General features: G+C 41.9%; 46 protein-coding genes, 1 tRNA gene and 1 pseudogene. 45 read left to right on the forward strand and 3 right to left on the reverse strand.

Going from position 1 to position 40,534, the window contains the following annotated elements; all coding sequences use genetic code 11:
- The 37 genes and pseudogenes from AB3Y94_RS13085 to AB3Y94_RS13265 all read left to right on the forward strand — a co-directional run.
- Positions 1-553: ERF family protein (locus AB3Y94_RS13085; protein ID WP_367296582.1), on the forward strand; the 553-nt coding region annotated here is incomplete at its 5' end.
- Complete coding sequence (ssb, locus tag AB3Y94_RS13090; protein ID WP_367296583.1) at positions 546-977, forward strand: single-stranded DNA-binding protein; 432 nt, start codon at positions 546-548, stop codon at positions 975-977. The genes AB3Y94_RS13085 and ssb, both read left to right, overlap by 8 nt.
- 14 nt (positions 978-991) lie before the next feature.
- Complete coding sequence (locus AB3Y94_RS13095) at positions 992-1,708, forward strand: putative HNHc nuclease (protein WP_367296584.1); 717 nt, start codon at positions 992-994, stop codon at positions 1,706-1,708.
- The gene (locus AB3Y94_RS13100; RefSeq protein ID WP_367296619.1) at positions 1,689-2,441 is read left to right on the forward strand and encodes a hypothetical protein; all 753 of its coding nucleotides are present in this window, start codon (positions 1,689-1,691) and stop codon (positions 2,439-2,441) included. The genes AB3Y94_RS13095 and AB3Y94_RS13100 overlap by 20 nt, the downstream gene beginning before the upstream one ends.
- A 1-nt stretch (position 2,442) precedes the next feature.
- Positions 2,443-3,213, forward strand: coding sequence for an ATP-binding protein (locus AB3Y94_RS13105; protein WP_367296585.1), 771 nt, complete (start codon positions 2,443-2,445; stop codon positions 3,211-3,213).
- 169 nt (positions 3,214-3,382) lie between these two features.
- On the forward strand, positions 3,383-3,796 hold the full coding sequence (locus tag AB3Y94_RS13110; RefSeq protein WP_367296586.1) for a hypothetical protein: 414 nt from the start codon (positions 3,383-3,385) through the stop codon (positions 3,794-3,796).
- Positions 3,783-4,139 (forward strand): DUF3310 domain-containing protein, encoded by a 357-nt coding sequence (locus tag AB3Y94_RS13115; RefSeq protein ID WP_367294650.1) that lies wholly within the window; start codon positions 3,783-3,785, stop codon positions 4,137-4,139. The genes AB3Y94_RS13110 and AB3Y94_RS13115 overlap by 14 nt, the downstream gene beginning before the upstream one ends.
- Positions 4,120-4,311 carry a hypothetical protein gene (locus tag AB3Y94_RS13120; RefSeq protein WP_367296587.1) on the forward strand — a complete coding sequence of 64 codons (192 nt, stop codon included), beginning with the start codon at positions 4,120-4,122 and terminating at the stop codon, positions 4,309-4,311. The genes AB3Y94_RS13115 and AB3Y94_RS13120 overlap by 20 nt, the downstream gene beginning before the upstream one ends.
- Before the next feature lie 161 nt (positions 4,312-4,472).
- Complete coding sequence (locus tag AB3Y94_RS13125; RefSeq protein ID WP_367296588.1) at positions 4,473-4,688, forward strand: hypothetical protein; 216 nt, start codon at positions 4,473-4,475, stop codon at positions 4,686-4,688.
- Positions 4,689-4,831: 143 nt separating this feature from the next.
- Positions 4,832-5,257 (forward strand): transcriptional regulator, encoded by a 426-nt coding sequence (locus AB3Y94_RS13130; RefSeq protein WP_061777282.1) that lies wholly within the window; start codon positions 4,832-4,834, stop codon positions 5,255-5,257.
- Positions 5,258-5,330: 73 nt separating this feature from the next.
- Positions 5,331-5,388, forward strand: a tRNA-OTHER gene (locus tag AB3Y94_RS13135).
- A gap of 632 nt (positions 5,389-6,020) precedes the next feature.
- Positions 6,021-6,215: a hypothetical protein gene (locus AB3Y94_RS13140; protein ID WP_367296589.1), complete on the forward strand. Its 195-nt coding sequence runs from the start codon at positions 6,021-6,023 to the stop codon at positions 6,213-6,215.
- Complete coding sequence (locus tag AB3Y94_RS13145; RefSeq protein WP_367296590.1) at positions 6,208-6,681, forward strand: HNH endonuclease; 474 nt, start codon at positions 6,208-6,210, stop codon at positions 6,679-6,681. The genes AB3Y94_RS13140 and AB3Y94_RS13145 overlap by 8 nt, the downstream gene beginning before the upstream one ends.
- 273 nt (positions 6,682-6,954) lie before the next feature.
- Positions 6,955-7,413, forward strand: coding sequence for a phage terminase small subunit P27 family (locus AB3Y94_RS13150; RefSeq protein ID WP_367296591.1), 459 nt, complete (start codon positions 6,955-6,957; stop codon positions 7,411-7,413).
- 30 nt (positions 7,414-7,443) lie between these two features.
- A pseudogene (locus AB3Y94_RS13155) lies at positions 7,444-9,351 on the forward strand (terminase large subunit).
- Positions 9,341-9,538 (forward strand): DUF1056 family protein, encoded by a 198-nt coding sequence (locus tag AB3Y94_RS13160; RefSeq protein WP_341780396.1) that lies wholly within the window; start codon positions 9,341-9,343, stop codon positions 9,536-9,538. The pseudogene AB3Y94_RS13155 and the gene AB3Y94_RS13160 overlap by 11 nt, the downstream one beginning before the upstream one ends.
- A 2-nt stretch (positions 9,539-9,540) precedes the next feature.
- Positions 9,541-10,695, forward strand: coding sequence for a phage portal protein (locus tag AB3Y94_RS13165; protein WP_061777278.1), 1,155 nt, complete (start codon positions 9,541-9,543; stop codon positions 10,693-10,695).
- On the forward strand, positions 10,673-11,392 hold the full coding sequence (locus tag AB3Y94_RS13170; protein ID WP_367296620.1) for a head maturation protease, ClpP-related: 720 nt from the start codon (positions 10,673-10,675) through the stop codon (positions 11,390-11,392). Before AB3Y94_RS13165 ends, AB3Y94_RS13170 begins: the two co-directional genes overlap by 23 nt.
- Positions 11,392-12,624, forward strand: a complete 1,233-nt coding sequence (locus tag AB3Y94_RS13175) for a phage major capsid protein (RefSeq protein WP_367296592.1) — start codon at positions 11,392-11,394, stop codon at positions 12,622-12,624. The genes AB3Y94_RS13170 and AB3Y94_RS13175 overlap by 1 nt, the downstream gene beginning before the upstream one ends.
- Positions 12,625-12,646: 22 nt before the next feature.
- Positions 12,647-12,973 carry a head-tail connector protein gene (locus AB3Y94_RS13180; RefSeq protein WP_367296593.1) on the forward strand — a complete coding sequence of 109 codons (327 nt, stop codon included), beginning with the start codon at positions 12,647-12,649 and terminating at the stop codon, positions 12,971-12,973.
- Positions 12,957-13,313, forward strand: coding sequence for a phage head closure protein (locus tag AB3Y94_RS13185; RefSeq protein ID WP_367296594.1), 357 nt, complete (start codon positions 12,957-12,959; stop codon positions 13,311-13,313). Before AB3Y94_RS13180 ends, AB3Y94_RS13185 begins: the two co-directional genes overlap by 17 nt.
- On the forward strand, positions 13,306-13,725 hold the full coding sequence (locus AB3Y94_RS13190) for an HK97-gp10 family putative phage morphogenesis protein (RefSeq protein ID WP_367296595.1): 420 nt from the start codon (positions 13,306-13,308) through the stop codon (positions 13,723-13,725). The genes AB3Y94_RS13185 and AB3Y94_RS13190 overlap by 8 nt, the downstream gene beginning before the upstream one ends.
- Positions 13,726-13,732: 7 nt before the next feature.
- Positions 13,733-14,107 carry a DUF806 family protein gene (locus AB3Y94_RS13195; RefSeq protein WP_367296596.1) on the forward strand — a complete coding sequence of 125 codons (375 nt, stop codon included), beginning with the start codon at positions 13,733-13,735 and terminating at the stop codon, positions 14,105-14,107.
- A gap of 3 nt (positions 14,108-14,110) precedes the next feature.
- Positions 14,111-14,725: a phage tail protein gene (locus tag AB3Y94_RS13200; RefSeq protein WP_367296597.1), complete on the forward strand. Its 615-nt coding sequence runs from the start codon at positions 14,111-14,113 to the stop codon at positions 14,723-14,725.
- A gap of 105 nt (positions 14,726-14,830) precedes the next feature.
- Positions 14,831-15,202, forward strand: a complete 372-nt coding sequence (locus AB3Y94_RS13205; RefSeq protein ID WP_061777272.1) for a phage tail tube assembly chaperone — start codon at positions 14,831-14,833, stop codon at positions 15,200-15,202.
- A 227-nt stretch (positions 15,203-15,429) separates the two neighbouring features.
- The gene (locus AB3Y94_RS13210; protein WP_367296598.1) at positions 15,430-20,424 is read left to right on the forward strand and encodes a phage tail tape measure protein; all 4,995 of its coding nucleotides are present in this window, start codon (positions 15,430-15,432) and stop codon (positions 20,422-20,424) included.
- A complete protein-coding gene (locus AB3Y94_RS13215) occupies positions 20,411-22,402 on the forward strand; it encodes a distal tail protein Dit (protein WP_367296599.1) in 1,992 nt (663 codons plus the stop codon). Before AB3Y94_RS13210 ends, AB3Y94_RS13215 begins: the two co-directional genes overlap by 14 nt.
- A 16-nt stretch (positions 22,403-22,418) precedes the next feature.
- A complete protein-coding gene (locus AB3Y94_RS13220) occupies positions 22,419-25,013 on the forward strand; it encodes a phage tail spike protein (protein ID WP_367296600.1) in 2,595 nt (864 codons plus the stop codon).
- Positions 25,010-26,020: a hypothetical protein gene (locus AB3Y94_RS13225; RefSeq protein WP_367296601.1), complete on the forward strand. Its 1,011-nt coding sequence runs from the start codon at positions 25,010-25,012 to the stop codon at positions 26,018-26,020. The genes AB3Y94_RS13220 and AB3Y94_RS13225 overlap by 4 nt, the downstream gene beginning before the upstream one ends.
- Complete coding sequence (locus tag AB3Y94_RS13230) at positions 26,017-26,256, forward strand: hypothetical protein (RefSeq protein WP_367296602.1); 240 nt, start codon at positions 26,017-26,019, stop codon at positions 26,254-26,256. The genes AB3Y94_RS13225 and AB3Y94_RS13230 overlap by 4 nt, the downstream gene beginning before the upstream one ends.
- Positions 26,249-28,396, forward strand: a complete 2,148-nt coding sequence (locus tag AB3Y94_RS13235) for a hypothetical protein (protein WP_367296603.1) — start codon at positions 26,249-26,251, stop codon at positions 28,394-28,396. The genes AB3Y94_RS13230 and AB3Y94_RS13235 overlap by 8 nt, the downstream gene beginning before the upstream one ends.
- 18 nt (positions 28,397-28,414) lie before the next feature.
- The gene (locus tag AB3Y94_RS13240; protein WP_367296604.1) at positions 28,415-29,368 is read left to right on the forward strand and encodes a PQQ-binding-like beta-propeller repeat protein; all 954 of its coding nucleotides are present in this window, start codon (positions 28,415-28,417) and stop codon (positions 29,366-29,368) included.
- Between the two features lie 139 nt (positions 29,369-29,507).
- Entirely contained in the window at positions 29,508-29,888 is a 381-nt protein-coding gene (locus AB3Y94_RS13245) for a hypothetical protein (RefSeq protein WP_367296605.1), read from the forward strand.
- 1 nt (position 29,889) lies between these two features.
- Complete coding sequence (locus AB3Y94_RS13250) at positions 29,890-30,063, forward strand: XkdX family protein (protein ID WP_367296606.1); 174 nt, start codon at positions 29,890-29,892, stop codon at positions 30,061-30,063.
- Between the two features lie 57 nt (positions 30,064-30,120).
- Positions 30,121-30,549 (forward strand): hypothetical protein, encoded by a 429-nt coding sequence (locus AB3Y94_RS13255; protein WP_367296607.1) that lies wholly within the window; start codon positions 30,121-30,123, stop codon positions 30,547-30,549.
- Positions 30,542-31,366, forward strand: coding sequence for a GH25 family lysozyme (locus AB3Y94_RS13260; protein WP_367296608.1), 825 nt, complete (start codon positions 30,542-30,544; stop codon positions 31,364-31,366). The genes AB3Y94_RS13255 and AB3Y94_RS13260 overlap by 8 nt, the downstream gene beginning before the upstream one ends.
- On the forward strand, positions 31,366-31,638 hold the full coding sequence (locus AB3Y94_RS13265; RefSeq protein ID WP_367296609.1) for a hypothetical protein: 273 nt from the start codon (positions 31,366-31,368) through the stop codon (positions 31,636-31,638). Before AB3Y94_RS13260 ends, AB3Y94_RS13265 begins: the two co-directional genes overlap by 1 nt.
- 137 nt (positions 31,639-31,775) lie before the next feature.
- Here the strand turns inward: AB3Y94_RS13265 and AB3Y94_RS13270 are convergent, their stop codons facing one another.
- Positions 31,776-32,135, reverse strand: coding sequence for a hypothetical protein (locus AB3Y94_RS13270; protein WP_065928791.1), 360 nt, complete (start codon positions 32,133-32,135; stop codon positions 31,776-31,778).
- 2 nt (positions 32,136-32,137) lie between these two features.
- Positions 32,138-32,971: a ParA family protein gene (locus AB3Y94_RS13275; protein ID WP_367296610.1), complete on the reverse strand. Its 834-nt coding sequence runs from the start codon at positions 32,969-32,971 to the stop codon at positions 32,138-32,140.
- Positions 32,972-34,568: 1,597 nt separating this feature from the next.
- Between AB3Y94_RS13275 and AB3Y94_RS13280 the strand changes: the two genes are divergently transcribed.
- Positions 34,569-36,068 (forward strand): hypothetical protein, encoded by a 1,500-nt coding sequence (locus AB3Y94_RS13280; protein WP_367296611.1) that lies wholly within the window; start codon positions 34,569-34,571, stop codon positions 36,066-36,068.
- Between the two features lie 614 nt (positions 36,069-36,682).
- Here AB3Y94_RS13280 and AB3Y94_RS13285 read toward each other — a convergent pair.
- The gene (locus AB3Y94_RS13285; RefSeq protein ID WP_367296612.1) at positions 36,683-37,390 is read right to left on the reverse strand and encodes a helix-turn-helix domain-containing protein; all 708 of its coding nucleotides are present in this window, start codon (positions 37,388-37,390) and stop codon (positions 36,683-36,685) included.
- A 154-nt stretch (positions 37,391-37,544) separates the two neighbouring features.
- On the opposite strand from AB3Y94_RS13285, the gene AB3Y94_RS13290 reads away from it, so the two are divergent.
- From AB3Y94_RS13290 to AB3Y94_RS13320, 7 genes are all read left to right on the forward strand, one after another.
- Positions 37,545-37,781: a helix-turn-helix transcriptional regulator gene (locus tag AB3Y94_RS13290; protein ID WP_204122050.1), complete on the forward strand. Its 237-nt coding sequence runs from the start codon at positions 37,545-37,547 to the stop codon at positions 37,779-37,781.
- Positions 37,782-38,162: 381 nt separating this feature from the next.
- Positions 38,163-38,885 carry an antA/AntB antirepressor family protein gene (locus AB3Y94_RS13295; protein ID WP_367296613.1) on the forward strand — a complete coding sequence of 241 codons (723 nt, stop codon included), beginning with the start codon at positions 38,163-38,165 and terminating at the stop codon, positions 38,883-38,885.
- Positions 38,886-38,945: 60 nt separating this feature from the next.
- Entirely contained in the window at positions 38,946-39,110 is a 165-nt protein-coding gene (locus AB3Y94_RS13300; protein WP_367296614.1) for a hypothetical protein, read from the forward strand.
- On the forward strand, positions 39,100-39,303 hold the full coding sequence (locus AB3Y94_RS13305) for a hypothetical protein (RefSeq protein WP_367296615.1): 204 nt from the start codon (positions 39,100-39,102) through the stop codon (positions 39,301-39,303). Before AB3Y94_RS13300 ends, AB3Y94_RS13305 begins: the two co-directional genes overlap by 11 nt.
- 109 nt (positions 39,304-39,412) lie before the next feature.
- Positions 39,413-39,703 (forward strand): hypothetical protein, encoded by a 291-nt coding sequence (locus AB3Y94_RS13310; protein ID WP_367296616.1) that lies wholly within the window; start codon positions 39,413-39,415, stop codon positions 39,701-39,703.
- Entirely contained in the window at positions 39,694-39,906 is a 213-nt protein-coding gene (locus tag AB3Y94_RS13315; RefSeq protein ID WP_367296617.1) for a hypothetical protein, read from the forward strand. The genes AB3Y94_RS13310 and AB3Y94_RS13315 overlap by 10 nt, the downstream gene beginning before the upstream one ends.
- 2 nt (positions 39,907-39,908) lie before the next feature.
- The gene (locus AB3Y94_RS13320; protein WP_367296618.1) at positions 39,909-40,394 is read left to right on the forward strand and encodes a siphovirus Gp157 family protein; all 486 of its coding nucleotides are present in this window, start codon (positions 39,909-39,911) and stop codon (positions 40,392-40,394) included.
- The last annotated feature ends 140 nt before the right edge of the window (positions 40,395-40,534 follow it).

The raw sequence follows: 40,534 nt of genomic DNA on the forward strand, positions 1-40,534 counted from the left end.
CGCTGCAGTAGATGGGGCGTTGCCAGAATCGTTAGGTTATACGCAGGAAGCGACCAGCGATACTAATGGTGTCTCTATTACGACTATGCTGTTTGATGCTAGTGGCGAGTACATCATTTACAATCCACTTAGCATGCCAGTACAGCGCAAAGACGCGCAGGCATTCGGCTCTGCTGAAACTTATGCACGACGATATAGTTTATCAGCAGCATTCGGCGTATCCGCTTCTAAAGATGACGATGGACAACAAGCAACTAAAGCGGCTCCTAACAACCGTGCGGCACAACAACCAGCTCATAGGAATAACGGGACACAACAAAGCAATCGTCAACCCCTGCCTGTAACTAAAAAGCAGGCCACAACACTTAATGGATTGTTTGAGGCAATGAGTAAGGCAGCAAGTGCCCCAATTGAAGCTGTTAGAAACGGTTATCTGGAAAAATTAAACGTTAGCCAGGTCAATGATTTGACGCATGACGGTGCTAACCAACTGATCAGACTAGTGACTGTTCAATTAAAAAATCAAAGTGAGAAGAGGAATTCTAATGATTAATCGAGTAGTTTTGACCGGACGACTAACCCGCGATGTGGATTTACGGCATACGCAAGGCGGTGATGCTGTAGCTACTTTCAATCTGGCCGTTGACCGGCGGTTCACCAACAAACAAGGTGAGCGCGAAGCTGATTTTGTTAGTTGCGTTATTTGGCGCAAGTCGGCAGAAAACTTTGCTAACTTCTTCCACAAGGGTTCCCTTGTCGGCATTGATGGCCGTATTCAAACACGTAACTATGAAAATCAGCAAGGCCAACGCGTATACGTCACAGAAGTTATTGTTGAGAACTTCTCGTTCTTGGAACCAAAAAAATCTACTGGTAACAGTAGTTATCAAAATAATCGGCCGCAGAACAATACGAGTGATCCGTTTGCTAATAACGGCAATCCCATGGATATTCAAGATGATGATCTCCCATTCTGATTTGAGGTGATTAAATGCAGCGGTCACGATCAAAATACTTTGAACGGAATGGCAAGTCATACTTGTTAGTTGAGCTTGATCATCAGCCTAATTTAGACCATATCGAGACCGTTAGCGGTTCACGTGACCAACTTTACCTGGATTGGGAACTAGCCGACACACGCAAAGCTAGGCCGCAACAACGGCGTCTATTCTTTGCCCTGCTAAATGATATTGCTGATTACTTCGTGGTGCCACAAGACTTCCTGAAAGCAATGTTTTATGGCCAATATCGTGAGTATACCAATGGTAATGAGATTAGCCTGTCAGACACGACAGAATCGTCTGTGAGCGACGCTAACGTGTTACTCGACCTAGTTATCGACTTCATGTTTACGTGGCGTGTACCGTTCAAACAAGGCTATGAATTGCTACCGAGAGAGCAAGAGTATTACCAGTATCAGTGTTGCCGGCATCGTCGGTGCATGGTGTGTGGCCGTGAACATTCGGATATTAACCACGTTGATACAGTTGGATCTGGCCGCAATCGGAATCATCTTGACCATACGCAACTACGAGTTAACTGTTTGTGCCGAGAGCACCATACAGAATGGCACAAGATCGGTCCGACAGCCTTTGGCGAGAAGTATCACATTCCAGTTACTGGGATCAAGTTGGACGAAGAGACGTTGAGAAAGATTGGAGTTAGAGGAAATTACCGAGGTGAAACAAATGGGAAATCTATTAATTAGTGAGCCACCGTTACAGGTTTTACCGTCATTAGCAATCGCATTAAATAGTGTGGACAAAGCAATCATTCTTCAGCAAATGCATTATTGGATTACTCGTTCTAGCAATGTGAAAGACAATTATAAATGGGTATATAACAGTGTTTCGGAGTGGCATAAGCAATTTCCGTGGCTATCTGAAAAAACGGTTCAACGATATTTGAAGGATTTAGAGAATCACGGATTGCTAATTACCGGGAACTATAATAAGGCCAAATTTGATCGTACAAAATGGTATCGAATTAATTATGAAGCATTAGACAGTTTGGGAGCAACGTGGGGACGCGCAGTTCCTACCAATGGGACTGACAATCCTAATTCAAAGGGACCCGGAGTCATAACCAATACCAATAGAATACCAGAGATTACTTCAGAGACTACAAAAGAGAATAGTGCAGCTGCCGCTGCACCTTCCTCAATTGAGTCTGACTTTGAGGAAATCTGGTCAGCTTATCCCAACAAAAAGGGAAAAAAGCAAGCGTTTAACCATTACAAATATTGGCGTAAAAAGTCAGCAAAGCATTCCAACGATTATCTTTTCAACCAGTTAAAACTGTACAAGCAGTATATTTCTCAAAACAAAGATTGGTACCGCCCTATGGATGGATCTACATGGTTCAATGGCCGGTTTGATGATGAGTATCAAGTATCGACTGAACAAAAACATGAGGGCCGCGAGTATTGGACGGGAGGTTAACATGGAGCGTGTTACTTTTAATCATGAATATATTCAACAACTAGCCAATGCCCATCATGTTGACCTGAACCACTTGCCAACTAAAGAAGAATTAGATCGTAAGACGGCTGAACAAGCAGCTCAACAATTGAAACGGGACAAAATGGCCCGGTACTATAGCTACTCGGTCTGGTCCGGCAACATACCGCTCAAGTTTTCGTTTGGCAACTGGGATATTGCTAAGCAGGACAATCCACACTTAGCTAAGTCATTAGGCAAGAAAGCATTCGTGTTGGCTAAGCAATTAGAAAACCAAAACTTCAATGTCGTAATGATGGGTGATCGTGGCGTTGGTAAAACATCTTTAGCACTAGCTATGTTGGACCACCTGATGAGCCATGGTCATAGTGGCATGTTTGTATCAACTGCCGAGCTTCTAAGAATGGTCAATGACAAATATGAGGACACCTCAATTCGTTCCAAACTACTCAATATAACACGTTCGATGATTGAGGTTGATGTATTGGTACTAGATGATTTTGGCACAGAAGGCGGTATGACTGGCAACATTAAACCGGTTCATAAGGATCTGCAAGACATCATGTATCGGGTATCTAATGCTAGAGTTGATTTTAATCACAACACCGCTAAAGGTATCACCATCATTACGACCAACAATACCAAGGGACAGCTAAAACAGATGTATGAAGGCAAGTTCATTGATCGCGTATATCCAGATAACTCAGCACAGCAACTGATTTTTGACGGCATGAAAGGGGTGCGTAACGTATGAGTGAATGTCCATTGTGTCATGGCACTGGCATTGTTCACCACTGCACAGCAAGCACCGTAACAGCTATCCCATGTCCCAATTGCAATGAAGCTTTAAAAGAACGACGTAAACATGAATTTGAAGAAATAAGGAACGAAGCAAAACGACTATTGAGGAAGGAGTAAAAGTTATGTCATCAAACAAGGAAATGGCTGAAATTAGAGCTGCTTACGCCAATTATGGCGACGATCCAGATAAGTGGCCGGAAAATGTTAAAAAAGAAATCCGCGGTCAAGATGAGGAACAGCATACGGCAGAAAATAATATCCTACGCCACCTGATTATCCGTGGATACACCAGCGAATATATTGCACAAGAACGGTCAAAGTCACTGAAATATCTAAAGCAATTACGTGGCAGAATGAAAAGTCGTGACGAATTGGATTACCAAGCCACACCAGATGAATTAACACAGTTGAAATACAACCTCGATCACATGGACAATCCTAGCAACCCAAAAATTGCTAGCGCTATGGGACGCGACAAAGATTGGGTGCGCTGCATGCGAGTGAAGCTACGGGAGGCAGACAATGACAGAAATTAGACCAGACTATTACCGCGGTAGTGATGGCAAAGATTTGTTTGACAGATTTGAGGCTGGACTTTTGTCCCCTGAGGAAACTATCGGCTTTTACAAGGCCAATGCCATCAAGTATCTAACTCGCGAAGCGGATAAAAATGGCGAAGAGGACTTAGATAAGGCCTTGACTTACATTGGTCGGCTAAAACAGTTTAAGTATCCGAAGAATGTTGATACAACTACCGATGAGACGCGCGGAAATTATAAGTTTGATAATGATCGTTACCGAAAACATCAGGAATTAGTTGCTCAGGCATGGCTGGACGGGTATCAAGTGGAGGCACAGCATGACACACGAACAGATTGAGTATCGCAAATACGTGCTGCAAGGCATGGCAAGCTATGGTGGCGATGTGGCACAGGCGTTAGTGTGGTGTGGCAATCATTTTATAAAGCTGAGCAACAGCCAGCGCAACGCGATTAACAAGCTGTCGGCGAAGGAACGTAACCAGGTTATCCATGAGCTGACGATGGTATAAAATTCTTATTTTATGTAGGAGGAATATTTATGGATCAAATTTCTGAGAGCACGTATCTTGAAAACAAAGATAATTGGGACAAAGTAGCAGAAGAAGGCGGACTTGAAATTTGCGATGACGAAACGGGCGAACCCATTTACACAATCTAATAAGGAGGACGTATGGATAAAACGCGAGAAGAAATGAACGGCAACCAACGTATGTTGCTTAATTATCTGGAATCATTGGTACCAGAAGACGATGTATTGATGGGGCTAGCTGAGTTTCAATCCAGATTAAGCGAGCACAGCGTGCCTAAGGAAGTTTACATTGCTTTAGGCATGCTTAGCAATGCGGAGATTACTAACGTGCTACACGAGCTTACACGGCCATTTTAGATAGCAAAAAAGGGCCGCCCAGCAGCAGCCCTTACCCCAAATTAGCTTCTAAAATTAACTCTTACTCCGCGGCCAACGAACAAAACATTATGCCATTAACATTAAAGCAAACTTAAAATAAGCTTAAGATGGAGGAATGATGGGTGAAACGATCGACGATTAGAACAGTTGAGGACATCTTACGGGATTATCCTAAGATTGATAAGTACATTGAACAGTGTGAACAGGAGTTACGTTATCCGGTAACGCCGGTTGATGAGAATGTTGGCGGTGGCCGGGCGCAGAACGGATTCAACGACAGCACAGAGCGGTTAATTATCACGCTAGATGAGGACAAGCGGATTAACGCACTGAAGAAGCAGCGCCAAGTTATTGATGACTGCTTAGATGAAGTGGGTCCCGATACGCAAGCAATTATTGACGAGCAATATTTTCGGAAATATCCGCGCTATACCTTAACAGGAATGGTCGAAAATAACATGCTGAGCGTCGGTAAGTCACGAGCATATAAACTGAAAAATTTGTTTATAAAGAAGTGTGCTAAAGGATTAGGATTATACGATTTATAAAAAGTGGAAAAAACCGAGAAAATTGACCCCTAATTTGGGTGTAAATTGGTAACATAAGCGATTGATGAAATGGACGTGCATAGCTCAACGGCAGAGCAAAGAAGATACGGGTTCGACTCCCGTTGCACGTATTGCATGCCGATTCCATTAGAAGAAACCGGGTTAGACACCAACTCTAATGGATAAAACGCCAGTCGGTAGCAGGCACCGTGAGAGCCTGTCGATAGTGTCGATCGCTTAATAAGTGCAAACTCTCTTAGAGGGTTACTGGCAATCTCCGAGTTCTTAAGGATTAGTAGGAGATGGGTAGTCGCTGTAGGTAAACGGTTAAGCCGTCAGCGACATTGGCCAGCAACCACGGTATTGCGCAATGCCAAAATGCGAGTTCTATACGCTAAGCTTAAAAGCGTAAGTCGACGGGTGGTTGAAACGTGGCTAAAATAGAAAAAGTCACGTCAGGAGGCTCATAACCGCGTGTGGTTCGATTCCACACCAATCACATTTAACAAGCGTTATCTGATACTTATGTGAAGATAACGCTTACAATGGAGCTGTATTAGGGAATACCTCCCAAAAAATATTTCCTAATATGTGACTCCATTTTCATTAGCCAGCATTGCATCGCTGGCAATCATACACCTGGTCGTCTCTAACGAGGCGGCCTTTTAATTTGGAGGAATGGCAATGAGAAACTATCAACGGGAAAACTTAATATTCGGCCTGCTGATGGTGCTACTCATTATTGTGTTGGGAGTGTGGCTACATGCGACACACTGAGTATGGCTACGTTAGCCCAACAGAAAATTACTGCTATCGTGACTTAGAATGTTGGTTGGCTGATAAGAAGAAACGTGAGCGTCGTGCTGATAAGCATGGCGCTTTTAATTTACACAAAGGTGGTGGTGATCATGCCAAGAGTAAGACGCTGCAGACAACCAGGATGCCATGCCATGGTTAACTTCCCAGATCACTATTGTCAACAACACTATGAACATGAAGCAGAGTACCTAGCAAGTCGTGAGCGTTGGGCACGTAGCCACGATAAGCATTACACGCACAAGTACAACACGGTCACACGTAATCGTGATGACACTAAGCGTCAGCAATACGACTTCTATCGTACAAGGCAATGGTCACATCTAAGGCAACAAGTCCTAGAACGTGACCATTACTTATGTGCTTACTGTAAAGTTCAAGGCATTATCACACCTGCTAAGACTGCTGATCACATTGTACCCATTGAGTACGACCAAGCAATCAAAGCAAACGTTGATAACCTTGCTGTCATCTGCGGTAAGTGTCATAGGAGAAAGACTGATTGGGAACAGCGATACTACGGGACTGGACAAGGTAACGAGCTAAGACAAGTCAATGAAATTACCGATGTGATTGCCATTAATGCATTGATGAATAAGGAGAGATGAATGTGGAACACTCTACCGGGTATTCGGACTGTAAATTTACGGTGAACGATAACGCATTTGATTATCTGGCTGTCCAGTTAAACACGTCTAATTTGCGTTCTAAGGAATAATAGAACAATCAGGTGTAATGTATCGAAAGCTATATAAAAATCACCCCCGCCCCCTATTAACGGACGGCTAGAGCGCTCACATAACCCTCATTTTGTGACGCAAACGTTTTTTTAAACTTTTTAGGTAGGGGGGATCACCCAATAACGAAAGGAGGCAGAGAAAATGAAAAAAGCAGATAAAGACGTCAACAACGGTCAATTAACGCGCACACCGCCAGCTTACTTAGGACGGCAAGCTAAGGTCGTTTGGCGTCGATTAGTGCCTTTTTTAGAGGATAACACCCCAGTTATGCGCATTGATAGCGGACTTGTGGAACAATATGCTTCTCAGTATGAGATTTACCGCAATGCGTATAAACATATCCAGGAAAACGGTGAAGTCCAAGCAATCTATAAAACGTTACAAGATCAGACCGGTAAAAAAATTGGTCGAGACTTCGTGGGCTACAAGCGAAACCCGATGACTCAAATTTATGATTCAGCGGTTAAAAATTTAACGAAGTTAGGCGCTGAATTGGGATTATCTCCTAAGTCACGTAGTGATTTGCTCAAGTTAAACTTAGATGACCACAAGGATGAGCGAAGCATTAGTGACCGCATGAAAGAATTTTTGGGAGGGTAAAAAAGACTACTTGTGAAAGGGGGTGATCTTATGAATATTGACCTTACTCAATCACACGATGTGTTAGGAGCATACCGTGGAATTGATGTTAAAAGTATTCGTGACGAATACACAGATGCAGGAACTCAGTACGCTTTAGATGTTTTAGATCAGAAGGTAACCACTGGTTATTTAATTAAGTTAGCGGCTTTTCGCCATATTCGAGACTTGCAACGACAAGGTAGCGTTGAATTTCCCTTTACTTATTCGGTTAAGAAAGTAGACCAGGTACTTAAATTTGCTTCCATCTGTCCGAACGTTGATACAGGCGAACCAACTAAGCTTATGCCGTGGCAAAAGTTCATTATGGCTATGCTGATTGGTTGGCGTAATGATAACGGTGGTAAGCGTTTTTCACGGGCTATAGTTTCAGTTTCCAGAGGCCAGGGGAAAACTGTGCTTATGGCGATTATCACTGCCTATAGTTTTTTAATTGAGTCGTTGGGACTATCTAATCAAGATTACTTAGTATCTTCTATTAATTACAAGCAAACGAGCAAAATTCTGGGCTATATTAAGTCAATGCTAGCCAAGATTGCAACGATTGAGCCATTTAAGTCGTTGATTACTGATAGTGGGCTAGATACTCGTACATTGTCGTCTCAATCTGATCAAATTGTTATGAGCAGTAATAATAACAAACTGCGAGCAATTAGTCACGAAGCCGGTCAATATGACTAGCTAGGCTCATTTCACTTTACAACTGCTGTTTTTGATGAAATAGGTGAAGTAAAAACACGGCAGAAGATTTCTAAAATTGTTTCGGGCCAAGTTAAGGTGCGTAATAAGCAATTCGTTCAGATTTCAACGGCTTATCCTGACCCAACCGTGCCATTCCATGATGATGAACGCATGATTCAGCAAGCCATGGAACAGGATTACTTGCGTGATGCCGATACTTACTTAGGTCTGATTTGGGCCCAAGACAGCTTAGACGAGACGTTTAAGCCGGAAACCTGGGTAAAAAGTAATCCCTTACTTGATCTGCCAAGCCAGTATGAAGTCTTAATGAACGGGCTGACAGACAAGCGTGATTCTGACGCGTTGTCAGGAACGATTAATGATTTTCAAAACAAAAACCTTAACCTTTGGCTAGAACAATCAGTGGACAGCTTCCTTAAATTACCTGACGTTGAAAAAGCCATTGTGCCATCGTTTAGTTTCGATGATCGCCAAGTCTACATTGGTTTTGACTACTCAATGTTTAGCGATAATACCGCTTTGGCATTTGTGTTCCCCTATCAGGATGCTAAGGGCAAGCCACGCTGGTTTATTTACCAGCATAGTTTTATTCCGTGGCAGAAAGCCGGCTCGATTGAAGCCAAAGAAAAACAAGATGGCATCAATTATCGTAATTTAGCTCAAAATGGATTTTGTACGATTAGCAGTCACCCACAAGGGTTGATTAATGACGAGCAAGTCTATCAGTGGTTGCTTAACTTCGTGGATCGTCACCGGTTAGAGGTGGTCTTTTTTGGCTATGATGCCTGGGGAGCCACACCAGCTATCAAACAGCTAGAGCTTAATTCTGGTTGGCCGTTAGAAGCTATTCGTCAACGAACCAGTGAACTGAAAGACCCAACCAAGTTTTTGCAAAAGTTGTTTGTTGAAGGCTCGGTAGACCGCTTGGATGATCGAATTATGGAAAAAGCATTACTCAACGCTGAAATTTATGAAGATAAGATTGGCATTCAGGTTGATAAGGCTAAGGCTACGCTAAAAATTGATGTGGTTGATGCGTTAATTGATGCCTTATTCCAAGCCATGTATCACTTTGAAGACTTTTCAGACGTGAACAATCCTGATAAACAGGTCGAACGTATGAACGAAAAACAAGTTCTTGAATGGTTTAATAACCCGGAGTCAGGATTGCTAGGAGATGATATTAATGATTTTTAAACGCTTTTTTGCCATGATTTGGCACTATTTCGACTTTTTATGCTTCGTAAGTGCCCTAATTGTGGCGGATTACGGGGCCTTTTTATTTGGCAAACCTTGGGGTGTCATGGCAGTAGCAGTGACACTGTTTGTAATTGGGTGGCTGTCAGAAGTGATTAACACGTCCCAGAGTAAAGGAGGTGATTAAAAATGCCAGTTTTCAGACCACCTGAGATTAAGAACCAAGTGCAAAGTGTGCCCGTTGAAGATAGCGACATTGTTAATTTTTTAGCCCCCAATGGTCAACGTGATTATGTCAGTGCAACAGATGCGCTAAAAAATTCTGATATTTATTCGGTAGTCAGTCAATTATCCGGTGATTTAGCGACGGTACAGCTTAGTGCCAATATGCCACGAGCGCAAGGTATTTTGAACAATCCCAGCAACACTGCTAATGGTCATGCGTTCTGGCAATCAATGTTCGCCCAGCTTTTATTAGGCGGCGAATGTTTCGCGTACCGCTGGCGCAATCGCAACGGGTTAGATATGCGTTGGGAATACTTGCGGCCCAGTCAGGTTGAAACGTACTTGTTGGAAGACGGAAGTGGCCTAACTTATACCGTGACGTTTGATGAAACACGATTAGGTGTACGGCAATACGTACCACAGGGTGACATGATTCACATTCGGTTAACTGGTATTAACGGCGGTCAAACAGGTATTAGCCCATTAGAAGCACTAACTAGTGAGCTACAGATTAAGGACGCTTCCAATGACTTAACCTTAGCTGCTTTAGCACGTTCTATCAGTGCTCCAGGTGTGCTATCTATTCAGCATGGCGGCCTGTTGAGTGAAAAAATGAAAGCTAGTCGATCACGTAACTTTATGAGGCAGGTTAACACATCTAACGGTGGCCCAGTTGTAATTGATGAGCTGGAAGAATATAAGCCACTCGAGATGAAGGCTGATGTAACTAAGCTTCTAAGCCAGACTGATTGGACAAGCCGCCAGATTGCCAAAGTATTTGGTATTCCGGATAGCTATTTAAACGGCCAAGGTGATCAGCAAAGCAACATTGACCAGATTAAAGGCATGTACGCCAATGCACTCAACCGTTATATGCAATGTATTGTATCTGAGCTGGACAACAAGCTGAACGCGACTATCACCGCCAATTTACGGCCGGCAATCGACCCATTAGGCGATTCCTTTGCCACGACTCTATCTGGATTGGCTAAGGACGGCACAATTGCTAATAATCAAGCTACCTGGGTGCTGCAACAACTAGGATACTTCCCTGCAGATATGCCAGAAGCCATTCAACCAGCGGAAGGAGGTGGAAATAACGAAGAAGGTAACGATTAAAGGTGACGTGGTCGACAATGAGACAGCGGCGTTCTATCAGTTCTTTGGTATGCCAGCTGTATCACCAGCCAGCGTGTCGGATGTGCTAGATAGCGCGGGTCCTAATGATGATGTAGAAGTTGACATTGCGTCTAACGGAGGCGACGTGTTTGCCGCTAGCGAGATCTACACGATGCTAAAAAATTATCAAGGTAACGTCACGGTTAATGTTCAAGGATTAGCTGCTAGTGCTGCTAGTGTGATTGCGATGGCTGGCGACAAAGTCTCTATCTCACCCACAGCACAAATTATGATTCATAAAGCTTGGTCCGGCGTCCAAGGCAACGCGGACGACTTATCGCATGAGTCGAATGTGCTAGACAGCATTGATCAGTCTATTGTTGCAGCGTATGTTGCTAAGACTGGCATGGACGCTGATGATGTGCTGCAATTAATGGCTAATGAAACTTGGATGACGGCACAAGATGCAGTGGATAAAGGCTTTGCTGATGAAATTATGTTTGTCGATGATAAGCAACCTCAATTCACTAATTCAATTTCAGAGATTCCTTCTAAGGCAGCAATCAACAAATTTATGAATCTGATTTCCAAGTCACAACCCAAACATACACAACCTAAAGAAAGCCAACCTGCTAATGAGTTAATGCAAAGCAAGTTGGCTATTTTGATGGGGAAAAATAAAGAGGAGGCCAACTAATGGCTACGAATATTAATAACTTAAACGATGCCTGGATTGCCCAAGGGCAAAAGGTATCAGATCTGAATGACAAGCTTAATGCTGCCGTTTTAGATGATAAATTTAACAAAGAAGAATTCGAAAACATGACTGCAGAACGTGACAATGCGGTTGCCCGGCGTGACGCTTTACATGAACAATTGGAAGAAGAACGCAAGGCTCAAGAAATTGCCAATATGGATGATAAGAATAAGACCCCACTTGATGATAATGAAAAAGGCATCAAAGCTGAGTTCATTAAGAACTTCCAAGGCATGATTAAGGGTGACCCCAAAGTTATGAACTTGGTAACTTCTTCTACCGATGAAGGTGGCAATGCGATTGGCTTAACTATTCCTCAAGATATTCAAACGGCAATTAATACGCTGGTTCGCCAATACGATTCATTACAACAGTATGTTAATCGAGAAGCCGTTACAACTCAAACCGGGTCACGAGTTTACGAAAAGTGGACTGACGTGACAGCTTTAGCTGATTTAGATGATGAAACGGCTACCATTGGTGATAATGATGATCCTAAGCTATCCATTATCAAATATACGATCCATCGGTATGCTGGCATTACCACTGCCACTAATTCGTTACTAAAGGATACAGCTGACAACATCATGGCTTGGCTATCACAATGGATTGCCAAGAAGGTTGTAGTTACTCGCAACGCTAAGATCATTGAAGCAATGAACAAGGCGCCAAAGAAGCCGACCTTAGCTAAGTTTGATGACATCATTACGATGATCAACACGGCTGTTGATCCCGCTATCAAGTCTACGTCGTTCTTAATGACAAACACGTCCGGGTTTAACGTGCTGTCAGAAGTTAAGGACGCAATGGGCCGTTACTTATTGCAACCCGATCCAACACAACCTGATCGGTATTTAATCCGTGGCAAACTGGTTGTAGAGGTAGCTGACAAGTGGTTGCCTAACGTTAAAGCTACGTCAGCAACGGCTTATCCACTTTATTATGGCGATTTGTCGCAAGCAGTAACTTTGTTTGACCGAGAAAGTACTTCCTTATTAACTACCAATATTGGCGGTGGCGCCTTTGAAAAAGACCAAACTAAGATTCGTGTGATTGATCGGTTTGATGTGGAACCAACGGATACCGAAGCTTTTGTTGCTGGTTCATTTGCGGCGATTGCTGACCAACCAGCGAACTTTGCAGCAGGTTCTACAACCACACCTGGTAAGTAGTAATTAGTAAGGAGGTAGCTAAATGCCAACACTAGATGACCTCAAACTATCGCTACGCCTAGATGGTGATGCCGATGATCAGCTTCTGACCGGATATTTAAATACGGCAAAAAGCTATATCACACAAGCAGTTGGCACGGAATCAGACAGCTTCTATGATGATGCCAGTGTGGTTGATTTGTTTAATACAGCTGTGCTGGCATTAGCCTCAGCCTATTATAACTACCGCAGCTCTTTGGTTCCGACCACAGCAATTAGTATCGATCTACCGGTTGATTCAATCATTGGGCAACTGAGAGGGCTCTATGATCTGAAAATGGAGGCGATCACTGATGACCAAAGCAATTAATCCTTCACGAATGACTTTCCGTATCGCTTTTGGCCATGATGCCGATACTGGTGAGGTTAACCCGAATACTGGCACGCCAATTCAACAATTTTCAGCAGATTTTAGCTGTTGGGCGGGCCAGTGGTCGTTGAATGTGCAACAGCAATTAACCATAGCCGGAGCTGGGATCACTAATGCAGTGGTCTTTTTTATTCGCCATAATCCGGCCGTTAACGAGACGCTGCAAGTTCAGCGTGGATCGGATCTGTACAAGATTGACAGTATTGCGGCGGATGACGGCTTACAAAACGAGGGCTTTGACCTAATCACGTGCCATCGGGTGGTGACTAAGCGTGGCTAGTTTAGATGAGCAATTACAGCATTACTTTTCACAAGTTAAAAAGAAGGTGCCAAATAAAGCACAGCAACAAGTGATTACTAAGGCTGGTGCTGATCAACTACGGGATAGTTATTTTCAGGCTACCAAGTCTAAACATTATCGTTATGGTCGGAACACGAGCCATGTTAAGCATTTAGCGGATGCAGTGGTTGCTGACGATCACGATGTAGATGGATACGCGACGGGAAATTCAACGGTAGGATTTGAGAAGGATCCGATTAATCACGCTAGAATCGCGTTATTTCTCAATAATGGAACGGTGCATATTAAAGGCGACCATTTTATCGATACGGCCATTCAGTCAAGCAAAGATAAGGTTTTAGCTGCTGAATATGCCAAGTACAAGGCATTGACAGGTGGTGATCCTCATTAAACTTCCGGTGATTCAAGTTTACGAGATTATCAAAGCAAATAAACCATCCTGGATAGAGGGTTTATATCCAGAAAATATACCGAATGTTGTTGATAAAAGTGGTTCAAAGACGCTAGTGCTAATTACTAGTGTTACTGAGCCACTCTCTGGATATAGAAACGATACTTTTTCTGAGCTTAGTGCGTCAATTCAAGTACAGATTTTCTTTTCTAAAACAGTTGCGATCAATGTATTAGATGCACAGCTGGAACTGATGAACTTGCTTGATGATAATGGGTGGATTATCGCTACTCGCTACCCCAACGTAGTTGATCCGGATACTGAACAAGTCACAGCCACATTTTCTGTATTTAAAAATATAAAAATAAAAAGAGGTAATTAATTAATGAGTACACATGGTGTTAAAGACGTCACCTTTGGATTAATTGATTCAACAGGTGCCATTATTGCAGATGCTTCAAAAGGAATTTCTACAACCGGTATCTACTTGGTAGATGGGGACGCAGAAGGTGCCACCCAAGCTAACGTAACCGGGCTGGAAGCCGATGGTACAATCGGTTATGCCAATGACGGTCCTAAGCGGGTATCGAACGGTTCAATGGAACCCAAAGTCGCCCTCGAATTCTTGGATATTAACTTTGATATTTTGCAGAAATTAAAGGGATTCGTTAACGATGGTAAGGGCGGTTGGACACGTCAACTACCTAAGCCTCACGTTGCAATGTTAGTCCACTCTCGTTCCTATGGTGGTGTGGATATTTATGAAGGGTTTGCCAACGGCCAACTAGTCGAAACTGGTATGAACCACGGTACGGATAACAACGCTGAAACCGATGCTAATACCACATTGACTTACCAAGCATTGGACCCACTGAAGGCTGATGTATTTGGGGGCCAGCCATATAAGATTTGGACTAGCGCTGATAAAGCCTTCGATAAGGTAGCCATGATGGGTGAAGTATTCGGTGGATATAAGGCGAGTAGTCCTCTAGGTAAGTAAGCCAACTACAGTACACCCATAGAACCATTCTAAGTCACTCCTTATGGGGTGGCTTTTTACATAGCTGGCAATGGTCAGCAATAAAAAAATGTTAGGAGCAGCAAAATGAAAATTAGTATCGCGAAACTTGGATTAAAGAAAAAATCAGCAGAAGTAAAAACCACGGTAAAGGTTGTCAATGAAGCCACTAATCTTCAAATTTTGATGTTGAAGATGGACAAGATGCAATTGGATTCAGATGCTGACCCATTAACTGTCATGGAACAGTCTCAAAAGGCGGTCACAGCCATGACTAGCTTCCTTCAAGCTGTTTTAAAGTTATCAGAAAAAGAATTAGACACGGTAATGAATGCCGTCACTATGGACGAATTGTCAAACTTTATCAGTTATGTACTGGCACGGATTCAAGGATTGTCTGATGAACAATGGCAAGAAACACTCAAGGAAAATGAGGACGAAGAAAGCCCAAAAAAGTAATAGGTCGCCTCAACGTTCTAATTCATGACTTAGAAGATGCCCAAGAAGACCAAGCCTACTTTAAGCAACAGATGATGGCTAATTCTGGGGTACTTCCTTCTCAATTGGACGAAGAAGACTATTACGAACTGATCAGAATTAACCAAGCAAAGACTAAAGATAAACGTGCTGAAGACCCTATGGCAATGGTTAATCGGTTGAGAGGTAAGTAGAAAGGAGGTCCACTAATGGCGACCGTAAGTAACACAATGGCAACCGAAGTTAAGCTAGATACTGTCTCAGCGGCCTCTAGTCTGAAAACTCTGAACAACGCTATTAAAGCAACCACTAATGAATGGAAGGCTAATGAGATTAGCTTAAAGTCTGCAAAGGACAGCCTGGGCGCAGCACAAGCTAAATATGAAGGCCTTGGCAAGACCATGCAAGCCTTGCAAGCTAAAATTGATAAGTTGAAAGAGCGTCAAGCAAGCCTTGATACTTCAACGACTAAAGGCAGCGATAACTATGCTCGGCTTTCTAAGGATTTAGCTAATGCTGAGAATAAGATGGCGTCCTTAACTGCCCAACAAGGCCGTGCCAAAAAATCAGTAGACTATTATCAATCTGGCTTGGCTGACTTGCAAGAACGGTACAAGTCAATCACGTCAGTCTCCAAGTCTTATGTGGACGCCTTAGAGAATCAAGGAAATAAAGCTCAAGCTGGTAGGGCTAAGCTTAATGGATTGCGGGAGTCCTACCGTAACCTTTCGGATCAGTTGAAAATCCAGCAAACTGAGTTAGCCAAGCTTAAGACTAGTTCTGGTGGGGCCAGTGAAGCCTACAATAAGCAACTTGTTCGGGTTAATCAAACAACTGCCTCAATGGCTAAACAGAAAACTGAGATTGGCCGATTAGCCGGTAAGTATGGCACCATGAGTAGTAGTATGGCTAAGATGTCAGATGGGGCGGCCAAAGCTAGACACAGGATTGCGAATATTGGTCAAGCATTTAAAGGCGCCGCAATTACGGCCGCAGCTGGTTTAACTAGTTTGGGTGCTGCGACGATTGCTGGTGCCAAAAAGGCCACAAATTTAAACAAGGTGTACCAAGTCAATCAAAATTTATTAGTTACTTCTGGTGAGAAAGCACGTAAGGCTATTTCCCAAGTCTCTAAGATGCAACGAGATGGTGCTAAATACTCCGTTAAGTATGGGGTAGCCCAGCAAGAGATTGCTGAACAGTACCAAGACTTAATAAAGCGTGGTCATACTGGTGCCGAAGCTATCGCCGTTATGAAGTCAGAATTACAAGCTTCCGTGGCTTCCGGAGACGACTTCAAAGATGTCATCAAGGTTTCTTCACAGGCGATTGAAGCATTTGGTATGAAGACCAATAACACGGCTAAAATGATGAAGAATACCAAACGGGTTGTTAATGATCTGGCGTATGCTTCGGATGTTACCGCGACTGATTTTCATAGCTTAGGTAAAGGTATGGAATACGTTGGGGACACGGCTAAAAATGCCGGTTTCTCAATTGAGCAGACTTCTGCGGCAATGGGGGAGTTGTCTAACCATGGTATGGAAGCGGATAAGGCAGGTACTGGTCTACGTAAGGTAATTACTAGCCTGGCTTCACCAACGAATACGGCCATGGGTGCCTTAAAAGAAATTGGCATTAAGTCTACCAAAATTTTCCAAGATTCCAAAGGTAACTTTAAATCTCTACCAGCAATCTTCAAAATTATCGAAGATCATACCAAGAAGCTTGGTGGTGCTGATAAAGCAGATGTCTTTAAGCGAATTTTCGGCCAAACTGGTATGCAGGCGGCTCAGGTACTTGCTAAGTACGATAAATCACTGAAAAAGTTAACCGGTGATGTTACCAAAGCGGGTAAAAAAGGTGAGTACGTCCAAAAATTGGCCAATAAGAACTCGAATAACGCCAAGATGAACGTAGAGCGATTCAAGATGGCTGGCCAACAGCTTCAAATTATGATGGGTTCTAAGCTATTGCCTGTTATTACTAGAGCGACACAAGATATGACTAAGGCTTTCAACAACAAGGATGCTCAAAAGGGGCTCACTTGGTTAATTGGTGGTGTTGCCAGACTCGCCAGTGGGCTTCTTAAGATTATCGAGTTCACCTCAAAGCATACGAAAACTATTGCCGCCTTCGGAATTGCTTTAGGTTCAGTGCTAGCCGTATCAAAGATCGCTCGATTTATCGCTGCGACTACTGAGGCAATTGATGTTATTAAGAACTTTACCATAGTCCAGAAAGCGTTGAACAGTGCCTTCCTGACCAACCCAATTGTGCTTGCAGTGGCAGCAATCGTAGCACTGGGAGTGGCCTTCTATGAAGCTTATAAACATATTAAGCCGTTCCGAGATGCCGTTAATGGCGTTGCTTCTGCAATTGGCAAATGGGCCAAGGGAGCTTTTAAGTCGGCTAAAAAAGCCCTATCTTCGTTTGGCAAAACGGTTAAAAATGTCATGAAGGGAATTGGCAAGTTCTTTACGGGAAAACTTGGTTGGGAACAAGCAATTGGAAAAGCGATTGGAAAAATGGTTAAAAGTGCTCAAAAAGCATTCAAACCAGTAACTAATGTTTTCAAAGCATTTATTAAGGATGTTCAAGCGATATTCAAAGGATTTGCCAAGGTTCTTGAGTATGCCATGGTCATTCCAATTGCCTTTGTTGTCGGTCTTTCAATTATTGCTTGGCGAAAGATTAAGAAGCCTGTAATGTCAGTCGTTAAGGCAATTAAATCTGGTGTATCTAAAGGCTTCAAAGCAGTTTCTAAAGTAGTATCAAGTATCTGGAAAGGGATTACCTCGAAGACCAAGAGATCTTGGAACTTGGTTTACAAGTATGTAATTAGCCCAGTAGCCAAGGTATACAAAGCTGTTACTAAGTATATTGGCAAACTAGTGACTAAGACGATTAGCAAAGCTTGGAAAACTATTAAATCCTTAACTCACAGAGCTTGGCTTTTAGTTAAAAAGTATATCGTCAATCCGGTTAAGTATATCTGGAAGATTATTAAGAAGTACATTATTAAGAATATTGTTAAAGGCATTACCAAGACTTGGGATACCATCAAGGACTTAACTCATGATGCTTGGCTACTAATTAAGAAATATACTGTTAATCCGGTTATCTCTGCTTACAAGACTGTATCTAAGTGGATTAAAAAGCTGTTAAAAACCATTACCAATGTTTTAGGTAGAATTAAGAAGGTCTGGAATGGTATCTGGAATAGCATTAGCGATACTTTTAAGGGCATTTGGAAGAACATTAAGTCCATTGCTCAAAATGGCATTAACGATGTTATTAGCATTTTAAATACAGGTATTGGCGGTATTGATTCGGTTATTCATGCCTTTGGTGGCAAGAAGAAAGCCATTGGAACCATTTCTAAGGTTCATTTGGCCACTGGTACTGGGTTATTCAGCAACCAGCGTAGAGCGATTACTAAGCCAACCATGGCGATGCTGAATGATGGCAATGACTCACCTGAGACGGGGAATAAAGAGGCTGTGTTCCTTCCTAATGGACAATCTGGAATCGTCCAAGGCAGAAATACCCAAGCTATGCTACCCTCCGGTACAGAGGTTCTGAATGCCTCTGAGACCAAGCTATTAATGGGTATGCAAGGGATTACCCACTTTGCCAAAGGTAGTAGTAACTGGTTCGGCAATATCATGAGTGGTATCGGCTCAGGAATTGGTAATGTATCTGGCTGGTTAGTCAAGAAAGCAAGCGGATTGAAGAAGTTCTTCACCACTGCTGAAAAGATTATTGCCCACCCAATCAAGAGTCTGGATTCGATGTTCAAATACACTAAGGCTGGTGCTGGCGTTGTTGCTGACCTTACTAAAGGTATGTTCAACAATGTTAAGAAACAAGCTGGCAGCTGGTGGAGTTCCCTCTGGTCCATGGTTGACTTAGACGGAGGTTCTGCTGGTGGTAACTGGCGGCATAATCCGGGGTTATCTGAGACCAATGGTTTTGGAGCTTCTCGTAGTTTTGGTAGCCATGATGGTGTTGACTTCTCTGGCCCACTTGGTTCAGCTATTAGGGCGGTACATGGCGGTAAGGTTACTCATGTTGGACGTCCATTACACAATTGGCCTTACAGTAAATTGGGCGATGTTATTACGGTTGCTTCCAATGATGGATGGCAAGAAATATATCAAGAATTTGGTGGAATGAATAACGTTAAAGTTGGTACAGGAGATGTCATCAAGACTGGGCAAAGGATTGCTACTCTTGGCCATTTAAACGGTGCTGGTAGTGGTTCACACGTTCATATTGGGGTATCCCATGGTTCTCTATGGGATCATGGCGGTTCCTCAACCAAAGGCTGGTATGACGTAACTAAAATGCACGGTAAATCAGATGGTTCTCCTAAGTCTAGTAAGAAATCCGGTAACATCAAAGGGATTAAATCCCAAGTTGGTTCAGGATTCTTCAAGTTTATGGAAAAACTAGCCAACATGTTTAGTTCTATTGGAGGTTCAGGTGGAGCTAGTTATGGTGGTGCTTCCATGATTGAAAAGGCCGCTAAAACTATGCACGTCAACCTCAGTGCTGGAGAACTAGCTACAATTAAAGCTACCATTATGCACGAATCTGGTGGTAATGCCAAAGTTCTTCAAAAGGTTCATGATATTAATTCAGCTAGTGGACACCCAGCCAAAGGATTACTTCAATTTGTTCCAAGCACTTTCAGTGCTTATGCTGTTAAGGGTCACAAGAATATTCTCTCAGCTTACGACCAATTATTAGCAATGTTTAATGACAGCAACTGGCGGAGTGATGTTCATACCAATGGTTGGGCACCTAGTGGTCACCGTAGATATGCCAATGGTGGTATTAGCCGATTTGAAAAGTTAGCACATATCTCAGAAGGCAATAAGACTGAGTCAATCGTTCCTTGGGATATTACCAAGCGTGCCAGAGCTTACCAGATTATGGACACCACCATGAAAGAGTTTGCTAAGACTGATAAGCCGCAACAATCCACTGCCCAATCTGCTCAATCAACTGATTTATCAAAATTGATTAAGCAAGGAAAAGAAATTATCGGATTGATGGCTGAATTAATATCTGGTCAACAGAATCCTGTACCCGCTGTTGTATCTGCTAACGATGTTTACAGTGGTTATAACCGAGTAAAAACGAAAAAAGATGTAAGTAGAAACCTAGGAAGGGGAAATGTAAATGGCATTCAATGATGTTAACACTTTTGATTATGCCTTCGACGAGAATGGTACCGGTGGTTTCAACTCCGACAAAGACTTGGAAGTGTTGGTAAACCATGTCTCCAAGCCAATTGCCCCAACGATAACCGAATCCTTCCAGGACGTTCCCGGTAGATATGGGGGCGTTTTTTTAGGCAATAGTTATGGGGAAAAGCAGATAGATATTCCGATTACCATGTACCCCACTGACCGGGACGATTACAACCGGATACTGAATAATTTATCGAGAGCCCTCATTAATACCAACGATGACGCGGATAATCAGTACCCATTACGGTTCAACGACCAGCCAGAGGTAGTCTATTACGGTCACTTTACTGCCATTCCTACCCCAACATTTCTCAACGAAGGGGTACAGGACTGTACCACTACACTAACGTTCATGCTGGCTGACCCACGGGGGTTCTTGCCTCAGCGTGATATTAAGATCACCAGTAATGAACAGGTTATAAGCCCAGCCGGTAACACTGCTGTTCAACCAGTTATTCACATCATTCCCAAGACTGACTTGTACTACTTTGGTTACACTTTGGGAGACCAATATGTAGCCGTTGGCTATCATGTTGACGATGGGTCCACGGTTATGGACGCTAACGGTCATATCACTAGCTTAACGCCTCATCAAGAATTGCAGGTACACGATCCTTGCAACTCAATGAGCACATGGTTTCAAGCCGGTGCCGATACCCAAGAAATTAAGGTATATCGTGGGGAAAATGATGGTAAAGCAACGGCTACAGCCTCATCATTAATGGTTGCTAAGGATTCAAAGGGTCATTACAACTGGGGTTCTACTGGCAAACACAAAGACTTCTATGGACCTGTTATTATCCACCAAGGTATTCCGAAGATTAGTAATTACTGGAAAGTGTCCATGCGATTCCACCATATTAAGCGGATGAAAAATGAACGGGCCATGGGTAAGGTTGAAGGTTATCTGCTGGATGCTAATGGCAATGTATGTGGACGAATGGGTATTGACGATTATGCACAAGGCCGGTACCCCCGTGGTTACATTCAACTAGGGAGTTCATTTAATGCCACCAAGGATAGGGGCAAGTACCTCACCCTTCTATATAACGAGGGTGGACGCAAAGTTAATGGGAAAAATCATCATGATATAAAGGTCCATTTAACCAAGACCGTTAAGGTTAAGACTAAGTCCAAAGCTAAGCACAAAGCTAAATCAGCCAGAATGTACAAAGCCACCATTCAACGTGAAGCCTTCAAGTCCAGAGCTAAGAAAAAGAGACGTAAAAAGAGACGTAAAAAGGCAACTAAGAAGGTTACCAAGAAGAAGTCCGGCGGAAAGAGGAAGTCTACTAGGGTTTCCAAGCCAAAGGTTAGGACTAAGTCCAAAACCATTAAGACTTATGTCATGGAGACCACGTACATGAACAAGGATGCTTACTCAAACTTCTTCGGTGAGTTCTCATTGGAACGTCAAAAGAAAACCATTGGTGGCAAGGTGTATGACAACTGGGTGGCTGAGATTAACGAGTTCAATCCTAAGACTGGGGTAGCATACTCGGTTAACACTGAGGGTAAAGTTCACATTCACAAGGAGAAATTAGATAAGTCAGGCAAGTTTGGTTTTGCCTTGGCTAACGTAGCGGCAACCTTTATGAAGCACGATATCAAGGAAGACTTGGTTAAACCACCAGTTGGATATTATTCTGACTTTGAGACTTTGACTGACCTCAAAATATACACTTCTGATGGTAGCGATGACCCCGATGATATTCCCCATGTAATTGCCCACGCCGGTGAAGAAATCATCATTGATTCCGCTGATAACACGGTTACCGTTGGTGGTAGAAATGTTGATAAGTATGTGTCATGGCTATCGACTTTCCCTTCAATTGAAGGCGATGTTAGCCAAGAGATGCACTTCACGCCTGACCCAGCCAATGCAGATATAACGTTGGAGTACAAGCCAGCCATCAAATAGAAAGGAGTTAAGACGTGTGTACGTCATTCTTGATAAAAATCTCAAACGAGTCGCCACCTTAGACACGACAACCGATACAAATATATTCTGGGGTGAAACTATTCAGCAACAATTGGCCGATGATAATTCTTCAAATGACAGCATTACCGAAGCCAGTCTAGCTAATACTTCTGACCCAAACGCTAACTCAAAGAGTTGGAATGATACCTTTACCGGTCTCACCATGGTAGCAGACAGTCCAGCGGCTCAATACCTGAGAGTAGGCAATCACTTAGCGGCTTATGACCAAGCCAATGACCGCTGGCGAGTGTACCGAATATATACCGTTGATGAGACCATGGATAACACCTCTGGGACTAACCTTATTTCAGCTGATGCCATTAACCTATTAATCTGGCGACTGGGTAAGACAATTCCCACTAAAAAAGAGATTAAAGAGTGTGATTTACCAGCAGCCATGGATTGGATTATTGCGGGTACTGGAATAACACTGGTAAATAATGCAACCTCTGGACTGCTTTCAGATTTTTCCATTGATGGAGAAAGCTCATCTCAAACTTTGCTACAAACGATCCTGACTACCTACGATTGTGAGGCAGACGGGTACGTAAAATTAGATAGTTCTGGGATTGTGGTTGATACCATTCTGGAATTGTCCGATCAACGGGGACAGAACACTGGTAGACGTATCACTTATGGTGACAACATGCTGTCCATTAAGCGAGAGACAGTTGATACAACTCTGATTACCAAGCTGTACGTCTATGGTTCCGGTGGAGCTTCAATCAGTAAAGCCAAAGGCAATGGTGGTCGTAACTTTGTCACCGATGCCTCTGCTAACTCCTTGTACAACAATGATGCCAACACTTGGTTGGAAGGTAGTATTACCAGTTCGACTATCAGCGAACCCGATGCTTTACTGTCGTTGGGATTGAAGACACTCAGACTGTATAATCACCCACGGGTTAATTATTCCGTTGATGTAACTTCAGATTTTGATGCCCAATTAGGTGACACCATTAAGGTAATCGACCTGACTATGACCCCAGTATTAACTTTGCAAGCTAGAGTTATTCAACGGACAACTTCCGAGAGTGACCCAACTCAAAATAAGGTAGTCATCGGGGAGTTCTCAACGGTTACAGTCGTTACTCCCAATTTTATTAAAAGCATGGAACAGCGGTGGAATGACCACGTAAAAAAGCTGTTTGAAGACGCCAAAAAGAACCAAAATGCTGCTAGTATCAGCCTAATTACCCCACTGGGGCAATCATGGACGAATACTGATACCAGTAAAAGGGTAATCGCAAGGTTATTCATTGAAGGTGAAAATGTCACGTCCTTCTTATCAGCGGCGGCGTTTAATTGGGAATATATTCAGCAAGATGGTACCCATAATTTGAATTGGGAAGCAGAACATGCTAAAGACGGTTATGAAGTCACCATTACCCCACCATTTGTTGGTAGCTTAGTGGTATCAATTGATGACGCCTTCGTTAAAGATGAGTCTGAAATGTGGATAGACACTGGTACTAACACTGATGGAACCTTCAAGAAGTTGTGGGAGACCACTGACGGTAACCCTGATGAATTCGGTAATCATCACGTTGGGGCATTGCAATTCTCGTACGTTATGAGCAATGGTGAGATACTGGCCAGTTATGCGTACAAAGGAAAGCAAAATCAGTCTAATTTAAGTGATTGCCAATACCTACATTGGAGTGCTAAAGGGGTACTAATTGATTCCATGATCGTTCAAGGCGGTCAACATGGTTCTTCCTTTGGCTATGATGAGGCAAACAACCTGATTTATTCCCAGATTAAGGATTTAAATGGTAGCAAAAAATGGCTAGCAACCTTTCCATACACCCCTCATGCCGTGATTAATAGCGATTCCAGTACCGTGACTAAGTGGTGCGAGATTGAGACTTATGTCCGACCTAACGTTGATCTAACCAATGGATTATGGATTGGGAGCCAGATGGACGGGACCGTAGAAGTATGTAATATCTCGGATTTGAAAGCTGGCAAGTATCTCCCAATTATCCGATTCAAGTTGCAGGACTTCGGCTGGAATCCGGTACCCTCGGGTGTGGCTAATAATGGAAAATATAATACGATTCAAGCTAACTCAATTGCATACCCATACGCCTTCTTTACATCAGGGGACGTCAATAATAAGGATGACCGACTAGTAATGTGTATCAATCTCATTACCCAGTCAGTCATTTTTAATTACCAGATTGAACCTTCACAAGATATTCAGCTGACAGTACCAATTGAATATGGTGGCCACTTTGAACCAGAAGGGGTATACCCTGACTTAGATAATGATCAGCTAATGATTGGATTCAATGTCAGCGAGTACCGAGACGCGGCTCATAACGTCATGATTAGTCACTCTGGACTATGGTCAATTCCAATTGGTATCCGCGATGATAGCAAGGACTTATCCGTCACTTACCCAGCAGAAGATGAGGGTGAAAACACCGAGGTAGAAGAACCAGTGGTAATCCCTGATGATACTGACGACTCAGATAGTGCCAGTGATGACGATTCTGCTTTCAACATTGATGACGGTGAGACTTATCAGGAGGTGGTCGAAGGATGATTATTGCAACGGGTTCAGTCGATATTAATGAAGCAACTAAGTTAGCCCAAGAAGCCTCCGATAGTGCCGATGACTTAGCCAAAAAGATGAAGAATACAGTAGCCACCATGGATGGAAAAACAACAGTTTCAACCAGCACCCCATTTGATGATGGTAAGGAACACAACGAAGGCGATATGTGGACGGTTATTAACGATGATGTTGCCTCAGCCATGTATATCTATACCAGCGGTGAATGGAAGGCTAAAAAGTGGGACCAGCAGGCACTAAGTGTTAAACAGTTGTCGGCCTTAACAGCTGATTTAGGGCACGTTACTGCTGGAACGCTTGAGTCAGCAACGATTATTGGTGGGTCAATAACTGGATCAACTATCCATTTATCAAGCGGAACTGATGAATATTGGTTAGATTACAACGGATTCCATACAACTGATACCGCAGAGAATACGGGTACATGGGTTATGCCGGGATTAATCGATTTAGGCGGTTCTAAGGCTAATCCTAGAGTGATGGTTAGTGCTAATGGCATATATAGCGGAGCACAGAGAATTTCTACTCAAAGCTTAACGATGAGTGCGGGTTCTGTGTTTGGCACTACCTCTGGAGATGTTTATTTTGAAATTGGTGGCGGGGATTCTGGGCAAGGTGGCGCTGCACTTCACGCTGCTAGTTTTAACAAAATGTCTCAGCTATCTGTTAAGAGAAACCTGGCAGATGTATCTGGAGAGTATGCCCTGGCTCAAATATCAGGAACAGATGTAAAACGCTACGATTACAAAGATTCAGACAATTCTCAACAAACCAATATTGGTCCGGTAATTGATGATGTTAATTCGAATGGAAACAAAGCTTATAACATCTCCTCCGATTTGATTAACAAACAAACTGATGGAGTGTCTATCGACAATGAGGTCGGACTATTGATGGCTGCCGTTAAAGAACTGACTAAACGCAATTCAGAGTTAACTATGAGAGTCGCTAAGCTAGAAAGGAAGATGCAGGAATGATTACAAGCCTTGATGTTAAGCAGAATGATAATGGAACAACGCATGTAAAGTACACCGCTTCATTTACGGGTACCAGCCATATCTGCTACGGGGATTTTGATGCGACATCAGAAGAAGCTACCAACGCCTTTAAATCAATGACAAACACCGATATGTGGGCTGGATTCAAACAACTGGTACTAGCCAGGTTGAAAACTGAGGCTACGAATGCCCTAGGAGGCGGTGAAAGTGAGTAAAGAACTGTACTTTACCGATGGCAACAATGAGGTTAAATACCTCGATACTACAGCCAGTTTTAACTTGGCAATTACCCAAGATGGCTCAGCATTTGACCTAACTAATGCTAAGAGCATTGATGTCAAAGTTGCCAACGATACCGGATATGTATTCGATAAACCGATTGATATGGCTACGATTAAGCAACCATTGGCCGGATTGATTACCATGCCGGTGGATACTGAGGTCATGAATGCCTTAGTACCCGATGATTACACCATCGAAGTTTGGGTGACCTTATCCAGCCTGATTACTCCTGGCAGTCAAGAAGGATTAACTGATGACGGTACAACCAGTGTTACTGCTACCTCATCAACTGGTACGACTACGTACAACGCCATCTTCCCAAGTGATGACCCACAAGGATTCACCATTACTGAAAATGTTATGAGTGACTCTGGTGATGTTATCCCGGTTATGAGTTTGGATGATTTTCAACAGGAATTCGACCAGCTTAAGACTGACTTAACTAACAAAGTTTCCACATTGCAAGGGCCAAAAGGTGATACTGGACAAGGACTAGAGATTAAAGGTAAGGTTGACACTACTTCCCAGCTTCCAAAAACAGCTAGTGAAGGCGATGGTTACTTAGTTGGTGAAGAACTGTATGTCTGGACTAATGGTGCATGGAAAGATTGCGGATCATTACAAGGGCCTCAAGGTATTAAAGGAAATACTGGCACAGGTGTTTCTTCAACTACAATTCAATATCAAATTTCAAGTAGTGCAACTACTGCTCCAACAGGGATTTGGTCAGATAACATCATTGCTACAACGAATGCAAACCCTAATTTGTGGATGAAAGCTACTTTAAACTATACTGATGACACAACAAAAGACTTTTACCTTGTTTCACAAAAAGGTGATAAAGGCGATATTGGCAAAACAGGACCTCGTGGACCAATTGGCCCACAAGGTCCTGTTGGTTCTGGGTTAGTTGTTAAAGGCACAGTCAAGGAGGCTTCACAACTTCCAAAGACTGGAAATCAAGAAGGTTACTGCTACTTTGTTGGTACAGATTTATATGTTTGGGATTCTGGAGCATGGAAAAACTGTGGAAGTGTAAGCCCAAACTTAAGCAACTACGTTACCGTTACTGATTTAAACAATGGATTGAGTACAAAAGTTACTGATAACAAAAATGGCACTGAACAACTTAATGGAGTTCAGGTACAGCCGTTCAATAAGTTATCAGATACTATTGGTGGACGTAATTTATTAATTGGTTCTACTGATAATATTGTTCATTATGATTCAGTGGCTGGATACACTATTTGGAAATCTTCTATTACTCAATTTAATGTTGGCGATACATTAAATGTAAGTGCCGATATAACTTCAAATGCTGGAAACACTGTCTTAAAAGTGTTTTTATTATCATCTGCAGAAATTCAAATAGGTTATTTAAGCTATTCTGTATCAGAAGGACAAACTGCTCATGCGTTCGTCTCAAAAACTATTCCTACTGGAACAACTAATATTTTAGTTCAAATTGACAATGGAAATACCCCTGGAATAGCAAATGTTTGCGCAATAAATCATCAATTTGCAAACACGGGTTCAATAGCCACTGATTGGACTCCAGCTCCAGAAGATAAGGTTAACGTCACCGATATGCGTAAACCAGCTAGCGATGTAGCGGGAATTGAAGAAGTTAACGCCAAACAAGATAAAATTGGTTACACACCTGCTGACGATAGCAAAGTAGTTCATAGTACTGGTACAGAAGAGATTGCTGGTCAAAAAACTTTTGACGTTGCACCAATTGACAAGACAACCGGCAATCCATATATCACTAAAGATGGTGTTCCAGCAGTTCCATCAACACTTGCAGATACGACTAAGGATGCCAATTTTACAGGAAAACTTCAAAAGTCTGGTATTGACGTGGCAACCACAACGGATGTTACAAATGCTGTTAGTGGCGCAACGTCTCAAGTTGCCCACCTATCTGGTACAAATAACTTTACAGGGTCTATTCAACATAATGGAAATTCTGTAGGGGCTCATATACAAGCATCTAAAAATGATGAAAATAGTGCTATTAGTGACTCAGCTACGGGTAATTCTGATGATATTTATTATTGGTTGGAGAGTTAGTTAAGGAGATGATTAAATTTGGGGTTAGCAATTAAGGGTAAAAAAGTTATTGGATTGGCACTTAATGGTAAGAAGCTCCTTGGAGAAGCTAAAAACGGTAAAGTAATCTGGAGATTTATTGATAATAAGCCTTGGAAGTTTACTGTAAACGATGTTGTGAACTCAGTAGCAGTAGATTCTAGTGGTAATGTATACGCTGGTACCGATGGTTATGCTGTGTACAAGATAAATACTAGTGGAAAGCAAGTGTGGAAGTTTACTGCAGACAATGCTGTGAAATCAGTAGCAGTAGATTCTAGTGGTAATGTATACGCTGGTACTTACGCTGGTGATTTTAGTAATTTTGTGTATAAGCTAGATGCTAGTGGAAATCAAGTGTGGAAGTTTACTGCAGTCAATGTTGTGACCTCAGTAGCAGTAGATTCCAGTGGTAACGTTTACGTTGGTACCGATGCTAGTTCTATATACAAGTTAGGTGCTAGTGGAAATCAAGTGTGGACGTTCACTGCAGACAATACTGTGAACTCAGTAGCAGTAGATTCTAGTGGTAATGTATACGCTGGTACTAATAATAAGTCTGTGTACAAGCTAGATTCTAGTGGAAAGCAAGTGTGGCAGTTTACTGCAGATAGTCTTGTGTTCTCAGTAGCAGTAGATTCCAGTGGTAATGTATACGCTGGTACTAGTAATAAGTCTGTGTACAAGCTAGATGCTAGTGGAAATCAAGTGTGGAAGTTTACTGCAGATAGTCTTGTGTACTCAGTAGCAGTAGATTCTAGTGGTAATGTATACGCTGGTACTAATAATAAGTCTGTGTACAAGCTAGATTCTAGTGGAAAGCAAGTGTGGAAGTTTACTGCAGATTATATTGTGTACTCAGTAGCAGTAGATTCCAGTTGTAATGTATACGCTGGTACTTATAGTAAGTCTGTGTACAAGCTAACACCAGATGGTTCTAATACAACAACGTAGAATAAGGTATATAACCGATATAGGGTTGAAAACTACAAGGTTTACTAAGGGAAGCTTTTCAGGGTCAAGTGGAGTACATTCGGACTTAGTCAGTACAGGTAGTATTACAGCTTACTAATAAAAAAGGAGATAATAAATAATGTTTATTTATATAACTTATGATACAGACGGTTTCATTACAGCTTACCAGAATACTGAAGTAGACGGGTTTACTAAGGTGTTCATTCTTGATTCGTGGATTACTCAGTTTGCTCAGCATTCCGACAAATTCCGGTACGATACTGATAAAAAGGTTATACTCAATCCGGGTAACTTGCCAGACTTATCCCTTGATGAGTTGAATACCAAGTACGCCGGTGTGTTGGAAACTAGTCAGCAAGCGGTACAGTCGGCAACGGCTTTAGCACAACAGCAAACGGTATCCGCAACGAGTATCAGTCAGTTACAAACTGGTATCAACCAGTTACAGAAGTCAATTACAGAACTTGCACTAAGTCAATCAGAAAAGGGGACGAAATAATATGGTTCAAATTTATACGTGGGCATATCAAGATTGGAAGACAATTAGCAAGGAAACGTTAGCAACAGTCGTGGGATTACCAGATGGGATTACTGCTGACGATTACAAGGATATCACCGGCGAAGCGTATGTAGCACCAACAACTCAAGCAACGACCACAAGCACCACTAACTAGCTTCTACTCAGCCAGTTAGTCAGTGCTCTTAATTTGTCCAAAATTGGAGGATGAAAAATGTTCAAAGAAATTACAGATGTGTTCAATTGGCTTAATAACGCGGGGGTATTCGCCTTCTTAATGGTGTTAATTCCCGCCGTGTACAAGTTGGTAAAGCCACTCTTAACTCACAAGGTACAGACTGAAAAGAATACCCACGTTAAGCAAGGACTAGAAGTTGGATTAAACTTGGCGAATACCATTGTTCCAGAAATGGCGGTAATGGCTAGTTTATCTCTGTCTGACCGCAAGAAGGAAGCAATCCGCTTCGTTAACTCCCAGTTGACGGCAAATGGTTTCGACTTAGACGTCCAAACTATCTCAGGGTTGGTTGAGAAGGCTTACCAAGCATACAAGGTAGCCGGTGGGGATAATCATGCCCCAGTAGTTACCCCGGCACCAACGGAGGTCATTACCCCATCAGAAGGGACTGATAGCAATGACTAAGAAAATTGTTGACCTATCCTCGTACCAAGCCGATTCCTTAGCTTACATGAAGCAACTCAAGAAGTGGGGTGCTCATGGGATTATGGTAAAGTTGACTGAAGGCACTGGTTATCTCAGTCCCAAGGCTGGTAATCAGATTGCTAATGGATTCAAAGTATTCAATACCATTGGGGTTTACCACTTCTTCCATGGACGAGGAACGGCTGAAGCTCAATACTTTCTATCATGGGTGAAGAAGATGGGATTAGATAAATCCACAGTATTAGCCATTGATGTTGAAGCACCCGATTTACCATGGAAGACAACCAGTCAGGTTAACGTATTCCTTCGGTACCTGATTAGTCATGGGTACAAGAATGTGATTACGTACGGCTCAGGTAGCTGGTTCAATGCTGGTCGGATTAATCGGTCACAGTTAGTAGATAAAGCAATCTGGGTGGCCGCTTATGGTGTTAGTCAACCGGGAGTTAATAATGCCAACGCTTGGCAAAATACCGACAACTGGAAGGGTCACGGTGTAGATTGCAGTTATGACTTCGATGGTAAACTTTCGGGTAAGGTTACCAAGGCAACGCCTAAGAAAGCCTCATACTGGGCTGATAACGGCTTGTACGAGGTGATTACCCGTAAGGTTAATGTATATGGTAAGCCAGCCCTAGACAAGGCTAACAAGCGCCGTGTTCACTTCTCAAAGGGCAGTACCATTTACGGTAAGGCTGTCAAGTATGGCAAAGTGTGCCGAATTAAGACTGCCGTTGGGTACATCTCAGCTAATAAGGCCTATGTAAAGTTAGTCAGAAAGTCTGGTGGTAAGTAATGACCTTTGATCGTTGGATGGAATTAATCACCTTGGCTTTGGCTGTAGTTGCGGGTATCTATGCGGCTTTGATGGTTGCCATGAAGCCGTTTACCACACAGCTGGAAGAGATCGCTAGAAGCATGGAACATAGCAGCCAGCGAATTGAACGGCTGTTTGATTCGCAAAATACGCTGCGTGAAGATTTAATTACTAGCAGAAGCGAGCATAAAGTTATCAACGAACGCTTAGACAATGTTGAGAATGATGTACGTGAATTGAAAAGTAAATAGTGCTAGGATCAAATTAATCCTACAAAATTGGCATAACCAAAAGGCCACTCATCTCATCACGAGGTGGGTGGCTTTTTTTGTGTGCATTCTGCTTCATTTAAACGGACAAGTATACGTCTAAAAGCTGAACGTGTTGTCTATGGGTGCTTTGAACTACGGTTTTGGTATGTCTTCATATACATTTCGAACATTATTTTTTGCTCATTTGATAATTCACGCTCAGCTTTGTCCAACAGTGCTGATATAAGATCATCTTGAGTAATATATCCTAACGAATTTTGAATGGAGTTAATTCTATTTACATTATTTTTTTGAAGTCTAACAGTTCCATACTTTTTGTTTTTTCGAGGGCGACCAACGGGATTCTTATTCGTTTCATTTTTTTCCATATCTTTTATATCAAATGTTTTACTAGGACGAGATATGACAGTTTCTTCTACTGGTTTGGTTTGCTTTAATTGCTTTCTATCTTGCTTTTTGAATTCCATTTTAGCCATTTCTATTTGCCCCCAGTCCGAGCAATAATTTCTTCCGTTAATTTGCCGTACAATGCGTGTAGCCTTATATCGTGGAAGTCGTTTACACTAGTTAGCCCTTTTTCTGATATTCCTTTTCTATCGTAGCGCTTCAACCTTTCCATATGGTGCATGATGTTTTCAAAAATCATATCTTTGCCAAAAGTTTCTCTAGCATCTTTTATGATTTGATTGTCAATTCCGGAATTGTTTTTTAGCAGGACTGGCAAGATCCCAGCAATATCGAAGTCTATAGCTGTGTGATTGTTGTAGAATTCTTGAAGATATTCCCAAAATGCTTCTGCACCGTCTAATGATCTTTGCTGAGTCTGAAGAACAATAATAACATAATCTGTATCGTATAAAGCAGTGTCTGTAAATATTGATAGTGTAGGCGGAACATCAAAAATAATGTAATCAAATTTATTTTCTACTTCAGATAGAAGATTACCGAAATATGACATTCTTTTTTCTTTATAGTTTGGCACGTTAGGCATAAATTTCATTTCCAAGAAATCCGGGTAGCTAACGAAGTCTTTGTAAGAAGGCAATAAGTACAGGTTATTCATTATCTCAACGATGGCATCGGGTAGTTTTTCTTCTTGAATTGCAACCATCATAGTTTTATCAATCTTTAATTCAGAGTTATGCTGCAATCCATATGTTCTTCTCAATAGTTGAGTGGAGTTTGATTGAGGATCTAAGTCACATACAAGTGTTTTATACCCTTTCTTTGCTAATTCATAGGCAGTCATCACGGAATTGGTTGTCTTGCCTACACCGCCCTTAAAATTTCCGAATAATATTTTCTTAGTCAACATGTCCCCTCCTTACTACAAAAAATATTACCACATATTTGTTTTGATTTGTGTGTTTATTTAAATTTACTATTTGTATATCTGAATATTTGACTATTTGTGTATTTGAATATTTGAATATTTGTATTCAGATATTCAAATAAGACGACCGCGTTGTTATTGATATACCAGTACATATTTTTTTACTATCCGTATATTTGAATATCATACTAAATGTATATTTTACTATTAGGATATTCGTATAAATTACTATTTGAATATTAGTATACAAAAACTAATTTCACCTTTATTTTCTTGCTAAGGTGGGGTATTATTAAAAATATAAAATAGAACATAAAAAAACACCCACCGACAGGCATCGGTGAGCGCCACAAAGATAAAATTAATTTAGTTATTATTATATCATGGCCGGTGCGATTTTTAAAGCCCTAGGGGACAAGCTGGGGTCTAAATCCAAGGGGACACGTTTGCCAGTGCGACTTCAATAAGTCTGGCTATACCACAACAAGGTCATCTGTACGGCTGGGTGGTGAATGGTGAGCGCGACCATTAACGGCGCGGGTGGTAAAACGAAGCTTCGGCTTGGTGCCACTGATTAGTTGGTGATCGAACAAAAATAAATACGTATCATCAACGCCTTCTAGGGCGTTTTTTAGTAGGCTAAACCGAAAACGTAGGTTTATAATGAGTGGTGGTAGCAATACCGCAATTGTACAGACAAGCGACGGGCGTTAACGACCGACGAACTAAGGGGAAACTTTTAGTAGTAGAATTGTACTCTGGTTCAGTTATTCCAAATAGCTGATTCCAGGGAACAATTCTGCGCTCAAAACGTCACTCCCTCTAAACTGAAGGGTAACCCATAACCCGTCAAGTCAAATTCAAAAGAAAGTTCAAAAATACGGAGAATATTGATGAATGGTACAGGCGTAATCCCAAGAAATTTCACAAAGTACAGTTCCCCAGTTAAAGCCAATCTAAGACCTATACCAATTGGTTATCAGAAATTTTCACAAACGAGAAATAACGGATCGTTGTTTTATCAGGGCGAATGGTGGCTACTTGGTATAATCGTGATTATGTAAAGTAGAAATTGGTATAGCTAATTGTATTATCAGCCATAGCATGTTAAGCAATGAGATGATGGTAAGTGTTATTAGGTTTGCTTGTTCTCTACTACTGTTAGTAACTTAATGGAAACGTTCTTCTTTCTATTCTTATTGACATTATATTAAATAGATGTTAGTCTACATTAAGAGATTTCTTTAAAGTTGGTTTTCTTCCTTCTTTGAAGATTGGACGCTCCTTCAAGCAGGGCGTCCTTTTTTGTTACAAATATTTCATCGTCATTGCTTTTTTGCTACATATAAGATATAATTATTCCTGCATAGATGAATCCATGATTTCTTCCCTTCCGCTGACCTGTTGAAGGGTTTTTTTATGCACTTTTTTTGGTAGTTGTGACTTTTTTGTGAATTTGTTAAAGTTTTCTTTTGGCATAGTTGGTAACGTATGCTATAATTGCCATTAGCAAGAATGATTGTGGACATTTACATAATGTTTTTGCTAAAAAGAAATTATTAGGAGGTTTTCATCTATGCGTTCATCATTCGCAAAATCTATTTATGTAGGCGCTGCAGTGTTAGGTTTAGCTGGTCTTTCAGCTGTTACTACCACTACTGCAAGTGCTAAGAGCTATGCAACTGCCGGTGCTTACAGCAAGCTGACTACTGACGCTACTAAGCGTAACGTAGAAGCTACTGGTACTAACGCACTTTACACTAAGCCTGGTACTGTTAAGGGTGCTAAGGTAGTTGCTTCTAAGGCAACGATGGCTAAGTTAGCTTCTTCTAAGAAGTCTGCTGACTACTTCCGTGCTTACGGTGTTAAGACCACTAACCGTGGTTCTGTCTACTACCGTGTTGTAACGATGGACCAAAAGTACCGTGGTTATGTTTACGGTGGTAAGGTTGCCGACACCTTTGGTGGTGGTATCAAGGCCGCTGAAACGACTACTGCTAACACGACTGACAGCATGATTGGTAAGACTGTTACTTTCACTAATCCTGGTACTAAGAATGTTACTTGGACTGCGCCTAAGTACACTCAATACAAGTCTGGTGCTTCTAAAGTTGTTAAGAACACCACTCCTTTCGCCGGTGACACTTTAAAGGTCACTAAGGCTGAAACTAAGACTCGTGAAGGCTCATTATACTACTACGTTGAAGACCAACAAAACCCTACGGTTAATGGTTGGATCTACAGTAAGGCCGTTACTACCGATACTAAGGTTGCCTTCAACCAAGCTACTGATGTTAAGGTTAACTTCACTAACGATGGTAAGACCGTTGCTTCTGGTGTTCTCCAAAACCTGTTAGCCGACTCCACTAAGAAGGCTGCTAATGCTGTTGGTACTGCTGTTGGTACTGATGCTACTGCCAAGGCTACTACTTGGGTTGATACTAAATTGCAAGGTACCGGTTACACTTACGATAAGACTTCAAACGCCAACGCTGCTGCTTTGTTAGCTGCTAAAACAGGTGACACGATCACCTTGAGTGTAAACAAAGGTACTACTGTAACTAGCACTATTTTTGCATACGGCAAAGAAAATGGTACTGATACCAAGTCTAACCCAACTGTAACTTTCACTAAGCTTTCTTCATTAAGTGCTACTCAAATTAAAAGTTACACTAACGCCGTAGCTGCCGCTGAAAAGGCTGCCGCTGAAAAGGCAGATTACTCATCTGTTAACTATAAAAATTATGGTTCAAAAGTTGTACTCCCTAGCTTGACTACTGGTTTCTCTGGTACTCAAGGTGCTGGCTTCACTTCAGCTGACTTAACTACTTTTGCTAACAACAACAAGTTGGGTACTTTGTACTCACCAACGTTCTATGTAGCTAAAAGTGGTGATAATGCTGAAGCTGTTAAGGGACAAACTCCTGTTAAGGCATACGTTAAGTACACTTTGACTAGTGCTAACAAGGGGACTTACGGTGACAAGGCTCAATTGTTCTACACCGCAGAAACTGTTTATGGTAGTGACTCACCTGTAAAGGTAACTGCTAATACCGGTAACGCAATCTTTGGTTAATCTTTAGATTAAATTCTAAATTAATTCTAGATAGAAAAGGGCTTAATTCGCAAAAACGAATTAAGCCCTTTTTGCATTATTTGAAGTTTGTCAAATGGTGTTGAAGGATAGTTTCTATCCTTTGGAGATCTCCTCGTGTGGGAGATCTTTTTTGTTGTTTTATTAGTTGCGGCGTTTAATCTGGTATGTTGTCTGAATATCGTACTTGAAGGCATAACAAATAAGCCTACCATCGTGACGTTATTGTGGTAGATAATCTAGGCAATCAGCTGGTAGACGCGTGTGAACATAGTAATTTAAGTGTATTATCTAGTTGAGACATCTATTCCTACCCCGCTTATCTTGAGTTTCGTCGCTTAAAGCATAGCACTAGGGAGGCTTAGATGCCTTTTTTTGTTATCAAAAAGGGCCTAGTACTTTTGGAATGTAAATACTTTCCAACACCAAAAATTCTAGACCCAGTATTCTTCTAATTCAAACGTTGTCATAATAGCAACCTCCATATTTAAGTCGTGAATCAACTGATTACATAGGACTCGGACCCATGACCAACCACCCGGCTAATCAAACGTATGTTCTTTTGAAGTGCTAAGAGAAGCCCCCATGTAGGGGACTCATGAGAATACAACGCCTAATACTTTGACGCCGGTTTCTTTATCAACTTTGATATTAGGATATTTTGGGTTGAGTGATACCAGCGTAGCCTCACCATCAATTACTGACAGCTTTTTCAGATACGCGCAACCGTCCATAACCGCGGCAATGATCTGACCATCACGGTAATCGTCTTCCTTCTTAACGAAGACAACTTGCTTATCCTGGTAGACAGGTTCCATTGAGTGGCCGTTGATCTGGAAGGCATAGTCGTAATCGCTAGGGACAGGCTTATGTACGGTTACAGTGAATGGCTTAGTAGAATCGTCAAGGAACTCACCCACACCAGCAGAGAGAACACCGCTGGCCGTAATTTCGAGGGTGTCATCGTCTTTGGGGAATTTGATGACGTTAGAGCTATTAGAAGATGCTAGCTTTTCCCTTGCAAATGAATAAACATCTTTTTGCTGGTCAACAGATAGTTTAGAAACGACTTTCAAAATCATATTGGCATAATCATCATCGGCACCGTACATTAATGTTTTTATATCAACATTAAATAAATTGGATAGTCGCTCCAAATCATCGACCATGGGGCTTCTACTACCTGATATCCAACGTGAAATGGCGGAAGTGGTTTTTCCGAGCTTGCTTCCTAATTCAGCCATGGTCATGTTGTTTTGCTTTCTATAGTAATCAATCATTTGAGGAAGAACTACTTTAGCCATGTTTACCATTCCTTTCAGAACTTTTTTATTACTACTTTAGTTTAACATTTTTCGACAAATAGGCAATATATTTTTTGACAAATCGGCAATTTTTTATTGACAAATTGGCAACAAGACATATACTAGATATTGTAATAAAGAAGGAGGCAAGGCGATGGGAAAGACATATAAGCCATTAGACGAAAAGCTTGTATCTACTGGTTTGAGAATGAATTATATTGCCGATAAAATGGGAATTGATATTTCTTATCTATATAAGCTGAGAGTTAATCCATCCAATATATCAGCAATACAGCTTGACAAAATGGCAAATGCTACGGGCATAGACTTTTTAGTCTTATTGTCTGTAGTAAAAAAATTTAATCGTGAAGTTGACAAATTGGCAAGCTGACTAGAAAGGAATGATCCACATGAAGGAAGTGACTTTACAAGCGTAGTTGGAACCACGGTTGTTTGGCTCCCCAAAATTGGGGGTCGAAAATTAGGCCACGAAAGCAACCTATCACGTCATCTTAACGGGTCAGCTAATGCACCAAGTTAGTACGTTGGCAGATCAAAATTGAGCCACGAAGGCGACTTACGACCGCAGATAGTACAGCGGAAAATTCCGCTCAATAACTCGGCTGAAAGATGTGTCCAATTTTGGACAGACATACTACCTAAGTACCGCTGAAAATTCAGCTCTATAGCTCGGTTGAAAGATGTCCCCAATTTTGGGGAGATGTTTATCGAAACCATTGATGAGCAGACAGTATAGAAAGGAATGATACAAATGAATGAATTAATTAAAACTTTTAAGCAAGATGATGGTTCCGTTGTCGTTGACGGTCGTGACTTACATGATTTTCTTGAAGTTAAAGAACGCTATAACGATTGGTTTAAAGATATGCAGAAGTATGGATTCACTGAAAACGTTGATTTCATTAGTTTTACTGGAAAAAGAGTAAAACCTAGTGGTGGTCGTCCACAGGTAAATCATGCTTTGACTTTGGATATGGCAAAAGAGCTATCCATGATTCAACGAACTAAGAAAGGTAAGCAAGCTCGTAAATATTTCATTTCCATGGAAAAGCAAGCTAAATCCAAACAGCAACTACCATTGCCGAAAGATTACCCAAGTGCATTACGAGCCTTGGCTGATTCGATGGAAGAGAATCAGAAGCTTAAGCCGGCTGCGGATTACACTCAAAAGATCCTTGCTAATCCAGGATTAGAAACAATCTCGGTAATTGCTAAGAACTTCGGCTACTCACCGTGTGAGTTTAACAAGCTGCTGCATGGATTAGGCATTCAATACAAGCAAGGCAAAACATGGCTACTGTATGCCAAGTATCAGGATAAAGGCTACACACACGTTGAGCCTTACGGATACACCAACAGTGATGGCATCGAAAAGGTTCGCAACACAATGAAGTGGACGCAAAAAGGGCAACGTTTCCTTTATGACTTTCTCGAATCAAAGGGAATTATGCCTAAAGTTGAGCAGACAGCATAGCTTTAGAATCTTGGTAAATCAATAGGGTTAAGAACGTATACACGGAAAGGAATGATCCACATGAATGAAGTTTATCTGTTAGTTGGCTTTATAGCCTTCTGGCTAACAGTAATTGTATTGATCGCCTCAGCTGGTTATCAACTACGTAAATCAGTGGTGCGTGCCGGCGGATGGGCACCATTTTGGAAGAACTTTTTTGGAATGGAGGATCAACATGAAAATTAATGTTGGTGACAAGGTCAGTTACGAAGATACGTATGCCACAGGTATCAAGATGGTGTCTGCTGGTGTTGGCAAAGTAGTAGAACTCAAGCCGGACGTTTGCGGAAAGTCGAATAAGCTAATTGCTGTCATTAAGCAGCGTGGCCATGAGCCATTTGAAATGTTCACTAACGGATTGGAGGTCGTCGACCGATGAAACTATGGCATAAAAAAAGAGTCCTGACCTGGCCGTCAGAACTCACCAAAAGATTACATGTATCAAGCATTTTCAATATGAATTCTACTCAGAAAGTGGGGCGTTGGCAATGGCTTTAGCACCAGACGCAGCAACGTTTGATTTTGTCCGGTACATGAATCGGCTGGAATCGCAGCCTAAGACGGGACTCATGGTCAAAGATACCAATGGCGACCCCATGATTTCTGGTGAAACTTATTGGGAAGCAGAAGGCCAATATGTGCCAACCGATGAAGATTCAATGCACGACTTTTTAGATGCTGAGGGTGAGGATTATGGAACCCAGATTGATTGGGACTATGACCATCTGGCAACCCTCTTGAAAGATTTTAAAAGTGCGGAGGTGATCTCATGGACGTAGTCAAGGTACACACAAGCAGCCGTTTTCAGCCTAAAGCAGTGGTCGTTAGTAACTTAGCTGAATTAGATGACATTAAATCCGATCTATTCAAAGAAGTTCAACTGTTGGCCGAGAATGATCGACTTAGCAATGATGAGATTGATCGTCTATACAGTATCAGCGACGAGCTTGTTGCCTGGTCACCCAATTTGGAGGAGGAATAAGCATGAATCTATACGAACTTGATGGCAATTTATTGAATGTCGTTGAATTAGCCAGCAGTGCCAAACCAGAAGATCAGCAGCTGTTCGATGACACAATTGAGAGCTTGCAAGATAGCATCGCTGACAAAGCAATTGACTACGGCAAAGTTATTAAGCAGCTGGTAGCTGACAAAAAGCAACTGACAGACAAAATTAAACACGACCAAGAACGAAATCGTGCGCTGTCCAACAATATTAGTCGGTTGAAATTGGCACTACAGCACGCGATGGAAACAGCAGGCAAGGACAAAATCAAAGATATTGACTTGTCTATTTGGATTCAAAATAACCCCGTTAGTGTTGCTGTGACGGACGATAAACTTATTCCTGGTGAATTTACTGAGGTAGAAAAGAAACTGAATAAAGCGGCTATTAAACAGGCGCTCAATGATGGTGAAGAGGTTCCCGGCGCCAAGCTGGTACAGACACGGTCAATTCGAATTAAGTAGGAGGAAGTTATGGAAAAAAGTGAATCAATTAAAAACTTGGCCACCAGCATGGCTCAGTTCCGTAAGAATTTACTCAAAGCACAACCAAGTAAAGATGGAAAAAGCCATTATGGGAACTATGTAACTTTGGAAGACTTAAC

Origin of the sequence: Levilactobacillus yonginensis (assembly GCF_964065165.1) — a bacterium.
GTDB lineage: Bacteria > Bacillota > Bacilli > Lactobacillales > Lactobacillaceae > Levilactobacillus > Levilactobacillus yonginensis_A.

What these genes read in the sequence shown, in the direction of transcription:
- ssb (WP_367296583.1), top strand. Translation starts at nt 546, where the DNA reads ATGATTAATCGAGTAGTTTTGACCGGACGACTAACCCGCGATGTGGAT.
- AB3Y94_RS13095 (WP_367296584.1), top strand. Translation starts at nt 992, where the DNA reads ATGCAGCGGTCACGATCAAAATACTTTGAACGGAATGGCAAGTCATAC.
- AB3Y94_RS13100 (WP_367296619.1), top strand. Translation starts at nt 1,689, where the DNA reads ATGGGAAATCTATTAATTAGTGAGCCACCGTTACAGGTTTTACCGTCA.
- AB3Y94_RS13105 (WP_367296585.1), top strand. Translation starts at nt 2,443, where the DNA reads ATGGAGCGTGTTACTTTTAATCATGAATATATTCAACAACTAGCCAAT.
- AB3Y94_RS13110 (WP_367296586.1), top strand. Translation starts at nt 3,383, where the DNA reads ATGTCATCAAACAAGGAAATGGCTGAAATTAGAGCTGCTTACGCCAAT.
- AB3Y94_RS13115 (WP_367294650.1), top strand. Translation starts at nt 3,783, where the DNA reads ATGACAGAAATTAGACCAGACTATTACCGCGGTAGTGATGGCAAAGAT.
- AB3Y94_RS13120 (WP_367296587.1), top strand. Translation starts at nt 4,120, where the DNA reads ATGACACACGAACAGATTGAGTATCGCAAATACGTGCTGCAAGGCATG.
- AB3Y94_RS13125 (WP_367296588.1), top strand. Translation starts at nt 4,473, where the DNA reads ATGGATAAAACGCGAGAAGAAATGAACGGCAACCAACGTATGTTGCTT.
- AB3Y94_RS13140 (WP_367296589.1), top strand. Translation starts at nt 6,021, where the DNA reads ATGCGACACACTGAGTATGGCTACGTTAGCCCAACAGAAAATTACTGC.
- AB3Y94_RS13145 (WP_367296590.1), top strand. Translation starts at nt 6,208, where the DNA reads ATGGTTAACTTCCCAGATCACTATTGTCAACAACACTATGAACATGAA.
- AB3Y94_RS13150 (WP_367296591.1), top strand. Translation starts at nt 6,955, where the DNA reads ATGAAAAAAGCAGATAAAGACGTCAACAACGGTCAATTAACGCGCACA.
- AB3Y94_RS13160 (WP_341780396.1), top strand. Translation starts at nt 9,341, where the DNA reads ATGATTTTTAAACGCTTTTTTGCCATGATTTGGCACTATTTCGACTTT.
- AB3Y94_RS13165 (WP_061777278.1), top strand. Translation starts at nt 9,541, where the DNA reads ATGCCAGTTTTCAGACCACCTGAGATTAAGAACCAAGTGCAAAGTGTG.
- AB3Y94_RS13175 (WP_367296592.1), top strand. Translation starts at nt 11,392, where the DNA reads ATGGCTACGAATATTAATAACTTAAACGATGCCTGGATTGCCCAAGGG.
- AB3Y94_RS13180 (WP_367296593.1), top strand. Translation starts at nt 12,647, where the DNA reads ATGCCAACACTAGATGACCTCAAACTATCGCTACGCCTAGATGGTGAT.
- AB3Y94_RS13185 (WP_367296594.1), top strand. Translation starts at nt 12,957, where the DNA reads ATGACCAAAGCAATTAATCCTTCACGAATGACTTTCCGTATCGCTTTT.
- AB3Y94_RS13200 (WP_367296597.1), top strand. Translation starts at nt 14,111, where the DNA reads ATGAGTACACATGGTGTTAAAGACGTCACCTTTGGATTAATTGATTCA.
- AB3Y94_RS13205 (WP_061777272.1), top strand. Translation starts at nt 14,831, where the DNA reads ATGAAAATTAGTATCGCGAAACTTGGATTAAAGAAAAAATCAGCAGAA.
- AB3Y94_RS13210 (WP_367296598.1), top strand. Translation starts at nt 15,430, where the DNA reads ATGGCGACCGTAAGTAACACAATGGCAACCGAAGTTAAGCTAGATACT.
- AB3Y94_RS13215 (WP_367296599.1), top strand. Translation starts at nt 20,411, where the DNA reads ATGGCATTCAATGATGTTAACACTTTTGATTATGCCTTCGACGAGAAT.
- AB3Y94_RS13225 (WP_367296601.1), top strand. Translation starts at nt 25,010, where the DNA reads ATGATTATTGCAACGGGTTCAGTCGATATTAATGAAGCAACTAAGTTA.
- AB3Y94_RS13230 (WP_367296602.1), top strand. Translation starts at nt 26,017, where the DNA reads ATGATTACAAGCCTTGATGTTAAGCAGAATGATAATGGAACAACGCAT.
- AB3Y94_RS13245 (WP_367296605.1), top strand. Translation starts at nt 29,508, where the DNA reads ATGTTTATTTATATAACTTATGATACAGACGGTTTCATTACAGCTTAC.
- AB3Y94_RS13250 (WP_367296606.1), top strand. Translation starts at nt 29,890, where the DNA reads ATGGTTCAAATTTATACGTGGGCATATCAAGATTGGAAGACAATTAGC.
- AB3Y94_RS13255 (WP_367296607.1), top strand. Translation starts at nt 30,121, where the DNA reads ATGTTCAAAGAAATTACAGATGTGTTCAATTGGCTTAATAACGCGGGG.
- AB3Y94_RS13260 (WP_367296608.1), top strand. Translation starts at nt 30,542, where the DNA reads ATGACTAAGAAAATTGTTGACCTATCCTCGTACCAAGCCGATTCCTTA.
- AB3Y94_RS13265 (WP_367296609.1), top strand. Translation starts at nt 31,366, where the DNA reads ATGACCTTTGATCGTTGGATGGAATTAATCACCTTGGCTTTGGCTGTA.
- AB3Y94_RS13270 (WP_065928791.1), bottom strand. Translation starts at nt 32,135, where the DNA reads ATGGCTAAAATGGAATTCAAAAAGCAAGATAGAAAGCAATTAAAGCAA.
- AB3Y94_RS13280 (WP_367296611.1), top strand. Translation starts at nt 34,569, where the DNA reads ATGCGTTCATCATTCGCAAAATCTATTTATGTAGGCGCTGCAGTGTTA.
- AB3Y94_RS13285 (WP_367296612.1), bottom strand. Translation starts at nt 37,390, where the DNA reads ATGGCTAAAGTAGTTCTTCCTCAAATGATTGATTACTATAGAAAGCAA.
- AB3Y94_RS13290 (WP_204122050.1), top strand. Translation starts at nt 37,545, where the DNA reads ATGGGAAAGACATATAAGCCATTAGACGAAAAGCTTGTATCTACTGGT.
- AB3Y94_RS13295 (WP_367296613.1), top strand. Translation starts at nt 38,163, where the DNA reads ATGAATGAATTAATTAAAACTTTTAAGCAAGATGATGGTTCCGTTGTC.
- AB3Y94_RS13300 (WP_367296614.1), top strand. Translation starts at nt 38,946, where the DNA reads ATGAATGAAGTTTATCTGTTAGTTGGCTTTATAGCCTTCTGGCTAACA.
- AB3Y94_RS13305 (WP_367296615.1), top strand. Translation starts at nt 39,100, where the DNA reads ATGAAAATTAATGTTGGTGACAAGGTCAGTTACGAAGATACGTATGCC.
- AB3Y94_RS13310 (WP_367296616.1), top strand. Translation starts at nt 39,413, where the DNA reads ATGGCTTTAGCACCAGACGCAGCAACGTTTGATTTTGTCCGGTACATG.
- AB3Y94_RS13315 (WP_367296617.1), top strand. Translation starts at nt 39,694, where the DNA reads ATGGACGTAGTCAAGGTACACACAAGCAGCCGTTTTCAGCCTAAAGCA.
- AB3Y94_RS13320 (WP_367296618.1), top strand. Translation starts at nt 39,909, where the DNA reads ATGAATCTATACGAACTTGATGGCAATTTATTGAATGTCGTTGAATTA.